At 42.5% G+C, this 54,929-nt stretch carries 49 protein-coding genes, 1 tRNA gene and 1 pseudogene; 19 read left to right on the top strand and 32 right to left on the bottom strand.

Translation table 11 applies throughout. The features are described 5' to 3' along the window. Positions 1-162: 162 nt before the first annotated feature. Positions 163-1,137 carry a PD40 domain-containing protein gene (locus D9603_RS03120; RefSeq protein WP_128730047.1) on the bottom strand — a complete coding sequence of 325 codons (975 nt, stop codon included), beginning with the start codon at positions 1,135-1,137 and terminating at the stop codon, positions 163-165. A 419-nt stretch (positions 1,138-1,556) separates the two neighbouring features. Here D9603_RS03120 and D9603_RS03115 point away from each other — a divergent pair, with 419 nt between their 5' ends. The 3 genes from D9603_RS03115 (at position 1,557) to D9603_RS03105 (ending at position 3,918) form a co-directional block, all read left to right on the top strand. Then, positions 1,557-2,147 carry a DUF2726 domain-containing protein gene (locus D9603_RS03115; RefSeq protein ID WP_125251563.1) on the top strand — a complete coding sequence of 197 codons (591 nt, stop codon included), beginning with the start codon at positions 1,557-1,559 and terminating at the stop codon, positions 2,145-2,147. Positions 2,148-2,254: 107 nt separating this feature from the next. After that, positions 2,255-2,962: a 5'-methylthioadenosine/S-adenosylhomocysteine nucleosidase gene (gene mtnN, locus D9603_RS03110; RefSeq protein WP_128730046.1), complete on the top strand. Its 708-nt coding sequence runs from the start codon at positions 2,255-2,257 to the stop codon at positions 2,960-2,962. Next, positions 2,962-3,918: a cobalamin biosynthesis protein gene (locus D9603_RS03105; protein WP_128730045.1), complete on the top strand. Its 957-nt coding sequence runs from the start codon at positions 2,962-2,964 to the stop codon at positions 3,916-3,918. The genes mtnN and D9603_RS03105 overlap by 1 nt, the downstream gene beginning before the upstream one ends. Positions 3,919-3,987: 69 nt before the next feature. Here the strand turns inward: D9603_RS03105 and tyrS are convergent, their stop codons facing one another. After that, positions 3,988-5,187: a tyrosine--tRNA ligase gene (tyrS, locus tag D9603_RS03100; protein WP_128730043.1), complete on the bottom strand. Its 1,200-nt coding sequence runs from the start codon at positions 5,185-5,187 to the stop codon at positions 3,988-3,990. Positions 5,188-5,338: 151 nt separating this feature from the next. On the opposite strand from tyrS, the gene D9603_RS03095 reads away from it, so the two are divergent. Further along, positions 5,339-6,679 (top strand): peptidoglycan DD-metalloendopeptidase family protein, encoded by a 1,341-nt coding sequence (locus D9603_RS03095; protein WP_128730041.1) that lies wholly within the window; start codon positions 5,339-5,341, stop codon positions 6,677-6,679. Between the two features lie 109 nt (positions 6,680-6,788). On the opposite strand, the gene D9603_RS03090 is transcribed toward D9603_RS03095, so the two are convergent. Beyond that, positions 6,789-8,102, bottom strand: coding sequence for an amidohydrolase (locus tag D9603_RS03090; protein ID WP_128730040.1), 1,314 nt, complete (start codon positions 8,100-8,102; stop codon positions 6,789-6,791). A gap of 128 nt (positions 8,103-8,230) precedes the next feature. Here D9603_RS03090 and D9603_RS03085 point away from each other — a divergent pair, with 128 nt between their 5' ends. After that, positions 8,231-9,442, top strand: coding sequence for an HD-GYP domain-containing protein (locus tag D9603_RS03085; RefSeq protein ID WP_128730038.1), 1,212 nt, complete (start codon positions 8,231-8,233; stop codon positions 9,440-9,442). Between the two features lie 2 nt (positions 9,443-9,444). On the opposite strand, the gene D9603_RS03080 is transcribed toward D9603_RS03085, so the two are convergent. Further along, the gene (locus D9603_RS03080) at positions 9,445-10,422 is read right to left on the bottom strand and encodes a general secretion pathway protein GspB (protein ID WP_128730036.1); all 978 of its coding nucleotides are present in this window, start codon (positions 10,420-10,422) and stop codon (positions 9,445-9,447) included. 8 nt (positions 10,423-10,430) lie between these two features. Beyond that, positions 10,431-11,345, bottom strand: a complete 915-nt coding sequence (locus tag D9603_RS03075) for an AAA family ATPase (RefSeq protein WP_125253242.1) — start codon at positions 11,343-11,345, stop codon at positions 10,431-10,433. A gap of 90 nt (positions 11,346-11,435) precedes the next feature. Between D9603_RS03075 and D9603_RS03070 the strand changes: the two genes are divergently transcribed. From D9603_RS03070 to D9603_RS03060, 3 genes are all read left to right on the top strand, one after another. Continuing rightward, the gene (locus D9603_RS03070; protein WP_128730035.1) at positions 11,436-12,536 is read left to right on the top strand and encodes a tRNA nucleotidyltransferase; all 1,101 of its coding nucleotides are present in this window, start codon (positions 11,436-11,438) and stop codon (positions 12,534-12,536) included. 463 nt (positions 12,537-12,999) lie between these two features. Continuing rightward, positions 13,000-15,927: a TonB-dependent receptor gene (locus tag D9603_RS03065; RefSeq protein ID WP_128730033.1), complete on the top strand. Its 2,928-nt coding sequence runs from the start codon at positions 13,000-13,002 to the stop codon at positions 15,925-15,927. 166 nt (positions 15,928-16,093) lie between these two features. Then, complete coding sequence (locus D9603_RS03060; protein WP_128730031.1) at positions 16,094-18,766, top strand: ATP-binding protein; 2,673 nt, start codon at positions 16,094-16,096, stop codon at positions 18,764-18,766. Here the strand turns inward: D9603_RS03060 and rimI are convergent. The 5 genes from rimI to guaB form a co-directional block, all read right to left on the bottom strand. Next, positions 18,763-19,215: a ribosomal protein S18-alanine N-acetyltransferase gene (rimI, locus tag D9603_RS03055; protein ID WP_128730030.1), complete on the bottom strand. Its 453-nt coding sequence runs from the start codon at positions 19,213-19,215 to the stop codon at positions 18,763-18,765. The genes D9603_RS03060 and rimI overlap by 4 nt on opposite strands. After that, positions 19,205-19,501, bottom strand: coding sequence for a hypothetical protein (locus tag D9603_RS03050; protein ID WP_128730029.1), 297 nt, complete (start codon positions 19,499-19,501; stop codon positions 19,205-19,207). The genes rimI and D9603_RS03050 overlap by 11 nt, the downstream gene beginning before the upstream one ends. Positions 19,502-19,565: 64 nt before the next feature. Continuing rightward, a tRNA-Trp gene (locus D9603_RS03045) sits at positions 19,566-19,642 on the bottom strand. A gap of 149 nt (positions 19,643-19,791) precedes the next feature. Further along, complete coding sequence (guaA, locus tag D9603_RS03040; RefSeq protein WP_088529796.1) at positions 19,792-21,366, bottom strand: glutamine-hydrolyzing GMP synthase; 1,575 nt, start codon at positions 21,364-21,366, stop codon at positions 19,792-19,794. Between the two features lie 105 nt (positions 21,367-21,471). Continuing rightward, complete coding sequence (guaB, locus tag D9603_RS03035) at positions 21,472-22,941, bottom strand: IMP dehydrogenase (protein ID WP_125253248.1); 1,470 nt, start codon at positions 22,939-22,941, stop codon at positions 21,472-21,474. A 131-nt stretch (positions 22,942-23,072) separates the two neighbouring features. Here guaB and xseA point away from each other — a divergent pair, with 131 nt between their 5' ends. Next, the gene (gene xseA / locus D9603_RS03030; RefSeq protein WP_128730028.1) at positions 23,073-24,410 is read left to right on the top strand and encodes an exodeoxyribonuclease VII large subunit; all 1,338 of its coding nucleotides are present in this window, start codon (positions 23,073-23,075) and stop codon (positions 24,408-24,410) included. A gap of 49 nt (positions 24,411-24,459) precedes the next feature. Here the strand turns inward: xseA and cysE are convergent, their stop codons facing one another. Beyond that, complete coding sequence (gene cysE, locus D9603_RS03025; protein ID WP_125253250.1) at positions 24,460-25,281, bottom strand: serine O-acetyltransferase; 822 nt, start codon at positions 25,279-25,281, stop codon at positions 24,460-24,462. 236 nt (positions 25,282-25,517) lie between these two features. On the opposite strand from cysE, the gene D9603_RS03020 reads away from it, so the two are divergent. After that, a complete protein-coding gene (locus D9603_RS03020; RefSeq protein ID WP_125253251.1) occupies positions 25,518-25,925 on the top strand; it encodes a diacylglycerol kinase in 408 nt (135 codons plus the stop codon). Positions 25,926-25,998: 73 nt separating this feature from the next. Here D9603_RS03020 and D9603_RS03015 read toward each other — a convergent pair whose 3' ends face one another. Continuing rightward, positions 25,999-28,875, bottom strand: a complete 2,877-nt coding sequence (locus D9603_RS03015) for a pitrilysin family protein (protein WP_128730027.1) — start codon at positions 28,873-28,875, stop codon at positions 25,999-26,001. A gap of 268 nt (positions 28,876-29,143) precedes the next feature. Here D9603_RS03015 and D9603_RS03010 point away from each other — a divergent pair, with 268 nt between their 5' ends. After that, the gene (locus tag D9603_RS03010; RefSeq protein ID WP_128730025.1) at positions 29,144-30,100 is read left to right on the top strand and encodes a hypothetical protein; all 957 of its coding nucleotides are present in this window, start codon (positions 29,144-29,146) and stop codon (positions 30,098-30,100) included. A 67-nt stretch (positions 30,101-30,167) separates the two neighbouring features. Here D9603_RS03010 and D9603_RS03005 read toward each other — a convergent pair whose 3' ends face one another. The 3 genes from D9603_RS03005 to folB are packed head-to-tail and all read right to left on the bottom strand — an operon-like array spanning position 30,168 to position 31,811. Further along, entirely contained in the window at positions 30,168-30,968 is an 801-nt protein-coding gene (locus D9603_RS03005; protein ID WP_128730023.1) for an undecaprenyl-diphosphate phosphatase, read from the bottom strand. Further along, positions 30,965-31,453, bottom strand: a complete 489-nt coding sequence (folK, locus tag D9603_RS03000; RefSeq protein ID WP_125253255.1) for a 2-amino-4-hydroxy-6-hydroxymethyldihydropteridine diphosphokinase — start codon at positions 31,451-31,453, stop codon at positions 30,965-30,967. The genes D9603_RS03005 and folK overlap by 4 nt, the downstream gene beginning before the upstream one ends. Positions 31,454-31,460: 7 nt before the next feature. Further along, complete coding sequence (folB, locus tag D9603_RS02995) at positions 31,461-31,811, bottom strand: dihydroneopterin aldolase (RefSeq protein WP_128730021.1); 351 nt, start codon at positions 31,809-31,811, stop codon at positions 31,461-31,463. A gap of 125 nt (positions 31,812-31,936) precedes the next feature. Here folB and plsY point away from each other — a divergent pair, with 125 nt between their 5' ends. Further along, entirely contained in the window at positions 31,937-32,527 is a 591-nt protein-coding gene (gene plsY / locus D9603_RS02990; RefSeq protein WP_125253257.1) for a glycerol-3-phosphate 1-O-acyltransferase PlsY, read from the top strand. An 11-nt stretch (positions 32,528-32,538) separates the two neighbouring features. On the opposite strand, the gene tsaD is transcribed toward plsY, so the two are convergent. From tsaD to D9603_RS02975, 3 genes are read right to left on the bottom strand one after another with little or no spacing between them, the layout of a single operon-like run. Continuing rightward, a complete protein-coding gene (gene tsaD / locus D9603_RS02985; protein WP_128730020.1) occupies positions 32,539-33,552 on the bottom strand; it encodes a tRNA (adenosine(37)-N6)-threonylcarbamoyltransferase complex transferase subunit TsaD in 1,014 nt (337 codons plus the stop codon). A gap of 49 nt (positions 33,553-33,601) precedes the next feature. After that, complete coding sequence (locus tag D9603_RS02980) at positions 33,602-34,195, bottom strand: YjaG family protein (protein ID WP_125253259.1); 594 nt, start codon at positions 34,193-34,195, stop codon at positions 33,602-33,604. Then, positions 34,188-34,526, bottom strand: coding sequence for a DUF2007 domain-containing protein (locus tag D9603_RS02975; protein WP_125253260.1), 339 nt, complete (start codon positions 34,524-34,526; stop codon positions 34,188-34,190). The genes D9603_RS02980 and D9603_RS02975 overlap by 8 nt, the downstream gene beginning before the upstream one ends. 104 nt (positions 34,527-34,630) lie before the next feature. Here D9603_RS02975 and D9603_RS02970 point away from each other — a divergent pair, with 104 nt between their 5' ends. The 3 genes from D9603_RS02970 (at position 34,631) to D9603_RS02960 (ending at position 37,622) form a co-directional block, all read left to right on the top strand. Beyond that, positions 34,631-35,029: a DUF2721 domain-containing protein gene (locus D9603_RS02970; protein ID WP_125253261.1), complete on the top strand. Its 399-nt coding sequence runs from the start codon at positions 34,631-34,633 to the stop codon at positions 35,027-35,029. A gap of 58 nt (positions 35,030-35,087) precedes the next feature. After that, positions 35,088-36,611: a DUF3369 domain-containing protein gene (locus D9603_RS02965; RefSeq protein ID WP_128730018.1), complete on the top strand. Its 1,524-nt coding sequence runs from the start codon at positions 35,088-35,090 to the stop codon at positions 36,609-36,611. A 108-nt stretch (positions 36,612-36,719) separates the two neighbouring features. Then, positions 36,720-37,622 carry a LysR family transcriptional regulator gene (locus D9603_RS02960; RefSeq protein ID WP_128730016.1) on the top strand — a complete coding sequence of 301 codons (903 nt, stop codon included), beginning with the start codon at positions 36,720-36,722 and terminating at the stop codon, positions 37,620-37,622. Positions 37,623-37,957: 335 nt separating this feature from the next. On the opposite strand, the gene ubiA is transcribed toward D9603_RS02960, so the two are convergent. Continuing rightward, positions 37,958-38,821, bottom strand: coding sequence for a 4-hydroxybenzoate octaprenyltransferase (ubiA, locus tag D9603_RS02955; protein ID WP_128730015.1), 864 nt, complete (start codon positions 38,819-38,821; stop codon positions 37,958-37,960). Next, a complete protein-coding gene (locus D9603_RS02950; RefSeq protein ID WP_241651564.1) occupies positions 38,814-39,338 on the bottom strand; it encodes a chorismate lyase in 525 nt (174 codons plus the stop codon). Before D9603_RS02950 ends, ubiA begins: the two co-directional genes overlap by 8 nt. A gap of 157 nt (positions 39,339-39,495) precedes the next feature. On the opposite strand from D9603_RS02950, the gene D9603_RS02945 reads away from it, so the two are divergent. Next, the gene (locus tag D9603_RS02945) at positions 39,496-39,891 is read left to right on the top strand and encodes a flagellar basal body-associated protein FliL (RefSeq protein ID WP_128730013.1); all 396 of its coding nucleotides are present in this window, start codon (positions 39,496-39,498) and stop codon (positions 39,889-39,891) included. Positions 39,892-39,996: 105 nt separating this feature from the next. Here the strand turns inward: D9603_RS02945 and glpG are convergent, their stop codons facing one another. From glpG to D9603_RS02915, 6 genes are all read right to left on the bottom strand, one after another. Beyond that, positions 39,997-40,821, bottom strand: coding sequence for a rhomboid family intramembrane serine protease GlpG (gene glpG, locus D9603_RS02940; protein WP_128730011.1), 825 nt, complete (start codon positions 40,819-40,821; stop codon positions 39,997-39,999). After that, positions 40,818-41,135, bottom strand: coding sequence for a thiosulfate sulfurtransferase GlpE (glpE, locus tag D9603_RS02935; protein WP_128730009.1), 318 nt, complete (start codon positions 41,133-41,135; stop codon positions 40,818-40,820). The genes glpG and glpE overlap by 4 nt, the downstream gene beginning before the upstream one ends. Positions 41,136-41,246: 111 nt before the next feature. After that, the gene (gene tdh, locus D9603_RS02930; RefSeq protein WP_128730008.1) at positions 41,247-42,272 is read right to left on the bottom strand and encodes an L-threonine 3-dehydrogenase; all 1,026 of its coding nucleotides are present in this window, start codon (positions 42,270-42,272) and stop codon (positions 41,247-41,249) included. A gap of 44 nt (positions 42,273-42,316) precedes the next feature. After that, complete coding sequence (locus D9603_RS02925; RefSeq protein ID WP_128730006.1) at positions 42,317-43,513, bottom strand: glycine C-acetyltransferase; 1,197 nt, start codon at positions 43,511-43,513, stop codon at positions 42,317-42,319. A gap of 221 nt (positions 43,514-43,734) precedes the next feature. Further along, positions 43,735-44,286 (bottom strand): D-glycero-beta-D-manno-heptose 1,7-bisphosphate 7-phosphatase, encoded by a 552-nt coding sequence (gmhB, locus tag D9603_RS02920; RefSeq protein ID WP_128730004.1) that lies wholly within the window; start codon positions 44,284-44,286, stop codon positions 43,735-43,737. Further along, a complete protein-coding gene (locus D9603_RS02915; protein ID WP_128730002.1) occupies positions 44,286-45,347 on the bottom strand; it encodes a glycosyltransferase family 9 protein in 1,062 nt (353 codons plus the stop codon). The genes gmhB and D9603_RS02915 overlap by 1 nt, the downstream gene beginning before the upstream one ends. 108 nt (positions 45,348-45,455) lie before the next feature. Between D9603_RS02915 and D9603_RS02910 the strand changes: the two genes are divergently transcribed. After that, positions 45,456-46,169 (top strand): 3-deoxy-D-manno-octulosonic acid kinase, encoded by a 714-nt coding sequence (locus D9603_RS02910; RefSeq protein WP_128730001.1) that lies wholly within the window; start codon positions 45,456-45,458, stop codon positions 46,167-46,169. Here D9603_RS02910 and hldE read toward each other — a convergent pair. The 3 genes and pseudogenes from hldE to D9603_RS02895 all read right to left on the bottom strand — a co-directional run bounded on the left by hldE (position 46,166) and on the right by D9603_RS02895 (position 49,691). Continuing rightward, positions 46,166-47,613, bottom strand: a pseudogene (gene hldE, locus D9603_RS02905) (bifunctional D-glycero-beta-D-manno-heptose-7-phosphate kinase/D-glycero-beta-D-manno-heptose 1-phosphate adenylyltransferase HldE). The gene D9603_RS02910 and the pseudogene hldE sit on opposite strands and share 4 nt — an antisense overlap. Next, on the bottom strand, positions 47,610-48,206 hold the full coding sequence (locus D9603_RS02900; RefSeq protein WP_128729999.1) for an SIS domain-containing protein: 597 nt from the start codon (positions 48,204-48,206) through the stop codon (positions 47,610-47,612). Before D9603_RS02900 ends, hldE begins: the two are co-directional and overlap by 4 nt. A 39-nt stretch (positions 48,207-48,245) precedes the next feature. Beyond that, complete coding sequence (locus D9603_RS02895; RefSeq protein WP_128729997.1) at positions 48,246-49,691, bottom strand: capsule assembly Wzi family protein; 1,446 nt, start codon at positions 49,689-49,691, stop codon at positions 48,246-48,248. A 147-nt stretch (positions 49,692-49,838) separates the two neighbouring features. Here D9603_RS02895 and waaA point away from each other — a divergent pair, with 147 nt between their 5' ends. Both waaA and D9603_RS02885 read left to right on the top strand, forming a co-directional pair. Next, positions 49,839-51,107, top strand: a complete 1,269-nt coding sequence (gene waaA, locus D9603_RS02890; RefSeq protein ID WP_128730049.1) for a lipid IV(A) 3-deoxy-D-manno-octulosonic acid transferase — start codon at positions 49,839-49,841, stop codon at positions 51,105-51,107. A 3-nt stretch (positions 51,108-51,110) separates the two neighbouring features. Beyond that, positions 51,111-51,653, top strand: coding sequence for a DUF1415 domain-containing protein (locus D9603_RS02885; protein ID WP_128729995.1), 543 nt, complete (start codon positions 51,111-51,113; stop codon positions 51,651-51,653). A 67-nt stretch (positions 51,654-51,720) separates the two neighbouring features. On the opposite strand, the gene D9603_RS02880 is transcribed toward D9603_RS02885, so the two are convergent. The 3 genes from D9603_RS02880 to D9603_RS02870 are packed head-to-tail and all read right to left on the bottom strand — an operon-like array spanning position 51,721 to position 54,786. Beyond that, a complete protein-coding gene (locus D9603_RS02880; protein ID WP_128729993.1) occupies positions 51,721-52,041 on the bottom strand; it encodes a YdbL family protein in 321 nt (106 codons plus the stop codon). A gap of 9 nt (positions 52,042-52,050) precedes the next feature. Beyond that, complete coding sequence (locus D9603_RS02875; protein WP_010374602.1) at positions 52,051-52,230, bottom strand: YnbE family lipoprotein; 180 nt, start codon at positions 52,228-52,230, stop codon at positions 52,051-52,053. 3 nt (positions 52,231-52,233) lie between these two features. Beyond that, the gene (locus tag D9603_RS02870; protein ID WP_128729991.1) at positions 52,234-54,786 is read right to left on the bottom strand and encodes a YdbH domain-containing protein; all 2,553 of its coding nucleotides are present in this window, start codon (positions 54,784-54,786) and stop codon (positions 52,234-52,236) included. Positions 54,787-54,929: the final 143 nt, after the last annotated feature.

The following is a 54,929-nucleotide window of genomic DNA, read 5'->3' as shown; positions in this document are numbered from 1 at the left end:
TATTTAGTTGTTCTAAAATAAGAAATTTTTAACGCTGTTAGCGTCAGATTCGCTCCTTCAAGTTGAGCAAGTATCGAGGCGAGTTGGTATAATGGTGCTAGGCAGCCTTTGGCAGCCTAGCGCTTGTAGCGCTTAGCATTTTCCTGCAATTGCGCTAGCAAATTAGCCTTTCTCGCGAAGGTATTGGTTTAACTCAGTTATATCAACGCTATAAATATTCATAAGGCCATTATGGATCCTTCCCTGTCGCTGAAGCAATTCATCATAATTGTTTACAGCTTTCACATCTGGGTTTTTATCACTGGAGAAAAACAAAGTATTACCATCAGCTGATAGAATCGGATCTGAGTCCATACGGCGCGAATTGATTTTATCGCCTAGATTTATCGGTTTTCCCCACTTCCCCTCTTTTTGTTTAACCGATACATGTAAATCGTAGTGACCAAAGCCCCCCGGTCTCATTGACGTGAAAAATAGTAGTTTTCCGTCCGTTGAAACCTCAGGGTCAGCATCACTTGCTGTGGAATTGAGCTCTGAAATCTCAATTGGCGCTTGATATCCATCGGGGTGGTACTTAGAAAGGAAAAGGTCTACGCTGCCCGTTGTTCCTTTTATAATAGATGAGAAGTAGATATCTTTATTAGTGTGTACAGTTGGGTAGATCACAGTATGATCTCCGTTAATTTTGCCAGGCACTAACTCGGGTTGGCCAAATTTATCACCATCATAGCTGACTTGCCACATCTGAAAGGTGCCATTTTCCACATTATCTACCGGCCTTCTGGAAGTAAAATAAAATGTGTTACTGTCTTTGGAGAAGTACGGATTAGTATCGTGAAATTCGCCACTGAATGGAAGTAATGTTGGGGTTTGCCAAGCCCCCCCTTGTTTATGAGAAATGACTAGAGCACTGTGTGAAAATTGGGCTAACGCTCTAACAAACGCAAACTTTTTACCATCTGGAGACAAACTAGAGCCGTACTCAAATTGATTCGTCGATACTATGTTTGGCGCAAATAAACTTGGCTCTAGGTTGTTTAAAATCATAGCTAACTTGTCATCAGCTTGTACTGACCAATGCACAGAAATTGCGGAAATCAATAACCCTATTTTAGCGACTGCTTTACGCTTTATCATATAAATATCCTTTCTTATTATCGTACACTTTATTTACTTTTTGATAATTGTATGTGTGTTGAATCGAACTTCTTGAAAAGTAACTTTGTCGCCAAATAATATTATCAAAACAAAACTGAAAAAAACGACAACCCTACATGACTTATCGATGTACAGAAACTTAATAAAAATACCTCATTAAGGTACGTTGATTTTTAAAAGTCGGGTTGGTTTTACAGTAATTTATCATGTATTTGAGCGACATAGCGCTAATACAGTGTATGTTATGCCACATAAATCAGCAGAAAGACACCATACCTGCTTATCCTCAGTGACTTGCTCACCGCCCAAATATTTATCACCTACGAATTTCAGCTCTTTTCTGGCACAGCTATTGCTTATAAAAACACAGATGTCATTTTTTTGATTTGGAGTTTTTTATGGAATTTGCGTTACTTGCTATCTTGGCTCTAGTGGTCGTTGCTTCCATTGTCGCTTCTAAGTACACCGATGTGGGTGGCAATCCTTATCCGTTCAACCGCAAAGAATCTGTTTTTACTACTGTCGAAGCGTCGTTTTTGCATTTACTAGAACGTGCTGTTGGCGACAAGTATAAAATTGTAAGTCGGATAAAGCTAATTGATGTAATTGAATGTAAACCTGGTATTTCACAAAAAGCACGCCGTGCCGCGGTGACTAAAGCAAAAAACAAGCAGCTTGATTACGTGCTTGTAGATAAAGAAACACTGAAAATTGTTGCCGCTGTTGACTTGGTTAATAACGCCAATAAAAACGGCCACAAAGCGCAAAAGGATTGGTTTGTCAGTGGCGCGTTAGAGTCAGCTGGTATTCCGCACATTCGTATGAAGATCAAAAGCGGCTACCAAAGCGCAGAAGTCAGAGCTGCTATCTTGTTCAAGTTAGGACAAAAAGTGGAAATGCCGAAGAAAACCAGAAACCGTACATACAAACCCGCGGTATTATCTCCTTCACAAGCAAAGGCACAATCCACCCAATTGGCTGAAATTTAGCAAAACGGGCACTAGCCCGTTTTTTGTTTTACCTATCTTCCCCCCTTTCGTATAATAAAAATAACGTTGAAATTGGGGTTTCCCCACTACAAATTAGGAATCTTTTCATGAAAGTAGGCATTATTGGCGCAATGGAGCAAGAAGTTACCATTTTGCGTAACACTATGGAAAACCCGCAAACATTGACCAAAGGTGGCTTTACTTTTTATACCGGTAAACTGGCAGGACACGATGTGACGCTGGTACAGTCAGGTATTGGTAAAGTAGCAGCAACGGTTGCAACAACTCTGCTTATCGATAACTTTACACCAGATTGCGTAATTAATACGGGATCTGCTGGGGGCTTTGACCCCTCACTCAACGTAGGGGATGTCGTCATTTCAAGCGAAGTTCGCCACCATGACGTTGACGTAACGGCATTCGGTTACGAAATAGGCCAAGTACCACAAATGCCTGCTGCTTTCACTTCACATGCTAAGCTAGTTGAAGCTGCGAAGCAGAGCGTTAGTGAACTTGAAGGTATTCAAACTATGGTTGGCCTTATCTGTACTGGTGACTCATTTATGTGCGATCCTGTTCGTATTGATAAAGCTCGTGCAGACTTCCCAACGATGCTTGCTGTAGAAATGGAAGGGGCAGCTATTGCACAGGCTTGTCATTCTTTAGATACACCATTTGTAGTGATCCGCTCGTTATCGGATATAGCCGGCAAAGAATCACCGCAGTCATTCGAAGAATATTTAGAAGTCGCTTCTGTGAACTCTTCAAAAATGGTGATGGCACTACTTACCAAGCTAGATAAGGTTACGCTTTAGTGCTAGAGAACTTGCTTCAGGTCCATGAGGGCCTGATCATTTTTTTAGTTGCTGTTTTTGCCAGCCTCGGGGTCAGGCTATCCACGGTTTATCATCCAAACCTTATTCTCACCCTTATTTTTAAGGCGGTTGCCAACAAAGTATACCGCGCAAAAGCACCGCCGCGTTATCAACTGTTATCCGGTACACTCGGAGCTTTACTCCCTACATTAACTATCACTGTATTGACTTATGCCATCGTGAGTTTTGCTTTTTATCCCAACTGGCTTGGTGGCCTCGTGTTATTTTTATGTTTGGATATTAGCCATGAAAACCGCGCTAAACGTATTGCTGCGCTCATTAAATCAAAACAAAAGGTGACAGCACGAGCGGTGTTACAAGGGATAGTAGCACGGGATGTCGAGAGACTGACGGATCTGGGAATTTGTAAAGCGGCTATCGATAGCACGGCTTTGAATACTCTGCGCCATTTTTTTGTTGTTGCACTGCTTTATCTAATTGCAGGCCCATACGTCACACTTTTTTATAAGCTGCTTTTGCTATGTGATCATGCCTGGCGTCAAATTATGCAGCCGACAAACCGCTTTATGGCAAATCTTAGCCGCGCAATATGGCTGATTGAATTTGTGCCTATCCGATTATTAGTTGTCTGCTTTTCGTTGTTGCTCAGGCCAAAACAAACTTGGCACTATATTAAATACTATGGTCGCCACTTTAATCAAACAAACTCAGGTTGGGCACTGAGCTTTTTTGCGGCAAATTTACAAACTCAGCTTGCGGGGCCACGCTTTTATTTTGGTGCTCGCGTTGAGGTAATGCGCATAGGTGCCAAATCGCAACCGACAGCTGATCATATTCAGCACCTACTCGGACTGCTCAATCAAATGCGCTGGCTATTTATTGCGACGACGACACTGCTATACGTAATGACTAACTTTGCCAGCTTGATGCTGTAGAGCTAAAAACAAATACAAAAAAGGCCAGTAATATACTGACCTTTTCTCTTCGCAAATGGATAAACTATTTTAGTTCACAGTTACTTTAGCAAACTTACGCTTACCAACTTGGTAGATCTCGCAAGAATCTTTAGCAACTTCTAATTTCGTATCCGTTATTTTGTCTTCACCATTTAACTTCACCGCGCCTTGCTTAATCATTCGCATTGCCTCTGAAGTACTTGCGACTAAACCAGCCTCTTTCAATAAGTTAGTGATAAACGTGCTTTCACCTTCAATGGTAATTGTGACCTCTGGGATCTCATCAGGTAAGGCATTTTTTTGGAAACGCTTGATAAAATCTTGATGTGCCGCTTCAGCGTCTGCTTCACTATGGAATCGCGCAATCATTTCTTTTGCAAATTCAATTTTAATATCACGAGGGTTACGACCACCAGCCACTTCTTCTTTAAGTGCAGCGATATCATCCAACGTCTTCGCGCTTAGCAACTCATAGTAACGCCACATTAAGTCATCAGAAATCGACATTACTTTACCAAACATATCATTTGGCGCATCCGTAATACCGATGTAATTACCCAATGACTTCGACATTTTCTGAACGCCATCAGTCCCTTCCAATAGCGGCATCATGAGTACTGTTTGTGGCTTTTGACCTTCATCTTTTTGTAACTCACGACCCATAAGTAGATTGAAGCGCTGATCAGTGCCGCCAAGCTCAACATCTGCTTCTAACGCAACAGAATCCCAACCTTGTACCAGTGGATACAAAAACTCATGAATTGCGATTGCTTGACCATTTGCATAACGCTTTTTGAAGTCATCACGTTCAAGCATACGAGCGACTGTTTGACGCGCAGCTAGTTTGATCATACCCGCGGTACCCAGCTTCTCCATCCATTCAGAGTTGAATGCTACTGTGGTTTTCGCAGGGTCAAGGATCTTGAATACCTGCTCTTTGTAAGTTTCTGCATTTGCCAATACATCTTCGCGTGTTAGTGGTTTTCGAGTGACATTTTTGCCAGTTGGGTCGCCAATCATCCCCGTAAAATCACCAATCAAGAAAATAACCTCATGACCTAAGTCTTGAAAGGTTTTCATTTTATTAATTAGCACTGTGTGACCCAAGTGCAAATCAGGTGCCGTTGGATCGAAACCTGCTTTGATACGCAGTTTTTTACCTGACTTCAACTTTTCCTTTAATTCATCTTGTAGCAGAATTTCTTCTGCACCACGGCTAATCTCTGCAAATGCAGTTTCTAAATCCACAATTCTCACTCCAACAGCTATAACTTGTAATCGACCGATTCTAGCCTATATTTATCCGAGTTTAAATGCACAAAACGCTGGTATTACGGGTTTATTACGTATATCCTGCAATATTATCAACAATAATTCTTGACAGCAGAAAAGGCGCATTATGGTTCACGTTGTTCATAAGCTCCCCAAAAAGCACAAAGTGCTCATCATCGGCTTCCTATCTGCGATGGTCGGAATTGCCCTGATCCCTTCTGAAAAAGCAACCGCTTCTAAAGATAATGACGAAAAAGCCTTAGAAGTTGGAAAACGTTATGAGTTACCGGTAAAAATATCTGAAAAAACAGAGCAACTTACTGAATTAGATGCAGCACCAGCCGTCGCACCTGAATCTGTATCTCAACAGCCTGAATTTGAATTTAAAGATCACAAAGTAAAGACTGGTGACAGTCTCGCTGTTATTTTTAAACGTGCTGGTTATTCGGCTCAAACGTTACATAATCTGGTCAATACCAACGCCGAAACTCGAAAGCTGACTAAAATCCACCCAGGTGAAGTGCTTAGCTTTGCCAGTAATGAAAGTGGTGAATTAGCGCAATTAAAATATATTTTATCTAAAACTGATACCTTGCTGGTTACGCTAAACGGCGAGGGGAGCTACGAAACAAAAATCGAAAGCAAAGAAATTGAAACACGCGAAAAATCAGCGGGTGGTAAAATCAATTCTAGTTTTTGGAGCGCGGGTATCTCAGCGGGGCTTAGCGAACGCCAGATAATGAACTTCGCTGATATTTTTGGTTGGGATGTCGATTTTGCAAACGACATTCGTAAGGGCGATTCTTTCGCTCTGGTATTTGAAAAACACTATGTGGATGGTGAAGAGATAGGTAACGGTAAAATAATTGCCGCGGAGTTTATCAATCAGGGCGAACGCTACAGTGCTATTCGCCATACTGATGACGAATTCTATACCGCTGAAGGGCGCAGCATGAAAAAAGCCTTCTTAAGAGCGCCTGTAAACTTCAAGTACATTAGCTCGAGCTTCAATCCTCGCCGCCTCCACCCTGTAACAGGCAGAGTATCTTCTCATAATGGCATAGACTACGCTGCACGTGTTGGTACACCGGTTGTCTCAGCGGGTAATGGTAAGGTACTAAAGTCTGGTTATAACAGACTCAATGGTAACTACGTATTCATTCAACACGGCAGTAAATACGTAACAAAATACCTCCACCTGAATAAGCGCGCAGTAAAAACAGGCCAGAAAGTAAAGCAAGGCCAAAAAATTGGTACTGTAGGCGCAACAGGACGAGTCACCGGACCACATTTGCATTATGAATTCTTGGTAAATGGTGTTCACCGTAATCCTAGGACTGTGAAATTACCAAAATCAGAGCCTCTCCCGCAAGTTGAGCTAGCTAAATTCAAGCCTGTAGCTGAAATGATGTTAGCCAAGCTTGAACGTAATCGAGAGCTAATGCTTGCAGCGACAAGCAAAGACTAACTACAGCTTGTTCTCTAGCAGCTGTTATCCCTTGCTACAGTGTTTAAGTTGTTTGCAATAGACCAAAAAAGGTAGCTAAGGCTACCTTTTTAGTATGTAGGAAGAAGCTTTATTTTTGCGAAAACAAAGCCAGTGCACTATTGGTCATTGCCCGAACGCCTGTGGCAATGGCGATAGGATAGTCTGGAGCAAATTTACTAGAGTGCAAAGAAGGTAAAGGCTCACCACTTTTTTGCGCGGCATCGAATACCGCTTGATTCACACCGCCTAGCCAAAAAATGGTGATGGGTATATTCTCATCTGTACGGCCAAACAATCCAAAGTCCTCGCCTGCCATTACCGGCTGAGATAAATCGACATTTTCTGCACCAATTTCCTGCTTAATCGCCACCGTCACAAATTTCGCTAATTCCGGGTTATTATACGTAGAAGGAATACTTTCACTGTCATGTACAATCACTTCAGGTAACAATTCGTCAGTTAAACCAGCGCTGTGAGCCACACCAGCCGTAAGACGTTTTATTGCGGCTATTTGCTGGTTACGAACATCTGGATTATAAGAGCGTAATGTAAGCTGTAACTTAACTTCATTTGAAATGATATTATGTTTGGCACCACCGTGAATAGAGCCTACTGTGATCACAGAAGGCTCTAGAGGAGATACTTCCCGTGAGGTAATGGTTTGCAAACCCAGTACAATGCGAGAAGCTAACACAATAGGATCCACTGTTGTATGCGGATAGGCACCATGCCCTCCTTTTCCTTTAACAATAATGTCAACCGAGTCCACATTTGCTAATGCGTATCCTGGTGCAATGGCCACTTTGCCCGCGGCAAGACTGGCACTCACATGCAATGCTAAGACATGATCTGGAGTGGGAAAATCATCATATAAGCCTGCTTTTAACATGGCTTTTGCTCCGCCTCCTACCTCTTCTGCGGGCTGAGCGACTAACATCAACGTCCCTTGCCACTTATCTCTATTGAGCATGAGCTGCTGCGCTGTGCCTATCAAGCTTGTCATATGAATATCATGGCCACAGCCATGCATCACCCCAACCGTTTGACCAGCCTCATCTTTTACTTTTATTTTTGATGCGTATGCTTTTCCTGTCTCTTCAACTATCGGCAAAGCATCAGTATCAGCTCGTATCATTACCGCTGGCCCTTCACCGTTTCTCAATAAACCGACAACCCCAAAACCACCGATATTTTCTGTCACATCAAAGCCTAAGGCACGCATCTCTTTTGCAAGGCGGTGCGCTGTTTTTTCTTCTTTGTAGGACAGCTCTGGGTGTTGATGCAAATGCAAATATAAAGATTCAAGTGTCGGCATTGCCTCAGCAACTTGCTGCTTTAAGCTAGCATGAGCATGCCAAGATAACGTTGCCATAAGGCTCAAAGCCAGAGTAGAAAAGCGCATAAAGTAAGCTCCATATTGTTTTTTTTAAGGATGCGACTTTGCTGGGTAAAAATCAATCATATTTACCTTTCTCTCTTTCTATTTGGATAAGTTTTGCTACCCTTAAAGAGTAAACTATAGGAACCACCATGTCAGAGATAAACATTAATATCAATGAGTTAGAACCAGGTATGTTTGTTGTCAATGTAACTAAACAAACAGGCTCTGTGGCAATCAAAACAAAAGGCTGGGTGAGAACCCAAACCAGCATTGATAAGTTGCAAAGAAGTGGCGTGTTGGAAGTGTCCGTTGATCCCAGTAAACGATTAAGCGACCACGCGCCTCACAACGAACCTGCTCAAGATAGCAGTATTATAGCTCCTCAAGTATGCTCCCATGATCCCTGGCATACCAAATGCAGCGTTGAAGCTGAAATGAAACAAGCAGTGAAATTGTATGACGAAGCTAAAGCGATACAAAGCAAAGCATTTGAAGATATCAGAGCAGGCAGGGCGATTGAAGTAGACGCCTTCAAAGCAACTGCCAATCACTTTATCGATTCAGTGTTCCGTAATCAGGATGCCTTGGCTTGTATTGCTCGGATCAGGGAAAAAGATGCGTATTTATTAGAACACTCTATAAACGTTTCTATTTTGATGGCTATATTTTGTAAGCATTTAGGATACTCACGTTCACAAACTGAAGAAATGACAACTGGCGCTCTTTTACATGATATTGGCAAAATTGAAGTACCAGATGAAATCTTAAACAAGCCAGATAAGCTGAGTCTGGATGAATATCACATTATGAAGTCTCACGCAAAGTACAGCTTTGACATCCTACTTAAAGCAGGGCTTGGCAAAACCGCCTGCGAAATTGCAGGTTATCACCATGAACGCTTGGACGGCTCGGGATACCCATATGGTAAAACTGCTGATGAACTGCCACAGCATGTTAGAATGGCAGCAATCATAGATGTTTATGATGCCTTGACTGCTGAACGAGTTTATAAGGAAGGGATGACCCCTATTCGTGCTTTTAAATTGATGCGAGAAGGGTGTCCACACCATTTTGATGAGGTCTTGCTCAACCGTTTCATAGGTTGTGTTGGTGTGTACCCTGTTGGCACTTTAGTTAAACTAACCAGTGGTAAAGTTGGGGTTATTGCTCAAAGTAACCCCAATGCACCTTTAAAGCCTACTGTTAAGGTGTTCTATCATGCTAAGTACATGCATTACATCGAAGTACAGGATATCGATTTAAATACCAAAAAAGTCAATGATGAGTTAGAGTCGGCAATCAAACCAGAGGAATTCAAACTTGATCTCATCAGGTTTTTTCGGCACTCAATGCTGCCTTAACGCTAAGGCAGCCAATCTTCCATCGCCTCCAAGCTAAACTCGATACCATCGAAGTCGAAGCGAGTTTGCTCTGGGGTTATTTCCAAAACAGTCAACGCCCCCAAACTATCTCCCTCATAAAGCGGCCTGTTATTTATTTTAATCCACCTTTCTTGTACGTCAGTCGCATAAATATGCGCTTGATAACGAAGGCTTGGAATACTATTTTGCAATTGTGTGGGCAATAAGCTTATGGGGGTCACTGATGCAGACTCTTTGGTTGTCGACAGCACAGCAGCTTCATCCCGAAGCTCTGTCTCTTTGACAGCCTGTGCGAACGCTTTTTTGAGCTCTTCAGACACACCTGCTAAGTCAGCGCTTTGCGCCTTGGGCTCTGAGCCGAATACTCGATAACCTGCATATTCGCCTTCAGTTTGTATCTCACCTGGGGCGTCGTCTTGCCTGACAGTTTCAAGAGCTTTGGGTTGTACTATTTGCGGTGCAGCCGTTAGCGCATCTACAGGGACTAGTTGCTGCTGATATACCGGTTGGCCTTGATTATCGACGCCAATTTGCACTGACACCCACTGAAAATGCTTATCAGAAGTTATGCTTGGAGAAACTTGAGTAGGGGCTGGCGCGACCTCAGCCGAAGCTGCGTCTGCGACCACGTCTAAAGCAACCTCAGTACGATTAACTTGTATCGTATCACTGTCTTGTGCTTGCTCTGCTAACACTGGTTTATCTGACAACGTAGGCATATTGTTGGTTTGTGGCTGAGCGTTGCTAGAAGCAATATTCTTTGGCATGTTTGCACTATTGGTTGTCTGACCAACAAAGTAGCCCGCACCAAGTGACGCTAATGATAAAAGACCAAACCCAGCGTATGTAACAAGGCGCTTATACAACATCAGCTGCGCTCCTTGTTTTTGGTTTAAATAATCTTGCTCGACATCGCTGCCTTGTTGCGATTGCTTCATTGCGCTCGTTAAATAAGACATACTTCCCTCTATACCAATTTTGCCAAACCAAAACCTGCAACAAACAACATACCTAACCATGCTGTAAACAATAACGGGGCTCGGTTGGTTACTTTATCCGTTGATGGCACTAGGTTAGTTGGCAATGCTTCTTTTGCGGCTTGAATTGTAATTGCTTTGGTGACTTGAGTTTGTGAAGCGGAGTAAGCACCTAACAGGCACCTATCAGCTAATAAATTAATCAGCCTTGGGATCCCCGCTGTTACTTGGTGCATATAGGCAACCGCATCGTGGTGAAATAACGCCTGTTGACATCCTGCTTTTTGCAAGCGGTGCTGAATATAAGCAAACACTTGAGACTCGGTTAATGGCAGTAGATGATAACGAGCCGTGATCCGCTGTGCCAACTGCCTTAATTCATTACGTTGTAGTAACTGCTGCAATTCAGGCTGACCAACAAGTACAATCTGTAATAGCTTTTTGTGGTCAGTTTCTAGATTTGTTAATAACCTAAGCTGCTCGAGTACTTCTGGTGCAAGGTGCTGAGCTTCGTCGATAATCAGCATAGTATGACCACCGCTTTGATGGTTTTGTAGCAATCTGTGCTTGATGACATCTGTCAGTGACTTTAAGGTCGCATTATTTGCTTCATACTCAATATCAAGTTCATCACAAATAGTAGCCAGCAGTTCAAGTTCTGATAATGAAGGGTTCAAAATGAAAGCCACTTGCGTAGACTCAGGTAGCTGGGCAAGCATACTGCGGGTAACGGTCGTTTTTCCTGTTCCTACCTCCCCAGTTAACAGTACAAATCCACCGGCATCACCCAACCCATAAGTTAAATGGGCAAGTGCTTCCTTGTGACGTTCGCTCAAAAATAAAAATTCAGGATTTGGTGCGATCGAGAAGGGTTTTTCTGTTAACCCAAAATAGCGTAAATACACGACTTGTCTCTTTATTGTTATGATGGTGTCTATAATGGCAAAATCCGATTCAAGATAAAACCTCGAATCACAGAAAATGGTGTATAACAAATGAAAACCTACCTTGTTGGTGGTGCGGTCAGAGATGAGTTGCTTGGTCGACCAATAAAAGAAAGAGATTACGTTGTTGTTGGTAGCACTGTCGCTGAAATGAATAAGCTGGGATACCAACAAGTTGGGAGTGACTTTCCCGTATTCTTACACCCTGTCTCAAAAGATGAACATGCACTCGCACGAACCGAGCGAAAAAGTGGACAAGGTTACACTGGATTTATATGTGACTTTGGCCCGCAAACCACCTTGGAAGAAGACTTGCTCCGTCGTGACCTTACGGTCAATGCTATCGCAAAAGATACGGATGGTACGCTTATCGACCCATTTGGCGGCCAGCAAGATATCACTAACAGAGTTTTGCGCCATGTTAGTGCGGCATTTAGCGAAGATCCTTTACGAGTGCTACGTGTTGCTCGGTTTGCAGCTAGATATCAAGATTATGGCTTCACCATCGCTGATGAGACGTGGCAACTTATGAAGCGTATGGTAATAGAAGGCGAGTTACAGACCTTAACCAAAGAGCGGATTTGGCTAGAAATAGAAAAAACGTTAGATGACCGTGGGTTTGGCCACTTTTTATCCACCATTGCAACATTGGGGGCGTTAGCTAATGTTGCGCCTTATATACCAAAATGGAACAACTCGATACACGAGCAATATCAGGCAGCGCTTACACAATTCAAGGGTGACAAAACACAAGACCTGCTGGCACAATTTAGCCTTGCTCTGCACTTTTCAGGAACTAGCATTGCGCAATTAGCCGATGCAAAGTCGCTTAAAGTACCCAATATCTATATTGAAAGCACCAAAGAGCTACTCCTAAATCTCCCCAAAATCGAGAAAAAAAATAAAAAACCTGATGACTGGCTAGAAATTTTACAAAATTTAGATGCTTGGCGTAGACCGGAGAAACTAACACGCTTTTGTTATATTTGTAGCAAGGTAAGTGATAATTTACAGGCGCTTTGTGACAAACTTAGATTGAATTTTTTAGCAACTAGCAACATAGATGTGCAACAGATCATCCACGAAGGGTATCAGGGTAAAGAGATTCAAGCGCAGCTTAAACAGCGCCGTTTAAAAGCTATACAAAATTAGTATGTACACATCAAGAGATAGGCTAAGTTTTAGCCTATCTGAAAAAGTTCCGTCAAAAATGCCCTCCCAAAAACTGTTTGGCTATTTTTAAAACAGCACGAATTACACTTGAGTTACAAATCAGACTACAAAACCGAGCAAATTCCCCCCAAAAACTTGTACCTTTTTCATCAAATTTAAATAAATTGTTTTTAAAATAATAATGACATTTGTAAGCACACACTTACCGTAAAAAAAGCATTACACATAGGGAGAACGTAAAACAATGATTAATATAGCAAAAACCAAAATAGGAACACTAAAATCACAGATTAAACCTTTTATAAACACCTGACACATACACACAAACCCCATGTTTAACAAATATTTATGGTAAAAACGCAGCACCTATATTGTGACATTGCCTCTTTGCAAATGAGAAAGAGTGCAGCGTTCGCTATAAACAAAGTAAATAAGGGTCAAAATGTTGAAGAAGTTAAATCTAGTTACTGCTAGCATCCAAACGGCACTGGTTGCCGGTGCACTAAGCAGTTCAGTAGCTGTTGCTAACGAGCAAACAGAAGCTAAATCTGTTGAGCGTATTCAAGTTACAGGTTCTCGTATTAAGCGTGTAAACCTGACTTCCCCAACTCCAGTTACTGTGATCGGTGGCGTAGAGCTTGAAAACCAAGGTATTACTAACGTAAACGATCTGCTAGCTGAGATGCCTCAAGCAACTGTTGGCTTGTCACCAGAAAATACAACCAGCTATATCTACGCATCAGGCTTAAACACGACTGACTTACGTGGTTTAGGTTCAGAGCGTACCCTAGTGCTTGTTAACGGTCGCCGTTTTGTACCGGGTTCTGTTGGTGATACTGCGGTAGATTTAAACAACATCCCTACTTCAATCATCGAGCGTGTTGAAATTGCAACGGGTGGCGCAGCTGCAGTATACGGTGCAGATGCCGTTGCCGGTGTAGTAAACATTATTACTAAAAAATCATTTGATGGCCTGGAGATCGATGTATCAACAGTTAAGCCAGAACAAAGCGGTGGTGAAGAGTACTTTTTCTCAATTACTGGTGGTCAAGAGCTAGACAAACTATCGTTCATTACCTCATTAAACTATACCAAGAATGAAAGTTACGCGAAAATGGACCGTGACTTCTTCAAACGCGGCATGAGATCTATCTCTAACCCAGCAAATACTGGCGGTCGTGATGGCGTTCCTGCGGATATTCAGTTTAACCACCCAACCGCGTTAGGTTACTACTCAGAGCGTGGTGACTTCTTTGCATGGACTGGTACAAAGACGCGTGAAGCGTTTGAAAATAATCACTACACCTTCGATGCTGATGGCACAATGCGTCCATTCGATTACGGTCTAGGTCTGATTGATGATCCTAATCCTCTTATCTCTGAGCGCGCTGCAGGCCGTTATACGTTTGACGAGGCTAACCCAGGTGATGCCGTATTCAGACACGGTTATAAAGACTACTTCCGCACACCACTTGAGCGTGTAATTGGTACTCTATACGGTACTTATGAACTAAACGATGAACATGCGCTTACGTTTGATGCAACTTATTCAAAAACCGAAGCAACGACAGAAAGTAGCCCTGCATTCTTCTCACACACTATTCGTCGTGACAGTGCATTTGTAAATGATGCTATGGGTAAGGTAATGGATGATGCTGGCCTTGATTCAGTCACACTTTACCAAGCCAACGAGCACTTGTGGGGTGATCGTGAATATAACCAAGAGCGTGAAGTATTCCGTTCGTCTATCGGTGCCGAAGGTATTATTAATGACGATTGGGGCTATAGCACGTACTTCCAGTTTGGTCGTATTGAGCAAGATACTTTATGGACTGGTGAAGTTTACAAAAATAACCTTGCTTACGCGATTGACTCTGTAGTGGATAGCTCAGGCCAAGTTGTATGTGCACTTCGCGATGCTGATGGCAACGTAACAGGCGCACGTGAAGGCTGTGTACCATTCAACCCAATGGGCGCAACGGGTACCACTCAGGCACAACTTGATTACATTTCAACAACAGCTACACGTTTTGCAAGACATGACCAAGCAGTATTTGGCGCAACGGTTGATGGTGTATTATTCGAGCTTCCAGCAGGTTACGTAAGCGCGGCATTCACAGCAGAACACCGTCGTGAAGTTGCAAAGATCCGTCCATCTGAAAACATGGAAAAAGGCTTAATCAAAGGTAACTCTAGCCTACCAATGGATGGCGAAATTGAAGTGAAAGAATTCTCTGCTGAGATCTCAGTACCACTGCTTATGGATGAATTCCTTGCAACTGACCTAACTCTTGAAGGTGCATACCGTTACATGGATTACTCTGTAACAGGTGGCGATGATGCGTGGAAACTTGCATTAAACTGGGGTGTAACAGATGAACTTCGTATTCGCCTTAACCGTTCTAAATCAGTGCGTGCACCAAACTTAGGTGACCTATACACGCCAAACTCTAAAACATTTAGTTCAGGCCGTGCCGACGTCTGTCGCGCAGACTCAATCGCTGAACTTAGCAGTGATTACAAGTACAGAGATAACATCATCAATAACTGTCAAGCGGCTGGCCTAGCAGCAGGCTGGATGCCTTCAGATGAATGGTTATCTGGCGGCAGCCTATCTGGCTACATACAGGGTAATACTGACCTTGACAATGAAGTATCAAATGACTACACAGTTGGTGTAATTTACACACCAGAGTTCGTTGATGGTTTAGATCTCACGGTTGATTACTGGTCATTTGAAATTGACGGTGCAATTGAATACTTTGGACGTAACAGCGTTAAGCTATGTTACGAAGCATCTTCTTTAGACAATCCTTTCTGTGGTAACTTTGTGCGTAACAAAGAGACAGGTGAAATCGAAAACTACTATGCGCGTCCAATTAACGCCGCTCAGATCACGAAAAAAGGCATGGACTTTGAATCTGCATACAAGTTTGATGCACTCAACGGTGAATTCGCCCTTAAGTTAACTGCAACTTACTTAATTGAAGATAACCAGAACTCAACTGGCCGTGCAGAAGACTTCCGCAATTATATGGGTGAAACTGATGATGCACCACGTTGGAAAGGTCGTTTTAGCGCACTATACAGCCATGATGATTCAGCGTATGTAGTTACGGTTAACTACCGTCACAGCACAGTTGATGACAACGAGTGGACGCCAGAAGATAACAACTTCAATGACGTTTCATCATATACAACGGTAGACTTTATGTATAAAACTTACCTACTTGAAGCACTACAACTACGTGTTGGTGTAAATAACGTATTCGATAGAGAGCCACCACGTACTCCTGAAACGTACGATAACGGTGAATTCTTTGATGTGAAAGGCCGTCGTCTATCACTGGGTATGAAATATAACTTCTAATCAGTCGTTATTTATACTGTAAAAGCTCCAACTGGAGGCTTTTGTCTTTTATCGTATTTTCAAGCGATTTAAACAAACTTGAGTATTCACCTCTCCCCGCTTATGATTTAATACTCCTAACAAATTTTCTGACGATAACATTGTGTGGCAGGGCAGCTAAGTATCCATGAAAACAAGCAAGTTAAGTATTCGACTCCTTTGGTATATCACCCCGTTGGTGATCTTACCCTTGCTATTTCTTGGTGGGTTCACTCTCACAAACGTCACCAGTTCAACGCAACAACAAGCAAAGCTTATCGTTAGTCGCTTCGTCGAGCAACAACAACAAAAGATGTTCAATTATATTGAGATCTATCAATCTACAACCAAGCTGCTTTCAACCTCTCCTGTACTCAGCGACTTTTTAAATTCAAGCCACCTTGAAAGGATGGAAAAAACCAAACGCTTGGGGGCATTGATGGATGTTTTTGCCAGTTACAGTGAAGCGTATCCCGATATCATCAGCATAAACTTGTTGGCTCCCAGCGGTCAAAGTGCCGCGTTTTATTCTAGCAACTTGGGGGAAGCGCCTCATGCTTATCCTTTCGCAAAACAAATCTTACAAAGCAACTTGCGCCAGCATCAATTTATGGTGGCCTCAAGCGCTGGTACCCAACTGTACTTTGTCCAACAAGTTTATGGTGTTGACTACGAGTTAAAACAGCCGCGGCAACAAGGTTATATTGTTGTTCAAGTTTCTCCCACTTTACTCAGCACCAGTATTCTTGAAGCGCCGTATGATAATACCTTAAACTTACTAGTCGGTATTGACGGTGAAATATTATTTAGCTCCGACACCCACCTTATTGGTAGCTATTTAAGCGCAACAGAAATAAATGAAATCAGCAATATCGCAGATTTAGGTCGGCTAGACTCGATGCAAATCAGCAGCATCGATAACTCTGAACGAATGACTTATAGCGCTCAGCTAAGTGGCGGCTACTTTTATATCTCTACGATCCCCAAATCTTTACTGTACCGTTCTGGCAAAACGATTAGCCTTATCACTGCACTTATCGTCATCTTATCCGTTGTCACTTTACCAATATTAATTTTTATCGTTGTACGCAACTTACTCCTCAACCCTATTGAATTACTTGGTGAAGCCAGTCACCGAGTTGGTGATGGTGATTTAATGGTCGCGCTGCCAGAACACAACTCTGATGAAGTAGGTATTTTGTTTAAAGACTTCAATCACATGATTTATCAGATCCGTACCTTTCAGCGCGAATTAGAAGACTACAAAGAGCACCTAGAGGAAAAAGTTGAGAACCGTACCAAGGAGCTAGAAAAAACAAACAGCAAACTTGAAGCTGCCATTATTGAAGCCGAGCAAGCTAATCAGCTAAAAAGCCGATTTTTAGCTAATATGAGTCATGAAATACGCACGCCATTGACCGCCATCATGGGATTTACCGAGCAACTCATACAACACCCGAACTCTCCTACAGCAAAGCAGCATCTCAACACCATATTACGAAACTCCAAACACTTACTAGAGCTAATTAATAACATTTTAGACCTATCAAAAATAGAGGCTGAAAAACTGGATGTTGAGGAATCAGAAGTGCAACTGATGCCACTTATCAGTGATGTTGAATCTATTATTGAACCGATGACAAATGAAAAATTACTCAGCTTTTCAACAGAGTTTGCTCTGCCTCTTCCGGATAAGCTGTACACTGATATCACGCGCCTCAAACAAATTTTATTAAATATTGCCACTAATGCGGTAAAGTTTACGGAGTATGGTGGCGTGCATCTAAAAGTTGAGTTTGAGCCAACAGCAGAAAAGTTTATTTTCAGTATTAGAGATACTGGGATTGGCATGTCCCGTAGTGAACTAGAACGCGCTTTTAAGCCCTTTGAACAAGCAGATACCACTACAACCCGGCGCTTTGGTGGCACCGGTCTTGGGCTTTGTATCTCTAAAAACTTAGCGCAATTGCTCGGTGGTGATGTCCGTGTACGTAGTCAACAAGGTAGTGGTAGCTTGTTTGCTATAGAAGTAGCCGGCAACTTTCATGGTAGAAGCTATGATTGGCTTGATGCGCTTGAACGCACTCAACCACAAGAGCTAGATAAGACCCAAGTGGCTGCGGTAAAAGAAATCGATGCAAAAGTCTTAGTTGCAGAGGATAACCCTGATAATCAAGAGTTAATTACCCTACTCCTGTCGAATTGGGGGATCATCCCTGATATCGCCAGTAATGGAGCTGAAGCGGTAGAAATGGCGCTTGTGGAGGACTACCAACTTATTTTAATGGACATGCAAATGCCTGTAATGGGAGGAGAAGAAGCTACACAGATGCTCCGACATGCCGCCTATGATGGCCCAATCATCGCCTTAACGGCTAACGTCATGAAGCATGATATTGATAATCACGTTGAGGCAGGGTGTGATGCTACCCTTGGTAAACCAATAGATAAAGATCAGCTAGGTAAATTATTAATCCAGTACCTAGAAATTCAAAATGATAAAGCCTCTTCTTGGGATGCGTTACTACAAACAGAAAAGTTTTTACAGATCAGTCGTAACTATGTAGAAAAGCTCCCTGCACAGCTTACAGAGCTGCAAGCGCTCTACGATGAGCATGAATGGGAATCGTTAAGAGCCTTAGCTCATAGTATTAAGGGCAGTGCGGGCTGTTTTGGTTTTATGAATATTCATGAGGCGGCAGGAGAGCTTGAAAGCAGCCTAAAAAATGTTAAAAGTGGTGATCATCACTATTACTTGCTCAAGCTAACGGAAGCCATACGTTATACATTGCTAATGGATAAAGCCACCAGTAACGGTTAAAGGGTTAGCATTGGTAACGCCATTAATACAGCATCCTCACGACCATCTGTACTTGGGTAGTAGTGCTTTCTCAACCCCATCTCAACAAAGCCAAAGTGTTGATATAGAGAAATCGCAGCAACATTCGATGCCCTCACCTCAAGAAAGATATTTTCGGCTTGTAATGCGTCAGCTCGCGCTAATAGCGCTTCCATCAATAATTTCGCATAACCACGACCTTGATGCTCGGGATGAATACAAATGTCCATTAAAGTGAGATCTGGCCCTGCTCGTTCAGCAATATAAAAACCAATCAATGTTTGTTCATCAGCAAGGCAAGCATTAAAGTAACGACCATGAAGACAAGACTGCATCGTCTTTTCAGTCCAAGGAAACGCGTGACAGGCGCGCTCAACCTGCATGATTTTCTCAAGCGGAAACTGTAATAACCCACCTTGCTCAATTTGCATTCTGTTGGTTCCAAATTAATTGCCACAATACACGCTTTTGTGCACTACTAAGCTGCGTGCTTGGCAGGCTCAGACACCCTTCAGTAAACTGAATATCCTCTCCCACAACCACTTCCACCGTAGCACCAACAGCAATTTCAATATCTTGCAAAAGCCTTGCTGGGATTTTGAGCTGCTCTACACCTAAAGAGGTATTTAGTTCAGACTGTTTAGCGTCTAAATGGGCAAATACTGGATTTAACTTAAGTGGTACTATATCGAGAATATCTGCGTAAATTGGATTCATTGCTGTGCAGTTTACTTTTTAAATGGAGTTTACTTTGAAAGTGTACGAAGTGCAAAATAAGAAGTGGCAGGGGCGGCAGGACTCGAACCCGCAACCATCGGTTTTGGAGACCGCTGTTCTACCAATTGGAACTACGCCCCTGCAATGTCGACGCATTATAATGAGCTTTTTAAAAAGGTAAAGTGAAAAAACCACTTTTTTGGTTCAACTGCTTCTAAAATAAGCAAAAGGGCGAATATTTACCATATTCGCCCTTTCCTTTGGCTAAGTGTTAGCTCATTGTGGAAACATTATTCCCACTCGATTGTCGCTGGCGGCTTACCAGAAACATCGTAAACCACGCGAGAAATACCATCAATTTCGTTAATGATACGGTTTGAAACGTGGCCTAGTAGCTCGTATGGTAAATGCGACCAACGTGCTGTCATAAAGTCGATAGTTTCAACACAACGTAGTGAGATCACCCAGTCGTATTTACGTGCATCACCCATCACGCCAACAGAGCGTACCGGTAGGAATACGGCGAATGCTTGAGACACTTTGTGATATAGATCTGCTTTATGTAGCTCTTCAATGAAGATAGCGTCAGCACGGCGCAGTAAGTCGCAGTATTCTTTCTTGATTTCGCCAAGTACACGAACACCAAGACCTGGACCTGGGAACGGGTGACGATAAAGCATGTCATACGGTAGACCAAGCTCTAGGCCAATCTTGCGAACTTCATCTTTAAATAGTTCACGCAGTGGCTCAACCAGACCAAGCTCCATATCTTCAGGTAACCCACCGACATTGTGGTGAGATTTGATCACATGCGCTTTACCTGTTTTAGATGCTGCCGATTCGATAACATCAGGGTAAATCGTACCTTGTGCTAACCATTTCGCGTTTACGCGCTGACTGGCTTGCTCATCGAATACTTCAATAAAAGTGTGGCCAATTGCTTTACGTTTGTCTTCTGGGTCATTTAAACCGTTAAGCGCGTTAAGGAAACGCTCTTCAGCTTCGACCTTGATGATGTTCAGACCAAACTTATCACCGAACATATCCATTACTTGCTGGCCTTCATTCAAACGCAGTAGGCCATTATCAACAAATACACAGGTTAGCTTGTCGCCAATTGCACGGTGAATAAGCATCGCAACCACTGATGAATCAACACCACCAGATAGACCGAGGATAACTTCGTCATCCCCTACTTTCTCTTTGATACGCTCAATTGCATCTTCAATGATTTGCTCAGGAGTCCATAACTTTTCACAACCACAGATATCAATTGCAAAACGCTCAAGTAAACGCAGACCTTGCTGAGTATGTGTCACCTCAGGGTGGAACTGTACACCGTAAAAACGCTTTTCTTCCCAAGACATTGCCGCATGTGGGCAAGTATCCGTTCTCGCTGAAGTTTTGAATGTATCTGGGATTTTAGCAACCTTATCGCCGTGGCTCATCCACACGTCTAGATAACCTGCACCATCTTCGATATGATCTTCAATCGCTTCAAATAGCTTACAGTCACCCACTTTCTCTACTTTTGCGTAGCCGAATTCTTTTTTATCTGAGCTATGTACTTGACCACCAAGCTGCATTGCCATGGTCTGCATACCATAACAGATACCCAGTACTGGCACGCCCGCCTCGAATACGTAATCTGGTGCTTTCGGGCTACCTTCTAGTGTCGTTGACTCTGGGCCGCCTGAAAGAATGATACCTTGCGGGTTGAACTCACGGATCTGCTCTTCTGTCACATCCCAAGCCCATAGCTCACAGTAAACACCAATTTCACGTACACGACGTGCGATTAACTGAGTGTATTGTGAACCAAAGTCTAAGATCAAAATTCGGGAATCGTGGATATCTTTGCTCATTGATAATCTCGTTAGTTAGGAACTAAACAGGATAAAGCCGCATTGCGTCTCTATCAAAAGTAATAAGGGCTAGCAACTTGCTAGCCCAGAAACACGCCTTAAGGCTTAACCCATACGGTAGTTAGGTGCCTCTTTGGTGATCTGCACGTCATGTACGTGAGATTCACCCATACCCGCAGAAGTAACACGTACAAACTGCGGCTTAGTATTTAATTCAGTGATGGTTGCACAACCTGTTAGACCCATTGCACTGCGAATACCGCCGATTTGCTGATGGATAATCGTTGCGATTGGTCCTTTGTAAGCAACACGACCTTCGATACCTTCTGGTACCAGTTTGTCTGCTTCATTTGATTTTTGGAAGTAACGGTCAGAAGACCCTTCTTTTTGGTTCATCGCACCCAAGCTACCCATACCGCGGTAAGACTTGTAGTAACGGCCTTGGTATAGTTCAACTTCGCCAGGAGATTCTTCTGTACCCGCTAGCATTGAACCCACCATTACACATGCAGCACCAGCAACTAGCGCTTTTACGATGTCACCAGAGAAACGGATACCACCATCAGCAATAACAGGAATGTCACGGCCTTTTAAGCCTTCAACAGCATCAGAGATAGCAGTAATTTGCGGCACACCACAACCAGTCACAATGCGCGTGGTACAGATTGAGCCCGGACCAATACCCACTTTGACAGCGTCAGCACCAGCATCAGCAAGCGCTATTGCACCTTCCGCTGTTGCTACGTTACCTGCAACGATTTGTAGCTCAGGGTAAGCTTCACGGGTTGCTTTAACACGGTCAATTACACCTTGAGAATGGCCGTGAGAAGTATCGATTAGTAGTACATCAACACCCGCTTCAACCAAAGCTGCGATACGCTCGTCAGTACCAGCGCCAACACCAACCGCAGCCCCCACGCGAAGACGACCTTGCTCATCTTTACACGCGTTTGGTTTCTCTTGCGCTTTTTGGTAATCTTTAACAGTGATCATGCCTTTTAGTGCAAATGCGTCATCAACCACAAGGATCTTTTCGATACGGTGTTCGTGCATTAGACCAAGGATCTCTTCGCGAGATGCCCCTTCTTTTACCGTAACTAAGTCATCTTTTTTCGTCATGACCGTTGAAACCGCTTTTTCAAGTTTAGTTTCAAAACGCATATCACGACTCGTCACGATGCCCTCAAGTTGATTGTTGGCACCAACGACAGGGAAACCTGAGAATCCTTTATCCTGAGCAAGCTCCATTGCTTCTGCAATTGTAAGATCAGAAGTCACTGTCACAGGGAAAGAGATAATACCCGCTTCATACGTTTTTACTTTACGTACGTTACGAGCTTGCTCTTCGATAGTCATGTTTTTGTGGATAAAACCAATACCACCTTCTTGTGCCAGAGCGATCGCTAAGCGTGCTTCTGTCACCGTATCCATTGAAGCGGAAACAAGCGGTAGATTTAATTCAATCCCACGAGTCAAACGCGTTTTCAGGTTTGCTGTGTGAGGAAGAACAGTTGAATGAGCTGGTACTAAAAGTACGTCGTCAAAGGTAAGGGCTTCTTTTGCAATTCTTAGCATGTTCGCGGCTTCTCTCAAGTGAACTGAGTATAAGGAATTGCGTGCGAATTTTATCAGCGTTCCTTATGCGAGTAAATAAAATTTAGCAAAAAATATGATAAAGTAACTGTGAATTTTTTATGGAGGCCAACATGGGATACACCAATAATAATAAAACCTATTCTGTATCAAGACTTAACAGAGAAATACGCTCACTCTTAGAGCAAGGTTTTGCCTCTGTACAACTCACCGGAGAAATTTCAAACTTTGTTGCTCCGGCCTCAGGGCATTGGTATTTTTCTCTGAAAGATGAAAAAGCACAGATAAAAGCGGCCATGTGGAGAGGGAATAATCGCTATTGTAACCACCGCCCAAGCAACGGTCAGCAAGTAGTCGTGCAAGCAAGAGTCTCCGTCTATGAGCCTCGAGGTGATTACCAATTAATTGTTGAACAGCTCGCGCCTGCTGGTGAAGGACTGTTAAAACAGCAGTTTGATGCACTTAAAATGCAGCTTGCTGCACAGGGACTATTTTCAGCCAGTCACAAAAAGCCACTACCCAATATTATCAATCGCGTAGGTGTCATCACCTCTGCCACGGGCGCGGCCATTAAAGATATTTTAACGGTACTAAAACGCAGAGCGCCACAATTACAAGTTGTCATCTACCCAGCACTTGTACAAGGCGAGGAAGCCAAGCAACAAATTTGCAAACAAATTGCGCAAGCCAATGCAAGGCGCGAAGTCGATGTCTTGATAGTTGGCCGTGGTGGCGGCTCATTGGAAGACTTGTGGAGCTTTAACGAGGAATCCGTCGCACAAGCTATTTTTGCCAGCTCGCTCCCCATAATCAGTGCGGTAGGCCATGAAATCGATACGACAATTAGCGACTATGTTGCGGATGTAAGGGCTCCGACCCCCTCTGCAGCTGCTGAACTAGTAAGCCCTGACTCAGAAGCACTTAAGCAGCGTGCTCTACAGCTACTACAATACTTACAGCAAGCCTTTGATCGCCGACTTGAGCAAGCATCACAGCGATTAGCAAACTTCGAAGCGCGACTACAATTGCAGCACCCCAAAAACCAGCTGATGCAGCAAGCGCAGCGTATTGATGAATTAGAGCAGCGGTTGACCCGTGCGCAAAGTCACCTGCTGCGCCAAAAACAATCCCAGTATCATTTACTCCAGCACCATTTCGATAGGTTACATCCGGAACAAAAAATTACTCACTACAAACAAATGGTGGATTCGCTGAGTGACAAGCTTTATTCCGCTATGGAGCAAAAGCTTAACCTGCAAAGGCATCGACTTGCCGTTAGTAGCGCCAAGCTTGATAGCGTCAGCCCATTGGCCGTTCTCGCTCGAGGTTACAGCATCGCTAAACAAGCCGATACTGTCATAAAATCAGTAAAAGATGTCGACCCTGATAAGCCAATTACAACTCAGTTGGCAGATGGTGAAGTGATATCGCTGGTAAAGAAAATTCAATAAGCAGATAGCAAGATGGGGAAATAACTCCCCATCTTATCGTGTGATAACCTTACAACATTGCTGAGGTGATTGACTCATTTTCGAGTCGGTCTTCATCTTCAAGGAAATTTTGATTCATACTTTCAGCAGGACATGGGCAAGAGGGCTTGCCAACAACCTTAGCAGGAATACCCACCACCGTCGTATGTGGTGCTACCGGACTTAATACTACAGAGCCTGCGCCAATGCGGGCTCCCTCTCCCACTTCGATATTGCCAAGCACTTTGGCACCTGCACCAATCAGTACACCTGCACGGATTTTAGGGTGACGATCACCTTGTTCGTTCCCCGTTCCCCCTAAGGTTACAGATTGAAGAATAGACACATTATCTTCAATAACCGCAGTTTCACCAATAACTATACCAGTCGCATGGTCAAACATAATACCATGACCGACTTTACAAGCAGGATGGATGTCAACACCGAATACTTCAGAAGTTCTGCTTTGGATAAAACGAGCAAGTTCTTTTCTGTCTTGACGCCAGAGGCAGTATGCAAGTCGATGTGCTTGGATTGCATGAAAACCTTTCAAATTTAAAATTACGTTGAGATAACTATCGGCAGCGGGGTCACGATCTTTAACTGCTTTTATGTCATGCGCAACATGAGTCAACATGGTATCGCAGTGTACAAAGGCCTGATCGAACAACTCTCGGATAGTAAACGCAGATACGACGGCATCGGCAAGTTTATTTGCAACAATAAAACTTAACGCTGCGCCAAGACACTCATGGTTTAAAATACTCGAGTATACGTGACTTGCCAGTAATGGCTCTCGCGCAACTAGCTCATTGGCTTCTTCGCGTAACTTGTTCCAGATCTCATGTCTCATGTAATGTACTTCCGATAATACTGATGCTTAATATAGTGTAACGCTTAGATTGATTCAGTGTCATGTATTATAAAAAATCAGGCTTCAAACACTTGGTTATATCTAATAACCAACATATTTAAATGCGGTTTAGATATACCAAGTAGACCATAGATTCTTACAATTTAGTACTGTCGAGCTAGACAGTTCTTCGTATAATACGCCCCATTGCATACTACCAACGCAGGATCGAGAATATGTCGATAAAGATCAAGACCACGGATAGCAACAAACCAAATGGCACAGGGCTTGCCCGACTTATCAAAGCAACCCATTGCTCAGTGAAAGGGATGAAAGCGGCGTACAAAGAAGAGTCTGCATTTAGACAAGAAACTTGGTTGCTAATAGTGAGTATTCCTTTATCCATTGTGCTAGCGCAAAGCATTGCTCAATGGGCACTGTTAGTCGGTAGTGTGCTGTTAATATTAGTGATTGAACTTATCAACTCAGCAATTGAAGCACTTACAGACAGAGTGAGTACCGAACATCACTTATTATCTGGTCGTGCAAAAGATATGGCTTCAGCTGCCGTGACACTAACATTACTAATTGCATTTCTAATTTGGGTAACCGCAGCGATAGAGTGGTTCAACACCATTACCTAAAATTATCCGTGACTTTGACACAAAAAATGGCGGCTAAAAACTTAGCCGCCATTTTCATTACTCAGTGCACTGATTATTTAAACACTTTTTCTACATCTAGCGTTTTAATATTCTGACTTGGAATATTCAGTGGATACGTGGCAATTTCAGCATCTTCTGCCAACAGTGCTTCTGGCTTTTTCGTGTTATAGGTCATAGGTGATGACTGCTTATCACTTAAACGTTTTGCCATGTCTTTAGCGTCACCCGTGATAAATACATAGTGAATATTGTCGGTCTGCAAATTCTCTTTGATAACACGGTTGATGTCATCAACAGATAGAGACTGCAATTGCTCAGTCACATACTTCACAAATTCATCGGTATTGTAAAATTGACTATCTAACGCATAGCCTAGCTGCCTATCTTGGCTCGCCACCATTTGCGGCACAAAGTTAATTAAGAAGTTACGTGTCGCCTCAAAATCGGCTTTGCTCATCCCCTCTTTGATCAGCTTATCTAACTCAAATAAGGCAGTACGTGTTGCAAAGTGTGCGTCATTATTAGAGCGCAGTGGGCGTAACCATACTTGGAAGATCTGCTCACTACGGCCTAAGTTTGCGTCAGGCTTGGTTTGGAACATCCCGCGAGGGAAGTATTCAATATACGCATAATCGCCATAGTTCATGCCACGAACTTGACGAATGCGTTGGTACAAGTGACTGTTAGCGCTGCGGTGCTCACCAAAGTATGAGCGCACCAACCAAAGTGCAGCCCAGTCTTTGTTGCTACGAATAGTGTCAATTGGGAAACCAAAAGAGACTGCTGTCGACTTGGCATTTTTCTCTACAATCGTCGCATGACGCCCTAACAATGTTGGCGCATCAGGCACTTGTAAACGTGCTTCTTGGCCTTTTGGCAGTGTCGCAAGATCACTGAACATTTCTTCTTTTAGCTGTTTATCAAGCGCACCTGTAATACCCACGTTAAGTTTTGCTTGGGTAAACTGCTGAGCATAAAACGCTTTCACATCATCCAATGTAATCGCTTCTAGGTCAGATAAATCACCAAAATTGTAGCTTTCGTATGGGTGACCTTGATACAACTCATGATATAGCACTTCTTTACCTAACTCTTCGTCATTCGACGCTTTTAGGCCAGCTTTGATGCTATCGATAAGCTCTTTTTTCAGTCGATTAAAGTCGTCCTCTCTAAAGCCTGGTGCCAGCAACTGCTGACTCACAATGCCATACCACTGCTCTGCATTGTCTTTGTGAATACGGCCTCGTAGAGAAATCATTTCTTTATCAATTTGATAGCCAAAACTGCCCGCAATTGGATAAAGCGCTTTTTGAATCTCTTTGTAAGATTGTGACTCACTACCACCTTTGGCTATCATTGCAGCCGTCAACGCAGCAAGCCCTTTTTTGCCTTCAGGATCAGCGGCAGCACCGGTATAAAACAGGAAGTTTACATCCACCAGTGGAGAGTTATTGGTTTTATCTAGTACATTAAAATAACGTGTTGCAGGCTTGTCCATTTTTGCAACTAACTTGTCTAGTTCGACTTCTTTATCAAAGCCTAATACGGACTCAAGCGCCGACATAGTCACCGTAGTACGGCTACTATCGACAAAGTATTTATTGGCAATATCACGTATATCTTTTGCAGTTACTTGGTCAGCTGTCGCATACAGCTCATTGATAACCTCAGGATCTCGCTCAAAATGCACATAACGTGCAAGTGTAGAAGCAATTGCTTGCGATGAGTCAAGGCCGTTAATAAAGCTATACTTTGAGTTAGATTTAAGCGCTGCCAGCTTATTTTCGTCGACTAATTCTGTGCGAGCTTTTGCATATGTGTTGTTAATCGCATCACGTACTGTCGCTAAATCTTTTTCGTTTTCCACTTTAACAAATACATGCAAAAGCCCTGGATCTTTAGTCTCAGGGTTGTAGGTAAACATTTGACTTGCCAGCTGCTTGTCTACTACCAACTCTTGGTATAACTCAGAGTTACTAGAGAAATAAAGCTGCGAGATCAGATCAAGTGCTGCACGATCTTTTTTCTTCGGCTCCCATGCAGCTCCTTTATAAGAAACAAGCAACCAGTGCCCTGGCAAGCCGTCATATTTCTCGTGCACATAACGTGCTTGCTCTTGCTTTGGCTCAACTGGAATATCAGCTTGGTAATCACCTCTTTTCCAATTGCCCCAATGCTTCTTCACCATCGCTATGGTTGCTTTAGGGTCAACATCGCCCACGATCACCAGTGATACATATTCAGGCTTATAGAAGCGCTCAAAGAATGTTTTACCATAGGCCATTTGATCAGGCATTGCCTCAATGTCTTCAAAAAAGCCCATCGTGGTATGCTTATAAGTATGTTTGTCGAATGCTTCTTTTCTTACCGCAGAAAGTAACTTACGCACAGGACTTGCGTTGTTTTTAAGGTACTCTCCTTTGACAGTGAGCGCCTCGGTACGGAACTGCTCTTCACTGTACGTTAGGTTTTGGAAAATATCAGCTTCAATTTCCAACACTTTATCTAAGTGCTGTTTAGAGAAGTTTAAATGATAGTTGGTAAAATCATTGGTTGTATAAGCGCGATTATCAACACCTGAATTTTTCAAAATATCTGAGTACACATCTTGAGGATATTTTTCTGAGCCTTTAAACATCATGTGTTCAAAGAAATGAGCAAAGCCTGTTTTTCCGGCTTCAACTTCATTGCGAGAGCCAACTGATACTGGAATTTGTAGTGATACTACATCAGGGTAATTGGTTTTTACTACCATGACACGAAGACCGTTTTCTAACTCTTCGAGTACGTAATCTTGGGCAAATACTTTATTTGACTGAGCGGCTTGAGCACCAGCAGCTGCATTCTGTGTACTATCGGCATTAGTCATTGCACAACCACTAAGCGCTAGGCTCACGGCAAAACTAGTTGCTAGTAATTTGAATTTCATGGATTGGTTCCTAATCATATTTTTATTCTAAATAAGTAGTGATCACTTACTTCAGCAAACTTCTTGATTATGCCCCAAAGCAATACTCATTCGCTAATTTACGAGATGATTTACCCTCTTAATATGTAAACAATTATGACATTTTACCTTTGGCACTTGAGAGAAATTCATAATTATTGAAATTCTTTCATTAAAAAAATCTATCTAGACGTCTAAATGGCTGCTATATTAGTAAAGAGATACTGAAATGCTTTTGTGGACGCAGATTATGGCTTTAACGCTTCAAGAGAAAATCATTGACCCTAACCAAGGGGTATATTTAATTGGTACCACACCACCAAAGATAGGCACCACACCCGAGCAGCTCAAAGCAATCGCAGCTAAGTTGCTAGGACGTTTACATGAAATCGAATACGATGGTGTGATAATTTACGATATTCAAGATGAAAGCAGCCGCACTCAGGTACCGCGCCCATTCCCATTCAAGCACACCGTTGACCCTTGTGAGTATAGTCAGTTGATCCGTGAATTATCACACCTTGATGTTATTACCTATAAAAGCGTAGCACAGCGTGACGGTGAAGCATTTAGCAATTGGCTTAGCAGCACTAAACAACAATATGGATTGGACAATCTGGTGTTAGTTGGAAGCCCTTCTTCAACAGGCGATATTAAGCTACCATTATCAGAAGCCTATCAGGTGTTAAAGCACCATCAAGAGGAGTTTTTCTTAGGTGGTGTAACCATCGCGGAGCGTCATGCTAGTAAGCGTAATGAGCACGAAAGATTGATTGATAAAACAGTCCAAGGCTGCCAGTTTTTTGTCTCTCAAGCTGTTTATGATGCCCAAGCAACCATAGATCTGCTCACAAGCTATGCTCGTACTTGCAAGCAACAGGGCACGACACCAAAACGTATTATTTTAACTTTTACTCCATGTGGTGGAGAGAAGACTTTGCAGTTTATGCAGTGGCTGGGTATATCCGTGCCGGAGGCGACTAAGTGGCGTATGTTAGATGCAGAAAATACACTGAGCGAGTCCATTAGAATTTGTAGAGAAAATCTGGATCAAATCTTAAAAAGTTGTTCACACTTAGATATTTCTCTTGGTTTGAATATTGAGAGTTTAACGAACCGTAAAGAAGAAATTGATGCCTCTATCAACCTGTATCGCCTACTCAAAGCAACCATGGAATTGAGCCTTGCAGAAAAACAAATTGCTTAATCATTGTATAAATGAAAAAGCCAGCTTGACTCCACAAACTGGCTTTTACCTAACCGGACTAGAAAGATTAGCTAAAACTTAAGAAAGCGATTAGCCCTATTCCAAGTAATAAACGATATATAACAAATGGCATCATACCCATACGTTCGATAATTTTTAGAAAGAAGAATATACACGCATAAGCTGAAACAAACGACAATACCGCGCCACTTAGCAGGGCATTCCAATCAACCACTTCATCGCCCATTGCCAATTCTAAACTATAGTAAAGCCCCATCATCGAAATCACAGGAATAGACATCAAAAACGAAAATCTTGCGGCACTTTTCTTATCAAGCCCTAGCAATAATCCGGCTGTAATTGTGATCCCAGATCGCGATGTTCCAGGAATAACCGCAGTAATTTGCGCCAGTCCAAGTATCAATGCGCTTTTCCAATTTAGCGCATACTCGTCTTTGATCTGTTTTGCTTTCACATCGGCATACCACAGCAATAAACCAAAAACGATAGTAGAGATTGCAATAACCCACGCACTGCGTAAGTAGATTTCGACAATATCTTTTAATAGAGGCGCCAGTAATACAAATGGAATTGTCGCAACAACAATACACCATGTCAGGCGGCTCTCTTTTGAATGCTGACCTGAAAACGATTTAAACCAGCCAGATAATAAGCTTACTATGTCGTGCCGAAAATAAATAACGACGGCAAGCAAGGTTCCTACATGAACAGCAACATCAAAAGCCAGCCCCTGATCTTGCCATCCGAGTACCTGTGAAGGCAGTAATAAGTGTGCTGAACTAGAAATAGGTAAAAACTCAGTGAGACCCTGAATGATTGCAAGGACAACAATCTCGATAAAACTCATAACTTGGGAAACTCCACTTTCCATAATTTTTGACTTGGGTTGTGATATTCCTGCCACAACTGAGCGATTGATTTCCCCTCAACAGGGTGAATAAAATCAGCGGCAAGTTCAGCTAATGGCTGAAGCACAAAAGCATTTTTGGTTATTTCATCCCTTGGCAGCTGAGCTGGTGATGAACAAATAAGGTGATCATAAAAAAGAATATCGAGATCTAAGGTACGCGGGCTAAACTTTTTTTCGTTACAGCGACGACCATGATCGTACTCTATCGACTTAAGTCGCGTATAAACCTCATTTAAAGACATTGGCGTGTGTGCAGCAAATACTGAGTTATAAAAATTACTACCGGTAAAACCGACAGCCTCACTCTCAAATACACTTGAATGTCGGTAATTTGGAAAATGCTTTATGAGTGTTTGTAAACCACTTAGTAAGTTTTTTTCTTTCTCAATATTGGAGCCAAGGCTGATAAAAATTTGTGCCATGATAATGCTACTTCTTACGCACAATTTCTACACCCACCGTTTGTGCTTGCGCCACGGCTGCGGGTTTGCTTACTTTTATAAGTACTTGCTGTACATTAAATTCATTTAAAATCATTGCCGCTAGCTGCTCGACTAAAGTTTCGAGTAATTCTACTGGCTTGGCTTGAGTATGCGCGATAATACGTTCACTGACTTTGGCATAATCCACGGCCAAATTAATGTCGTCGAGGCGCGCTGCGGCGCTAATATCGGTCAACATCTCAACATCAAAGTAAAGGCTTTGTTTACTTTCTTTTTCAAAGTCGTACACTCCTATTATGGCTTCGACGTGTAGCTGTGAGATATAGACTTTATCCATGTAAACTCCAAACATGTTTATCGCTTTTATCTTCCCGCATTAAATAAAGCGCAAGTGCGCTAAATTGCAGGACTTAAGACCGCCGATCATAGCCCAAAACAACGCAATAAAAAATAAGGAAGACAGTGTTAATCAGTTTAATGTGCGTATGTGCTTATTTATTAGGATCGATTTCCTCCGCAATTCTGGTGTGTCGACTGTTCAAGCTTCCAGATCCGCGCTTTAGTGGCTCCAACAATCCAGGTGCGACCAATGTATTGCGGTTAGGAGGAAAGGTCCCTGCTGTGCTAGTGCTTATCTTTGATATTTTAAAGGGCACCATTCCAGTATGGGGTGCCTATTTCTTAAATATAGAGCCTCTTTGGTTAGGCGCTATTGCGGTGAGTGCATGCCTTGGACACATTTACCCTGTGTTTTTTCACTTTAATGGCGGTAAAGCAGTGGCAACAGCGTTTGGAGCGCTCTTACCTATTGGTTTATCACTTGGTGGATTGTTGATAAGTACTTGGCTTGTAGTACTGGCGCTAACGCGTTACTCGTCATTGGCAGCAATCGTCGCGGTCGCTGCTGCGCCACTTTATACTTGGTGGATAAAACCATTATATACGTTACCGGTGAGCTTTTTGACCGTCGTCATTATCTTTCGTCACCGAGCTAATATCAAAAGGCTCCTTGCAGGTAAGGAGCCAAAGGTGGGTAAAAAGTCTAAAGATTAACGTAAGATAGCCTATACTTTTTCAAGGCTATCTAAAGGCCAACGTGGCTTAGTTTTCATATCAAGCGGCGCATACTGCCCGGCCTTTAAGCGCTGCATACCAGCATAAGCAATCATAGCTCCGTTGTCTGTGCAAAACTCAGTTCGAGGATAATACACACGACCTTTCATCCCCTGCATCATACGTTCAAGCTTTTGTCTTAGTTCGGTGTTAGCACTAACACCACCAGCAATCACAAGGCTTTTAATGCCCGTTTCTTTTAAAGCACGCTTACATTTTATCGCTAGCGTCTCGACCACAGCGGTCTGAAAGGCATGAGCAATATCCGCTTTGGTTTGCTCATCATCTCCTTCGTTACGGATGGTATTTGCAGCCGCTGTTTTTAAGCCACTAAAACTAAAATCTAATCCGGGTCTATCGGTCATCGGTTTTGGAAAGGTAAAACGTCCCGGCTGACCTTGCGTCGCCATTTTAGCAAGCTGTGGCCCCCCCGGATAATCAAGACCCAGTAATTTGGCTGTTTTATCAAATGCTTCGCCAGCAGCATCATCCACTGACTCACCAAGCACTTCATATTCACCAATACCAGACACCTTAACCATCATCGTGTGACCACCAGATACAAGTAGCGCAACAAACGGAAACTCCGGCTTATCATCTTCAAGCATAGGTGCCAGCAAATGACCTTCCATATGATGAACAGCAACAGCTGGTACTCCCCAACCAAACGCTAACGAGCGACCGATTGAAGTACCCACCAGCAATGCCCCGACTAAACCAGGACCTGCGGTATAAGCAATCCCATCTAGATCTTCAGGGCCACAACCTGCCTCTGCAAAAGCAGCTTCAATAAGCGGGATAGTCTTGCGCACGTGATCGCGAGAAGCAAGCTCTGGTACCACCCCACCATAATCTGCATGCACCTTCACCTGAGAATATAATTGATGTGCTAATAGCCCTTGCTCATCATCATAGATAGCAATACCAGTCTCATCACACGAGGACTCTATACCTAAAATACGCAAGTTACTTTCTCCAAACTCTTTACTGCAATCGCTGATTATACGAAATCAGTTACTCAAGTTCCAAACCTATATTAGTTTGTCCGTCAGCAAGAGCTAATTCCTTCAATGACTTCACTGAATCGCTGCTAATTCGCCCCATTTTCTCTACATGCTCAATAAGCTCTGCCAGTATTTCAATTTCGTATTGCATTTGTGGATGTTCGCGTATCAATTCATTTGTCGGTAATACATCCTCAGCCATCAACATAAACTCTATATATTTTGCTACTGTGGCTTGTGAGATTTTAGCGACACTAACAAACTCGTGTTCATCTTTAGCCATTAAGCCTTGCAACATGCCAAGCAGCGCTGTCGCAACATCAATCGCGGGATAGGTACCAAACATATCAAAGTCGCTCAGCTCAGGTACATTTGGCTCAACCTTTTCGACTAGCTTCTCCAAACTGATTTTACTTTTTGGGATCAGAATTTTTTCCCAGATCAAATTCAGCGTATTTCGTAAGACTTGCTCATCGCCAAAGCCTGTTGCTTCGCTAAAAAGCGAGTAATTAGGCAACATTCGCTCAATAATTGCAGCGCCTAACACTGCTTTTTGAAGATAATTTAACTCTCTAATACGTTGAAAGTTATTTGCTTTACTCATGCTTACTTCCACATTGCCAGCAGTATTCAAATGCCGGTCCATTTATTTCAGTACAATGATGACACTGCCAGTCGGCCTGTTTCACAGCACTGTGACGACGTAATTTGTTATAGTTTACCAATAATTTCTCAGCCTCGGGTAACTTTATTGCATAAACAAGCAGCTTGATTGCAGCCTGCTCTAAGGGGATCTCCCCCATAGCGCCAGATAAATGTTCACCTTGTAGGCGCACTTGAATATTCGCTTGCTCTAACATCCCTTTGAGCAAATGCGCTTCAACAAAATCAGTGGTCGAATACACCTGCTGCCAACGAAAAGATGCTACGCTCATATCGCTATACTCATGCTAAAACCTCACCCTACTTATTTGTTGCTTGATAAAATAGCTTATTATCATCACACTTAGTTACTCTGTTATTCAAAATCAGTACTATTATGACGTTAACCACACCTGGCTTGTTATTTCCGGCCATTTCACTACTACTGCTTGCTTACACCAACCGGTTTTTAGTACTAGCACAGCTTATTAGAGAATTAAATGCCAGAGAAGGCGATACCATAAGACCCTTAGTAAAAGCACAAATTGAAAATTTAAGAAAACGAATAAGATTGATAAGACGCATGCAAGTTTGGGGAGTAATTGCATTTTTATTATGTACACTATCAATGTTTGCGCTATTTCTTGAGGTGTCTTTACTGGGCGTCACGCTATTTGGAGCAAGCCTTTGCAGTTTAACGCTATCGCTTTTGTTATCTCTATATGAGATCCATATCTCGTGCGATGCAATAGAATTAGAACTGCGAAATATCGAGAAAAAGCCACAACAAGATTAGCACCATCAATACTGCCGACTATACTAACGTTGAGTCAGCATAAAAAGAGGAGCAATCTGTGAGCGGATTTTTGTTCTCAGATGAAGTGCCAGAAAGCCCTACAAACAATATCGTCGATACCTATTGGGATATACTCGTGGTAGATGATGAAGAGGATATTCATCAAGTCACAAAGTTAGTATTATCTGGCTTTAAATTTGAAGATAAAGCACTTCGTTTTCATCACGCTTACTCTGCACAAGAAGCAAAAGAAATTTTGGCATCACAACAAAACATTTCAGTAGGGCTGATAGATGTTGTGATGGAAAGCAACCATGCCGGGTTAGACCTGATCCGGTATATTCGTAATGACTTAGAGAACTTTGATATCCGACTCGTTTTACGAACGGGGCAACCTGGCGAAGCACCTGAAGAGTCAGTGATCCGAGATTATGATATTAATGACTACAAAAATAAAACCGAGCTAACTGCTGTTAAGTTAAAAACACTACTTTATTCTGCTTTAAGAGCACATAGGGATATTCAAACCATAGAAAAGCATAAAATGGGACTTGAACGCATTATTGATGCGTCATCCAATTTTTTACAGTGTAGCAATATTCAAGATTTTGCATCAACCATATTATCTCATGTATCCGCAGTAATGGGATTATCAGACTCAGAAATTTATTGTGCCGCAGCCGTTAACCACCAAGCGAATGCCCCGACAAAATTTAAGTTATTGGCCGCGTCCGGTGAGGGGGTTGAACCACACAATGGCTCAATACCTGATAATGTACAAAAGCTCTTTGTAAAAATACATAACAACAAAACTTCACTCAAAACGCGTAATGAATATATAGGTTACTTTCCCTCTCAAGAGGGTAACGAAACAATGATTTATGTGAGTAAAGAAAGTGACTTACATACAATGGACTTTCAGTTACTAGAGTTCTTTGCTAACAATATCGCACTGGCTTACGACAATCTGAAATTGCGCGAGACCGTTAAAGATTCTCAAAAAGAGCTTTCTTATATTCTTGGCGAAGCAGTGGAAAAGCGCTCTAAGGAAACCGGCTCACATGTCAAACGAGTCGCACATTATAGTATGTTGTTGGGGCAGCTATATGGGCTCTCTCATTACCACGCTGAAATCATTAAACTCGCCTCTCCCCTACATGACATTGGTAAAATTAGCATACCTGATCACATACTCAATAAACCTGGAAAGCTTACCGATGAAGAATGGTTAATAATGCAGACCCACGCCCAGCAAGGCTACGAAATCTTGAAAAATTCAACAAATGAGATTTTGCAATGTGGTGCACTAATTGCACATCAGCATCACGAAAAATGGGATGGTTCTGGGTACCCACAAGGGCTAAAAGGTGAACAAATTAACATTGTTGGCAGGATCACAGCATTGGCTGATGTGTTTGATGCATTGGGCAGCGAACGCTGCTACAAGCCAGCTTGGCCGCTCGATAAAATAATTGAGTTAGTCAACAATGAAAAAGGAAAACAATTTGATCCCAAGTTGGTTGACCTTTTTCTAAATAATCTGGAACAATTTATTGAGATACGTGATAGGTATCCTGACTAACTTTGTAATCAGAATGTAAAAACTTCACTTTCCTTTTCCCGTTTTGTGTATTATTATTGGGAAAAGACGTAATAAATGTGTTTTAGTTGAAATTAAAAGGAATTTCACATGAGATTTGAACAACTCGAGCAGTTCGTTGCATTAGGCAATTTAAGACATTTTAGACAAGCTGCGGAACAAACCCAGATCAGTACCTCAGCCTTAACGAGGAGCATCCAAACTCTTGAAGATGAGATAGGGTGTGAACTTGTGAAGCGCTCCACTCGCTCCGTCAAGTTGACCGAACAAGGTGAACTCTTCTTAAAATATTGTAAAACGACGCTTTCAGAATTGGAGTTGACTAAGAAAACGATTAAGCAAAGTTTATTTGGTCGTGACAACCAAAAGTTAATTATTGGTTACACAAACCAAGCAAGCAGTATTGTCCCGGTTTCTTGTGGTCAGTTTCTAGCGCAATACCCTAACGTCAAAATTGAAATGCAATTGCAAGACGAGCTAGAACTCACTCGTAAGCTACAACTTGGTGAAATTGACATCAGTGTATACCTTCAAAGCGCTAACAGCATCGTGAGTGACATACATTTACCAGATCAGTTAGTTCTATTTGTTTCTAGAAGTCATCCACTTGCTAATCAAGATAGTATTCGTAAAGCAGAGTTAACTCAGTATCCAATGTACGGCTGTTTTTCTCAGTCGAAACAAGTACAAAGCATGCTAAATGAAGCTGTTGAGTCGCTGAATAAATCGACTGGGGTGAAAATAGGTAGTATTGAGCAAGTTATTGCTGGCCTGAAAACAAGCAATAGTTTCGCTATCGCGAGTATTGAACATTCAAAATCGATAGCACAAGACCCAAATCTAGTGTTACTGAAGACAAATAAGGCATTAGATAGGGAGCAATTGATCGTACAAACTAATCACCAAATTGGTACCAACGATCATATTAATCATTTGCTTGAATTGATTGAAGATGCTGCATCCTCAAAGAGTAAGCAAACAATCACTTACTAATAAGTATTTAATCTTAAACTTGAATAAGAGGTGGGCTAGCTTGTTTTTAAGTCCATCTTGGATGATTTCTCAATCTATAGCTGTCACGCGATAGACGCGCATTACCTATCCATATTTCAAGTTTTTTTATCTAATGAATACTTGAGCTAGGGTGAGCCAAATTACTTTGTTTAAAGCTCGCCCTTAATTGCCCTTTGTATAGGTTGAGCGTGTTTAAGAAACCACCTCCCCCACTTTATGCTTTCAAAGAGCCAACGCCCTACCCGCCAAAACTGACAGAGAAAAGATAGCCATTAGTAAAAACCTACCTTCCACTGCTCACTCATATTAGCGCTCTACAGTGGCATAAAACCAAAGACGACACCTACAAAAATAGCTAATCCAACATAGTTGTTATTAAGAAAGGCCCAAAAACACGCATCACGCTCTCGATTTCTGATCACATATAGCTGCCTAATTAGCAACGCGATAGCAACGCTTAAACCAAGCCAAAATAAGTAGTTCAATTCATATGCGTAACCAATCGCAGCCATTATTGCTATAAAAAGTACGTTTAACATAGCAATGATATGTCTGTCCCATTGACCAAATAGAATAGCTGTAGACTTAACGCCAATTTTTACATCATCATCCCTATCTACCATTGCATACATAGTGTCATACGCGACAGTCCAAATTAGGTTAGCAGCGAAAAGTATCCAAGCAAGCACTGGGACGTGCTCATTAGCAGCCATGAAGGTCATTGGGATCCCCCAACTAAATGCAGCACCGAGAACAAATTGTGGCAAATTTGTATAGCGCTTCATCAGCGGATAAACCGACGCTAATGCTAAGGCACCCAAAGATAGCGCGACCGTTTGCCAATTAAGCAATAAAACAAGTGCAAAAGCTAACACAATCAATACAAAAAATAGTGATAACGCTTCTTTACTTGTGACAGCGCCTGTTGCAAGCGGTCTTTGTGACGTCCGCTTAACCGCACCATCCACCTTGCGATCCGCAAAGTCATTAATCACGCAACCGGCGCTACGCATGATAAAAACACCGAGTGCAAAAATCACAATTAAAGACAGCGTAGGAACACCTTCGGCAGCAAACCATAACGACCATAATGTTGGCCATAGTAAAAGGAGCGTACCAATGGGTTTATCCAAGCGCATTAGCTGGCTGTACGCTTGCCACTTTTGTTTATTAATCATAAAAACTTTCCGATATAAACACTTCGCAAACTAGAATTTTGGCGTTGCCATTTTTAAACCAGCTCTTTCTGGCAAAAAGCTCGGTTGGGGAAGAGAGCGAAGCTCCCATTAAGCCAGCCAGTGATAAATACTCAGATGCTCTAAGTCGTATGTATTCAAGTTCACCTCTGTGCCAGTTTAAGTCCGAAAAAAGGATTTCTCCCAACGGGGTATCTCCTATCAGGTGGACGCCAGTATTACAAGCTTGTTCGTTAAGCCAACTTTGACCATATATTGCCGCTCTACCGTTGCAATTAAGTGTGACTTCACGGCACCAAGCGACGCTTGAAAGATCAGCTTTCAACGTATCTGGCACATCTTTTAATTCATCACTCAAAACTGAAACAGAAAAGCTATCACAGCTACTTTTTAGCTTTGCAGTAAGCGAATGGGTTTCATATAAGTAAGGTGCCAATGCAGCCTCTACATTCACTAACTGAGTATTTTTATGCCAAGGAAGTTCTAAAGGTAATTGCAAAAGCAATGTTCTATATCCATTTTAAAAATTCGTCGCCATCATAGCAGAGCGAGCGCTATCTAAAAAGTTTATGTTTGTGTACAAGCCAGCTGTAAAAGCAACGCAATTATGTATAAACTAAGTAAAAAGTAATTTGCACTAGGATACCTAACCAAATATGAGATTGTTAGCTGTTGTACTTACTGTATGCTTAGCACTATCTGCGGCTTTCCCCGCTAAAGCGGACTCGAATATTGGGTATTTTGGGTTTGAGCCAGATATTATTACTAACTATATCGGCCAATCTAATAAGAAGCTGGGCTATGTTCGTGTTACAGTGGATCTGATGCTGAATGATGTGTCGAATATTGCAGTTGTTGAGCACCACACCCCCCTACTCAGAGATGCAATAGTTCAAATATTAAGTAAAGAGAATGAAGAAACGGTCAAATCATTAACAGGTCGAGAAGAAATCAGAAAGCGTTGTGCCGAAAAGTTAAAAACCCTATTAAAAGAAGAAACTGGACAAGAAATTGTCCGTGATGTGCTATTTACTAAGTACTTGTATCACTGATTTTAAACTAAGAAGTCAATAAGGAAGCGTCGGCATTAACGCTTCCACGTAAGACATGCTCAATGCTATTACATGCCCCTCATAACACAAGAAGACCGCACCTTTTTATACTTCCCTTTTATCTTGATTATTCGGCCAGCACGCGGCAATAAACATACCTGATAACAAACCAAACAAATGAGCCCAATTAGCCATACTAATGAAAAATGTATCGGTGAAGCCAAACAACATCCACAGCAGCATAAAACCAACAACTGGTTTGGATACTAATGGTAGTTGTTGCGGGTTTTTATGACCAATAATCCAGCAAAAGCCTAGTAACCCATAAACCACACCACTTAAACCACCAAAGTTAGCATCTACAAATACAAACTGCATAAAGTTACTGGTTGTACCTGTCACAAAATAAATACAGATTAAAGACCAAAGCCCAAAACGTTTGCTAACTTGAGCGCCAAGGTGTAACCACCAGCTTAAATTAAAAATGAGATGTATTGCACTAAAGTGGATCAGCGTAGGAGTTATCCAAGCCCATGGTTTATCCAAAGAAAAGCGAAATAATGAAAAGATATGGTTAGCATCACCAAACAGCATAGTGATGAACACTATGATACTGACAGCAAATACCCCTTGAAGTAACCAGTTGAGAGTTAAAAAACGCTGGACTAGGTTAAGCTTTTGTCCTTGATAATTAAATAGCCCTGCAGTACTGCCCGTTTGCCAAGACGCGGCTTGATACCGTTTAGCCTCAGGGTTGGCTATAAATTGCTGCCATAAATATATCGCTTGCTGCTCATCGCCACGCTCAAGCCACACTTCAACTTGTTGCCCATCATGACTACGTAAAATACACTCAATTCCCTGAGTCTTTATATAGTCAACAGCCCCTTGAGCAAGTCGAGGGTTGTGATAATGGGCAATTAATTTCACTTTTCGATCTCGTTAGGCAGTTCACTTGCCCACTGTGTGAAGCCACCGTCCATGCTATAGACTTCCTCAAAACCTTGTTCTATCAAATAATTTGCAGCGCCTTGTGATGAAATGCCATGGTAACAAACCACTATTATTGGCTGATCGAACTCTTTTTCCTGCATAAAGTGTGCAAGGTTGGCATTTGATAAATGCTCAGAGCCAGGAATATGCCCCTGAGTAAAAGTGTTTTCATCGCGTATATCTGCAATAACCACTTCTTCATTACTTAAGAGTGCATGTGTGTCTGCTACTGAAATATGTTTAAAGGACATGTGCTACCTATTTTAATACCTAAAAAGTAAAAGACGACTAAACCCAATGTGGGCTTAGCCGTCTTTGTATTATAACTGCTCATTGATGCTGGGAGCAAAGGTCAACAGACCCTAATCCCAGTTCAAAATAACTTTACCCGATTGGCCAGAAATCATCGTATCAAAGCCTGTTTGGTATTCATCAATGTGGAATTGATGTGTGATAATTGGGTCAAGGTTCAAGCCAGATTGGATCAAACTTGCCATTTTATACCAAGTTTCGAACATTTCACGACCATAGATACCCTTGATAACCAAGCCTTTGAAAATCACTTGATTCCAATCTACAGCCATATCCGAAGGTGGAATACCTAACATGGCAATTTTACCACCGTGGTTCATGCTATTTAGCATACCTTTAAAAGCAGAAGGCACCCCCGACATTTCAAGACCCACATCAAAGCCCTCGGTCATACCAAGGTCTTTCATTACTGCCTCTAAGCTTTCATTGGCAACATTTACTGCCCTTGTCGCTCCCATCTTAGTTGCAAGCTCAAGGCGGTATTCGTTTACATCGGTGATCACCACATGACGCGCGCCAACATGTTTAGCAACCGCGGCGGCCATAATTCCTATTGGGCCAGCACCTGTAATTAATACGTCTTCACCCACTAAGTCAAATGACAATGCCGTGTGTACTGCATTACCGAATGGGTCAAAGATAGACGCTAGCTCGTCAGAGATATTGTCTGGGATTTTAAACGCATTATAAGCAGGAATAACGAGATACTCCGCAAATGACCCTTCGCGGTTTACGCCTACCCCAATGGTATTTCGGCATAGGTGTACACGTCCTGCACGACAGTTGCGACAATGGCCACAGGTAATATGGCCTTCGCCAGATACCCGGTCGCCAATGCTAAAACCTCGCACTTCTTGTCCCATATCGACGACTTCACCAACATATTCATGACCAACTACCATTGGAGTTGGAATCGTATTTTGCGCCCACTCATCCCACTTATAGATGTGTACATCGGTACCACAAATGGCCGTTTTACGGATTTTGATCAAAAGATCATTGTGCCCAACTTCTGGTTTTGGCACATCCGTCATCCAAATTCCTTCTTCTGCTTTCAACTTGGATAATGCTTTCATAGTATTCGCTCGTTAGCTGCCCCAATTAAAAACTGGGTGCAAAATTAAATTACGCCTAAGTCTTTACCGATACGGGTGAAGGCTTCGATTGCTTTGTTTAGCTGCTCAGTGGTGTGTGCAGCTGAAATTTGTGTACGGATCCTTGCCTGACCTTTAGGTACTACTGGATACGAAAACCCGATAACATAAATACCTTCATTTAATAATCTGTCAGCCATTTCTGACGCTACTTTTGCATCTCCTAGCATAACTGGAATAATGGCATGATCCTTACCTGCACAAGTGAACCCAGCAGCTTCCATTTTGGTGCGGAAGTAAGCGGCATTATCCCAGAGTTTAGCACGCAGAGCGTCGCCCTCTTTCATCATATCTAATACTTTGATTGAAGCGGTAACGATTGAAGGGGCTAAAGAGTTTGAGAATAAATAAGGACGTGAGCGTTGACGTAGCCACTCTACGATTTCTTTTTTACCTGAGGTGTAACCGCCAGACGCGCCACCAAGCGCTTTACCAAGTGTTCCAGTAATAATATCTACTCGGTCTAGAACACCACAGTACTCAGGAGTACCACGACCGTTTTCACCTACAAAACCGACAGCATGCGAGTCATCAACCATCACAAGTGCATTGTATTTATCAGCTAAATCACAAACAGCTTCTAAATTACAGATAACCCCATCCATTGAAAAAACACCATCTGTCGCGATGAGTTTCGTTTTTGCACCAGCAGCATCCGCAGCAATAAGTTGCTGCTCTAAATCTGCCATATCATTATTAGCGTAGCGGAAGCGTTTAGCTTTACAAAGGCGAACACCATCAATGATTGAGGCATGATTCAGTGAATCTGAAATAATAGCATCTTCAGGGCCTAAGATGGTTTCAAATAAACCCGCATTGGCGTCAAAACATGAAGAGTAAAGGATCGTGTCTTCTGTTTTTAGAAATTCGCTGATCTTCGCTTCAAGCGTTTTATGAATATCTTGTGTACCACAGATAAAGCGCACAGAAGCAACACCAAAACCATGATCTTCTAGGCCGTGTTGTGCCGCTTTGATAAGCTCTGGGTGGTTAGCTAGACCAAGGTAATTATTTGCACAAAAGTTAATAACACTTTCGCCTGTAGATACCGCGATCTCAGCTTGTTGCTGTGAAGTAATAACACGCTCTTTTTTATATAATCCTTCAGCTTTTACTTCTTCAATTTGTTGCTGAAGCTGGCTGTAGAAGGCCGATGCTCTCATCTGGGAGTCTCCATTATTTGCACGGTGATAGTCAATTGTATACTGCTTGTACAGAATAGTGCTTAACTATCAGAAATTTACGCTTGAATGCTGTTATTAACGCCTTCAAGTTTTTGGCAAGCAGCAGCCAGTGTATGGCAGCTACTCAAAAGATACCTGTATTTTAAAAGGTTCACACAATAAATGCACGATTTGCGACGGTTAGCAGCAAAGTTTCTTTACTATAAGATAGATAATGCTTGCGGCACTGATCCCAACGATTTGCACACATAATCAGCTAACTGTTTTTGCGTATCAGTGAAGCGCTGTCCTGATTCGACTAACACTGTGGTAGCCAGCCCCGCAGCATGGGCAGCTTGAATATCTGAAACTTTATCTCCTACCATGATACTTTGTGCTGGATCTAAATTATGCTCTGCAATCGCTTGATGCAACATCCCAGGCTCTGGCTTCCTGCAACTACACTCAACGTTATAAGGTGCGTTGGCTTTCTCAGGGTGATGAGGGCAAAAGTACACCCCTGTGATTTCTATACCACGAGCCATAAATTGTGCACACATCCAATCACTTAATAGGTGAAACTGTGCTTCATCATAATAACCTCTGCCAATACCCGACTGGTTGGTCACTACTACGATTTTATAACCGGCTTGAACAAACTGTTTGCACGCATCGAATACTCCATCGATAAATTCAAAATCGGCGATTTGATGCACATACGCATGATCTTTGTTAATCACACCGTCTCTATCTAAAAAGATTGCTTTGTGCATTATGAATTAAGCTCCTGCTCTTTAACCACGCGGTCGAACATTGCGATAACATCTGCCACTTCTATCTGCGACATTAACTCGCGCCCTTTTACACGAGTTCCCCAAGGTAATTCATCAGCAGTTTTCCCTTTTTGCGCCACTAAGTTTTTGTGATAAACCTCAACCACATAATCTTGGTACAAGTAAGGGCCTGTTCGCTTGGGGTTTGAATGTGCATACAAACCAATAACGGGAGTATTTACAGTCACAGCCATATGTGCAGGGCCTGTATCTGGCGCTAACACTACATCGGCTTGATCAAGTATACATAAGAGCGCTTTTAAGTCTGTTTTCCCAACAAGATTTAACAGTGCGGATTGAGTATGCTTTTGAATGTCAGCTGCTAAGTTCTGTTCCAGCTCCGTAGGCCCACCAGTTATAACGACGTTGAAGCCGCTTTTCATTGCATGATCTGCAAGCGCAGCATACCGCTCAGGTAACCAGTTGCGCTCGGCTTTACTCGCTGCAGGTGAAATAACAAAGATTTTCCCCTCTGGCAGTAATGCTTTGGCAGACGCTTTATGATCATCGGTGACAGGCATATTCCAGCTTGGTTTCGCGCACTCAGCACCGATTGCACGAGCAAAATTTTGAAAGCCCTCTAACACATGAGGCGACTGTTGTGCAGCGATACGTTTATTAATAAACAAACTATGAAGCTCTTTTGAGCGCCCCTTATCAAATCCAATTTTTTGCTTTGCAGGGATAACACGAGCAACGAGGTTAGCTCTTAATGCAACTTGCATATGTAGCAAAACATCAAATTTTTGTCCTTTAAACTTCGCTTTCAAAGCTTTGAGCGCAGCTTTCCCCTGTTTTTTGTCAAATACCACCAACTCAACACCAGGTAAACCGGCTAGCAACATGGCTTCTACCTTTCCTATTACCCAGGTAATTTTAGCCTGTGGGTGCGCTCGTTGAATTGCTTGCACCGCGCTAACAGCATGGCAAACATCACCAATCGCTGACAGTCGCAAAATACAAATAGAGGATAAGGAGTTGCTCAAAATATTTGCTCTCATGGAAAGTTATAGGCGCTTGATCTTAAATTAATCAAACAAGTTTGCAAGTTTCACTGACCGAGAAAAGTCGTTAGAATAAAACAATTAGTCACCAAGAACTCTGACACTGTGCAAATCTCTAAGCAATCATATTATTTTTTACTTACCCCCACTCACTCAGCGCTGACGGTGTCAGCAGAAATGTTTGAACCGGAATATTGGCAAAAAAATAATGCGATTGTCGGCTCTAAACAAGGTAGAGCGACCGCTTGGTTTGTAAAGCTTCATGATAAGGTTGTCGTGCTCAAGCATTATTATCGTGGTGGCTTAATTGGTAAATTACTAAGCGACCAGTATTTGTTTTTTGGTTTAAAAGGTACCCGAGTATATCAAGAGTTTGAATTACTTGAGCACCTAAAACAACAGGACTTACCTGTGCCCGCTCCAATCGCAGCCAGAGTCTCAGCTAGGTTTGGTGTTTACCGTGGAGATATCATCACTGAAGCGGTAGAAGATGCGATTAGTGTTTGTGAAATTCTACAATCCCGCGCTCTTCAAAACATCGAATTAGAGAAAATAGGTCAAACAATCGCTAAATTTCATCAAGCAGGTGCGTACCATGATGATTTAAATATCAACAATATTTTGTTTAGCGGTGATGGCGAAGTCTTTCTCATTGACTTTGATAAAGGTAAAATTCTGGCACCGGCAACGCCATGGCAACAGGCAAATATCGAACGTTTGCAGCGCTCTTTTAAAAAAGAGGCCGGCAAATGGCCGACCTTTCATTTTGACGATAATCAGTGGCAAGCACTGCTTCAAGCGTACCGCACGTCAGTTTAACTTTTTTGCAGCTGTGCTTTTTTAATCACGTTCGAAGTCGAGCATCCATCCAGAAATGGCAACACCTCGACTTTACCGCCTTGATTAAGAACATGCCCAGCTCCTGCAATATCTTCTACTTTGTAATCACCCCCTTTGACTAAAATGTCGGGACTGATCATCTCTATGAGCTTAGCTGGCGTATCATTTTCTTCGATACTGCCAAATGGGATAACCCAATCTACCGAGGCGAGGGCTGACAGCACCATAGCGCGCTCCTGTAGCGGGTTTATTGGACGCTCAGGCCCTTTTAGACGAGCTATAGACTCATCGTTATTCAGACCGACAACCAATCTGTCACCCATTGCTTTTGCTTGTGCTAAGTAACGAACGTGTCCGGCATGGAGAATATCAAAGCAACCATTGGTGAAAACAATCGTTTCACCATTTTGTTTCGCAAAAGAAATATGCTTCAACACTTCCTCAAATGGTGTTTGGTAATGTTCGCCTGTTTCGCGTAGATATTGACCTAGCTTGCGGCTTAGCTCTTCTGGTGACACTGTCGCAGCGCCAAGCTTACTCACGGCAATCCCAGCTGCAATATTCGCCACTTCTACCGCATCTTTAGCTGGCATACCAGCCCCAAGCATAGTCGTAAGTGTGGCGATCACCGTGTCACCCGCGCCCGTTACATCACTTACTTCTTGCACTTGAGCTGGAAAGTCATGCTTCTGCGTTGCTGTGATCAAAGACATGCCCTGCTCTGAACGCGTCAGTAACATCGCACCAATCCCAGCCGTTTTAAGCAACTTACGGGCACTTGAGGTTAATGCTTCTTCTGAGCTTGCATCGCCGCCAGCTAACTTAAATTCGTTTAAATTGGGTGTTATAAAGTCAGCGCCTTGATATAGGCTTAAGTCACTATTTTTGGGATCAATAAGCACAGTTTTACCTGCAGCTTTTGCTACTGCTATCATCTCTGAAATAGCGGATAATGCGCCTTTGTTATAATCACTGAACAGAACGAAGTCGTAGTTGTCGATTTCTTGTTTTAAGCGCGCAAGCAATAATTGGCTATGTGACAACTGAAAAGGTTCTTCCAAATCTAGTCTCACCACCTGTTGATGACGGCTAATCACGCGCATTTTGGCAATCGTTGGACACTCAATCACACTGACCAAACTCGATGCTATGTTGTCCTGTTTTAGAATAGCTTCTAGCGTCTTACCATTGTCATCTTCACCAATGAGTCCAAGTAATCCAACCTTGCCATCAAGGTGGGCGATATTTTTCGCAACGTTTGCAGCGCCGCCCGCCTTATCTTCCAACGCACTCACTTTAACCACCGGTACCGTGCTTCAGGAGATATTCTGCCTGTATCGCCATGCCAATAACGGTCAAGCATCACATCGCCTACGACTAACACGCTGGCTTGGTTAAGTTGTTGTAGTGCCGCTAGGTTCATGCTTGTTGCTCCGCTTCAACTAGCATATCTACAGCTTCACACAGCCAATGACCAATGAACATATGTGCCTCTTGAATACGTGCAGTTTCATCATTAGTGATAATGATAGGTAACTTAGCGATATCCTTCACTTTGCCACCGGTTCGACCGGTTAGCGCAACAGTATAAGCACCTATATCATTGGCCGCTTGTAGCGCTAAATTAATATTTGGACTGGTGCCTGAAGTGGTTAAGCCAATCACCATATCTTCCGGCTTACACAATGCTTGTACCTGACGCTCAAATACCGAGTCAAAATGGTAGTCATTACTATGTGCGGTAAGAATAGACGTATCTGTAGTTAAGGCAATTGATGCTAAAGGTCCACGCTCAAGTTTATAACGCACGACAAACTCCGCCGCCAGGTGCTGTGCATCCGCAGCGCTACCACCATTACCAAACCATATAACCTTTCCTCCGGCTGCCAATGTACTCTGGCATGCTTCTAGTAATGCTATACATTCTTGATGGTAGTTAGCCATAGTTTCGAACACGTCGACATGACGCTGTAAACTCGCTAAGTAACTTTGTGCTACTCGTTCATTCAATGACATATTTTTTCCTAAACTCTTCTTTGCTCAGCCCGTGTATACCTACCAGTATACATGTACTGATAACCAAGTGTAATTCTCACCAAAGACATCTTTACCTAAGGTTAATTTGGTTTCGATTTGCTTATTGTATGCTTCACCGATGTGGGCAAGTTCTAGTTCATACCCTCGCTCATACTCAGCTCCTGTTTCACCTAGCTCATTAAAATAATTGCTTTCATTATCAATCACAGAAAGCTTAGCACGCCACAGTGAGCTATAGTCGGCTTGATAGGTACCTTCTAAAACATGAACTTGAGTGGGTGCACCATCATCAAACTGGCGATGATTACCTGCAAAGTGACCGACAACGAAACCATCAATACTATTTCCCTGTGTTTCGTATATTTCATTCACATACCAAAGACTTTCCATGTCGGTATATTCATACCGTAACGAAGTGGTGGATGTTAGTTGTGGCAAATACACGCCAAAGCTAGTCGCGGTGTTACCAAATAAGTAGTTTTTGTGGTTGTTTGTATCCTCACCACCATACTCTAAATACCACTGCGCTCGCGTGCCATAATTGGTAGTAAAGCTTGTCGTAATTGTGGCCCACTGATCTCCAAGCTCATCGTCTTGTGTTAGGTCACCAATTTTGTTGTCATTTCCTGCTGGGTCTATATACGCTTTTATAAAGTCCTTAAAGTCGACCTTTCTAGGGCCGCCACCAAATTGCAAAACACGATTTAGCCCTATTTTCCAACCATCAATCGGCTCTATACTAAAGTGAGTACCCGCTACTTTTGGCGTTCCATCATGCAAGGTACCTTGGTATTTAATCCCCTTATCGACACTTTCTAGTTCCGAGTAAAACAGCTCAATATCAAAATTCCACCAATTTTTTATTGGTACAACCAGCCCTAGAGAGACTGACAGTGGTGGTTTTGCATTATTTGAGTAAACCTGTGCTGAGTGTTTAAATGGCGAGAACCAATGTTCTTTGTAACCTAAATTCAGTTGTAAGTTACCAAAAGACATACCGTAAAAAGTATTGTATGCCACCAGCTTGTTTGCTTCTGCGCGATACTCAGCGCCAATTTGCAAAATACTCGAGTCGCTTCCGCGCCAAACTCCAGCTATGCCTAGCTCAGCATATTCGCCACTCATGTTCCCTCTATCATTGGCAATTTGCTGCTCTTCACCACTATCTACTCGCAGTGTAATAGACTTTTGAGTGATCCCATCATCTTGCAGATACGGTGCAATACCTTGGCTAATACTGTGTTGTAAGGCCGGATCTATGTGCCTTAATTGCAGCAAATTCATCTGGATCTCACTAATGCGGTAAGGCTTTGCCATAGGTGTTCCTACCGTCATTGCAAACATTTTGTCTATTTGGTATTCCAAAAGTGGGTCTTGACCAATTGGCAAATAAGCCGTAGGACTTGCTACAACCAGACTTGAAGCAAATATCCCACAACAAGCAAGTACTTGAGCTAAATTCATTTTTGTCATTCCATTACATTTAATAGATTAAATATTACCAAACCAAAGGCACAGAGGCATCTGTTGAACTGTGTAAAATTGTGTTGTTCATTCTAATTTAGGTGAGAACAAGGTAAAATCATGATTTTACAAACTGAAGCGATTTTCATGACGCGCCAATTTTACTCCCTACTGTTGCTTGTATTAGCACCTATTCTATTAAGTTATTTATATTTCATTCGGGGTAAAAAAAACCTTGGCTATCGCGCCAACTTTACCGAGCGTCTTGGTTGTGGCCTTGCGAGCTTACCACCACACAGTATTGTGATCCATTGTGCCTCAGTTGGTGAAGTGCTTGCTGCAACCCCTCTCATCAAGTCAATATTGAAAACACGTGAGAATACACCTGTTATTATTACGTGTAATACACCAACAGGCAGAGCGGAAATTGTAAAAGCATTCAACAATATTGCCCAAGTACATACCTGCTATCTTCCTATTGACTTTGCCTTTGCCACGAGACGGTTTTTTTCAATTCTAAAACCCCAACTCCTGATTGTGATGGAAACTGAGCTGTGGCCAAATCTTTTTCACTACGCCAAACAAAGTCAATGTAAAACCTTGGTCGTCAATGCCAGACTCTCAGAAAAATCATACCAAGGTTATAAAAAGCATGCTTGGTTAACAAAAGGCCTGATAAATAACATAGACGGACTCGCAGCCCATAATGAAGAAGACGGCGAGCGTTTCATCAAACTCGGGCTTGTTCAATCTAAACTTCACATTACCGGCTCAATCAAGTTTGATATCTCAATCACTGAAGAAGAAATTACAAAAGCAAGACAGTTTCAAGCAAATTACCCCGAGCGAGTAATTTGGCTTGCAGGATCTACACACCCTAAGGAACATGAGCAAATTATTGCTGCACATCAGCGAGTATTAAAGCAAGTAAGTAATGCCTTACTTATTATCGCGCCTCGTCATCCCGAGCAGTTTCAAGCAGTTGCTGACCACCTCAGTGAGCAAGAGATCACTTTTACCAGAAAGAGCAGCGACAACATAAACACAGAAGCCTCGGTCTTGTTAGCGGATACTTTAGGAGAATTAAAGTGGCTATTTGGAAGTGCCGATATCGCCTATATTGGTGGTAGCTTGATTGAGCGCGGCGGCCATAACCCACTAGAAGCCGCGGCTCACGGTGTGCCTATTTTAACCGGCCCACATACCTATAATTTTGCGCATATATATCCTCAACTTATCGCGCAACAAGGTGCCATCGTAGTCGATGATGAGGACAAGCTTGCCGCTGAAATTATTACGCTATTTAAAGATAAATCGCTTCGAACGCAAACCGGTGCTAACGCTAAATCAGTACTAGTTGAAAATACCGGAGCTATTGCTAAAACCATGAAACTAATAAATAAGAGCTTGGAATAATTCATGAATACAGTCATCTCTACAATGCAAAACTGGGTTAGCCAAGTCATTGTGAAATACAACTTTTGTCCATTCGCTCGAAAAGAGGTAGAAAGTAATAGCATTCATTATTTCGTGTCTCAAGCGATAAGTTATGACGATGCCGTAATGGATATGCTAGAGCAGTGCTCAGAGTTAAACCACCACCCAGAACGAGAAACAACGCTAGTTATATTTGATAAAGGTTTTAGTAATTTTGACGACTTTTTGGATCTCGTCGACCTTGCAAACGCGTTATTAGTCGCGCAAGGGTTTGAGGGGACTTATCAAATTGCAAACTTTCACCCAAATTATGTATTTGCTGATAGTGATGAAGATGATGCGGCAAATTACACGAACCGCGCACCATACCCAACACTTCACTTGATCCGCGAAGAGAGCATGGCTCAAGCATTAGCTGAATATGACGACCCGGAGCAGATCCCTGAAAATAATATTCGTCTGGCAAGGCGAAAAGGGGAAGCGTTCTGGCAGCATTTGCTTCAGCAATGCCACAAGAGTAAATAATCTAAGCTCCGGATAAATAGTCAAAAGGCTGGCAAAGTCAGCCTTTCCTTATGAGACTTTGGGAGAATTACTTTTTCACCCAGCGGCCACTCACCTGAATATAGTGGCCTGATTGCGTTTTTTTATACGCTTTTTTAGCCGCTAGAGCCTCTACTTGCTCTAGGGTAATACCGTTCTTTTTCGCTAACTGTTGATATTTCTGTTTGCGCTTTTCATTCACTTCATTGACTAACTGCTGTACACCTTGGCCATTTTTTACCACACCAAGATAGCCTGATGTAGTTTCACCAACCAGACCCTGTGATTTAGCATCGTCAATAGAAATTGCGAATGCGGCGAAGCTCATACTGAGTCCAATAATTAGGGTAGAGATTGCTTTAAGCTTCATAAATCCTCCTTAGAATAGCTCACTGTCTTCGCTGAATAAGTTGTCGAGTTCTTTATCCACTTTCACACGGATCTCGTGATCGACTTTTACATTTAAGTTGATCGTTATGGGCTCTTTGGTTTCTACTTGCACCTTATGAGTACAAGCACTCAACACCAATAAAGCTGATATCACTAGCATCCATTTCATTCACTAACGCTCCTCTTTATTTAACGCATTTTCCACTTCGCGCGTGATCTCGTCGCTCAAGCGTAAGGCTCGTAATAAGGTAAACACATTTTCTGAGTGTGTATAGTTAAAGTTTACTGGTTGTTGTTGGCGTTTGTTAATTCCTGTAATTTTAACATCTAAATCCAACCAACCATCTTCACTTAAATTTACACCACTGCTCAACTGTTCAATCGTTAATTCGTCAAGTACACCTATCACCGTTTGTAAGCTGGGCTGCTGTGCTTTTAACGCATTAATTGACGCATTGTTTTCAACCTTTAATAGCCCCTCACTAACATTATGAATATGACCAGAATCAATGCGTACCCCAGATGAAGAAACTTGTACTGGTAGCTTGCCCGAGATCAGCCCTCTGAGCTCAACACCAGCATCATGTCCAGAGGCGGCAATAAGGTCTAAACTCAGTTTATCTAACGATACCTGAACCTCCTGCGGCGTTGGTATAAGCTTAACTTCTTCAATGTTGATGCTACCGGCAAAAACTTGTGCACCAATATCTTTGAGTTTTACTATGCCAGCTTCACTGAGAAGTTGAGCTTGTATTGCTTGGACAATAACCCCAGCTCTCAACTCTTCAACACTCAGTGTGGTTGGTTCGAGTTGAATATTAGCTGAACCTAATTGGGCGGAGACATCAACCGCAGCATTTTGAATAAGCCGCTCATTAAATAACGCAGAGCCGTTTTGAATGCCACTATCTAAGGTAAATATGCGCGTGGATAAATCCCCTTCGAGTACTGCATAGAAGTTTCCATTCGTCATCTTTAATTCGGGTAAAAGGGCATCAATGTATGGCTGAAGCTGAGTGAGTTGCTGCGTGGGCACATGTAATTGTGCTGGATGTTTTAAGTTTGAGTATTGATGCTCAAACAACGCCTTTACACCATCAATATTAATCACATGTGACGCCATTAATCCGCGACTTTGCTGCCCTTTACTTTCAATGCTCACATCTTTCAAATTAAGATCAGCTAAGTTCACTTCTGCTACCTTAGTATTGCCCGACAAGGTTGAAAAGATCTCACCTGTCGCGACAGAGCCTTGCCAACGGAGTGTCTGCACTAACTCATTCAGTTTGTAATTCTGCTGTTGTATCTGTGCACTAATTAAGTTGAGGTTGATATCAAAATCGTGTGTAGGCTCTAACACCACTCGCCCGCTCAACGTGCTCTGCTTTGCAGTTACATTTTCGACATTCAGGTTTTGCAGTGTTGAATCAAGCGTTATCGCAAAACTCATTCCCTCAGGTAAGACTCTGTGTAGACGATGTTCACTTTTGAGTTTTGGCACATCTAGCTGCGCATGTAAATCAAGCTTCAGAGATGGATTATCAATTATTAAACCTGATGTCGACAACTGGGTTGAGAATATAGTCGGCTGAGCTTCAACTTTAATTAGCTCGGTTGGATCACCCGATATTTTGAAGCGGCTATTGAGCTCAAGGTTCTCAGCAATAACATCTTGCAGTGTAAGCTTTTGAAGGTCACTTGTGATTTCCCCGCTCATATCAACAAAATTTGGCCGCGCACTAAACGCTCCTACCAGTGAATGCGCGCCCCACTTTTCATCGGCAAATTCAAGGCGAATATCACCATTGACGAAAGGCTCAGTTAAGTCGACTGCCAACTCGTTAACTTCAAGCTGTAACGACTTATCTTCCCCTATTACTTCGAGCGAACCTGTCGAGGCAGCTTTCGCAGAAATAATAATTTCACTCGGTAAACGAAGCTGCCAAGTACTAGGTAGCAGTTTGCGATATTCAGAATCAAAGCAATCAAGCGTTGATTTCGCTGAGATAGGCTCGGCAAGTGCTATCTTCCCCTGCTGGTTGGTTAAATCATACCGCCCTGACACAGCGCCAATATACGCAGCACTACCTTTACACTCAGCCTGTTCAAGCGCTAGTAAAGTCTCAAGCTCCATCTCTGCATCCAGAGCCAGGCCATTGAATACAAGTTGGCTAGCTCCTGAAAGGGCTTGGATCTGAGGAGGTAACAAAGTCCTAAGATACTCGCCACTTAGCTCAACATTTGCGGCAATACGCTCTGGCTGTAACGTAACTTCTGCAACGATGTCACCTGATACTACAAATTGATTCAGCTCGGTCTCTGAAATCGACACGACTAATGGCTTTGGTAATGGCTCACCAAATATGGATAGTTTGGCAACACGTATTTTGGGTCTGGCGATATCGAGTGGCAAAGCAAGGCGCTGTGGTTGAGCTGCATCTGACTTTTTGGGCGGAAGCAGTTGTATGTCAGCTTTTTCAATATTGACTTGCTGCATGCTTAGTTGCGCATCAAAAAGCTGGGCATTAAACGTCTCTGTCTGCACACACGCTTTTGTAATATGGATACGATTGAAGCCCGATAAGCGCCAGTCAAGACAGCTGATCTGAACTTCATTATCAGGCATAAAGTGTTTTATAGCCCAGAGCGACAAAGGAACTCTGGCAAGGTAAACACCCACTAAAACACTGAGTATCAACACTAAGCTCCAAAGCCACTTTTTCATTCGTATCCCTAAAATATAATTGCTATTTTCCTTTCAGTTTACCCGATAGAAAATTATCGAGCCATGAATAAAAAAGGCCACCGAAGTGACCTTTTTTTAATTTAGCCTGAGGTTTGGATAAGAAATGTTCCAACTCATTGTTG

Origin of the sequence: Pseudoalteromonas sp. PS5 (genome assembly GCF_004103255.1) — a bacterium.
In the GTDB taxonomy this organism is placed as follows: Bacteria; Pseudomonadota; Gammaproteobacteria; order Enterobacterales; family Alteromonadaceae; genus Pseudoalteromonas; species Pseudoalteromonas peptidolytica.
This window is presented reverse-complemented; position numbering and strand designations above follow the sequence as displayed.

What these genes read in the sequence shown, in the direction of transcription:
- D9603_RS03120 (WP_128730047.1), bottom strand. Translation starts at nt 1,137, where the DNA reads ATGATAAAGCGTAAAGCAGTCGCTAAAATAGGGTTATTGATTTCCGCA.
- D9603_RS03115 (WP_125251563.1), top strand. Translation starts at nt 1,557, where the DNA reads ATGGAATTTGCGTTACTTGCTATCTTGGCTCTAGTGGTCGTTGCTTCC.
- mtnN (WP_128730046.1), top strand. Translation starts at nt 2,255, where the DNA reads ATGAAAGTAGGCATTATTGGCGCAATGGAGCAAGAAGTTACCATTTTG.
- D9603_RS03095 (WP_128730041.1), top strand. Translation starts at nt 5,339, where the DNA reads ATGGTTCACGTTGTTCATAAGCTCCCCAAAAAGCACAAAGTGCTCATC.
- D9603_RS03090 (WP_128730040.1), bottom strand. Translation starts at nt 8,102, where the DNA reads ATGCGCTTTTCTACTCTGGCTTTGAGCCTTATGGCAACGTTATCTTGG.
- D9603_RS03085 (WP_128730038.1), top strand. Translation starts at nt 8,231, where the DNA reads ATGTCAGAGATAAACATTAATATCAATGAGTTAGAACCAGGTATGTTT.
- D9603_RS03080 (WP_128730036.1), bottom strand. Translation starts at nt 10,422, where the DNA reads ATGTCTTATTTAACGAGCGCAATGAAGCAATCGCAACAAGGCAGCGAT.
- D9603_RS03070 (WP_128730035.1), top strand. Translation starts at nt 11,436, where the DNA reads ATGAAAACCTACCTTGTTGGTGGTGCGGTCAGAGATGAGTTGCTTGGT.
- D9603_RS03065 (WP_128730033.1), top strand. Translation starts at nt 13,000, where the DNA reads ATGTTGAAGAAGTTAAATCTAGTTACTGCTAGCATCCAAACGGCACTG.
- D9603_RS03060 (WP_128730031.1), top strand. Translation starts at nt 16,094, where the DNA reads ATGAAAACAAGCAAGTTAAGTATTCGACTCCTTTGGTATATCACCCCG.
- rimI (WP_128730030.1), bottom strand. Translation starts at nt 19,215, where the DNA reads ATGCAAATTGAGCAAGGTGGGTTATTACAGTTTCCGCTTGAGAAAATC.
- D9603_RS03050 (WP_128730029.1), bottom strand. Translation starts at nt 19,501, where the DNA reads ATGAATCCAATTTACGCAGATATTCTCGATATAGTACCACTTAAGTTA.
- guaA (WP_088529796.1), bottom strand. Translation starts at nt 21,366, where the DNA reads ATGAGCAAAGATATCCACGATTCCCGAATTTTGATCTTAGACTTTGGT.
- guaB (WP_125253248.1), bottom strand. Translation starts at nt 22,941, where the DNA reads ATGCTAAGAATTGCAAAAGAAGCCCTTACCTTTGACGACGTACTTTTA.
- xseA (WP_128730028.1), top strand. Translation starts at nt 23,073, where the DNA reads ATGGGATACACCAATAATAATAAAACCTATTCTGTATCAAGACTTAAC.
- cysE (WP_125253250.1), bottom strand. Translation starts at nt 25,281, where the DNA reads ATGAGACATGAGATCTGGAACAAGTTACGCGAAGAAGCCAATGAGCTA.
- D9603_RS03020 (WP_125253251.1), top strand. Translation starts at nt 25,518, where the DNA reads ATGTCGATAAAGATCAAGACCACGGATAGCAACAAACCAAATGGCACA.
- D9603_RS03015 (WP_128730027.1), bottom strand. Translation starts at nt 28,875, where the DNA reads ATGAAATTCAAATTACTAGCAACTAGTTTTGCCGTGAGCCTAGCGCTT.
- D9603_RS03010 (WP_128730025.1), top strand. Translation starts at nt 29,144, where the DNA reads ATGGCTTTAACGCTTCAAGAGAAAATCATTGACCCTAACCAAGGGGTA.
- D9603_RS03005 (WP_128730023.1), bottom strand. Translation starts at nt 30,968, where the DNA reads ATGAGTTTTATCGAGATTGTTGTCCTTGCAATCATTCAGGGTCTCACT.
- folK (WP_125253255.1), bottom strand. Translation starts at nt 31,453, where the DNA reads ATGGCACAAATTTTTATCAGCCTTGGCTCCAATATTGAGAAAGAAAAA.
- folB (WP_128730021.1), bottom strand. Translation starts at nt 31,811, where the DNA reads ATGGATAAAGTCTATATCTCACAGCTACACGTCGAAGCCATAATAGGA.
- D9603_RS02980 (WP_125253259.1), bottom strand. Translation starts at nt 34,195, where the DNA reads ATGAGTAAAGCAAATAACTTTCAACGTATTAGAGAGTTAAATTATCTT.
- D9603_RS02975 (WP_125253260.1), bottom strand. Translation starts at nt 34,526, where the DNA reads ATGAGCGTAGCATCTTTTCGTTGGCAGCAGGTGTATTCGACCACTGAT.
- D9603_RS02970 (WP_125253261.1), top strand. Translation starts at nt 34,631, where the DNA reads ATGACGTTAACCACACCTGGCTTGTTATTTCCGGCCATTTCACTACTA.
- D9603_RS02960 (WP_128730016.1), top strand. Translation starts at nt 36,720, where the DNA reads ATGAGATTTGAACAACTCGAGCAGTTCGTTGCATTAGGCAATTTAAGA.
- ubiA (WP_128730015.1), bottom strand. Translation starts at nt 38,821, where the DNA reads ATGATTAATAAACAAAAGTGGCAAGCGTACAGCCAGCTAATGCGCTTG.
- D9603_RS02945 (WP_128730013.1), top strand. Translation starts at nt 39,496, where the DNA reads ATGAGATTGTTAGCTGTTGTACTTACTGTATGCTTAGCACTATCTGCG.
- glpE (WP_128730009.1), bottom strand. Translation starts at nt 41,135, where the DNA reads ATGTCCTTTAAACATATTTCAGTAGCAGACACACATGCACTCTTAAGT.
- tdh (WP_128730008.1), bottom strand. Translation starts at nt 42,272, where the DNA reads ATGAAAGCATTATCCAAGTTGAAAGCAGAAGAAGGAATTTGGATGACG.
- D9603_RS02925 (WP_128730006.1), bottom strand. Translation starts at nt 43,513, where the DNA reads ATGAGAGCATCGGCCTTCTACAGCCAGCTTCAGCAACAAATTGAAGAA.
- gmhB (WP_128730004.1), bottom strand. Translation starts at nt 44,286, where the DNA reads ATGCACAAAGCAATCTTTTTAGATAGAGACGGTGTGATTAACAAAGAT.
- D9603_RS02915 (WP_128730002.1), bottom strand. Translation starts at nt 45,347, where the DNA reads ATGAGAGCAAATATTTTGAGCAACTCCTTATCCTCTATTTGTATTTTG.
- D9603_RS02900 (WP_128729999.1), bottom strand. Translation starts at nt 48,206, where the DNA reads ATGTCATTGAATGAACGAGTAGCACAAAGTTACTTAGCGAGTTTACAG.
- D9603_RS02895 (WP_128729997.1), bottom strand. Translation starts at nt 49,691, where the DNA reads ATGAATTTAGCTCAAGTACTTGCTTGTTGTGGGATATTTGCTTCAAGT.
- waaA (WP_128730049.1), top strand. Translation starts at nt 49,839, where the DNA reads ATGACGCGCCAATTTTACTCCCTACTGTTGCTTGTATTAGCACCTATT.
- D9603_RS02885 (WP_128729995.1), top strand. Translation starts at nt 51,111, where the DNA reads ATGAATACAGTCATCTCTACAATGCAAAACTGGGTTAGCCAAGTCATT.
- D9603_RS02880 (WP_128729993.1), bottom strand. Translation starts at nt 52,041, where the DNA reads ATGAAGCTTAAAGCAATCTCTACCCTAATTATTGGACTCAGTATGAGC.
- D9603_RS02875 (WP_010374602.1), bottom strand. Translation starts at nt 52,230, where the DNA reads ATGAAATGGATGCTAGTGATATCAGCTTTATTGGTGTTGAGTGCTTGT.
- D9603_RS02870 (WP_128729991.1), bottom strand. Translation starts at nt 54,786, where the DNA reads ATGAAAAAGTGGCTTTGGAGCTTAGTGTTGATACTCAGTGTTTTAGTG.